The following is a 52,254-nucleotide window of genomic DNA, read 5'->3' as shown; positions in this document are numbered from 1 at the left end:
GCGAGGCGTGCTTCGCTGCCGTCCGAGATCACGGAACTCATTGCATCACATCTCATCTCAACTCATCACGGTGACGTGATGTGATGGGATGAAATGGGATGGGATCGTTGTGGTACAACTCGGGCTCCGAACTTCCACAGCGACCAGGAGAGCGAAGTTCATGAGCGAGCCCACCGCCGATGCCCCGGCCGGGGAAAGCGCCGTACCGGTGACCTGCAAGTTCCTTGAGTGCAATGAGCCGCGGGAGCCGAAGAAGGACCTGTCGAAGCCGGGTCCGGCCCCGGAGTTCTGCTCTCGTGAGGACCACAACCCGGGCACCCTGTGGCGGGCGAAACGCCGGGCAGCGTCCGCGGGGGCTGGCAGGGCCGGCGCTGCCGCGGAGTCGGAAACCGACAAGCCCGTTACCGACTCGGCGGCCGACGCCGTCAACGTCCGTGAACAGGTGGTCGTCAAGATCGCCGAGCTGCGCCAGGACCTCGACCGCTACATCGGCCTTCTTCAGACGGTCACGGACCCGGAGGCGGCCGAGGCTCAGGTCTTGGCGGTGGAGAGCGAGGCCAACACCAGGGTCGCGACCGCCGAGGCCCGCGCGGACCGGGAGCGGAAGAACCGGATCGCTGCCGAGAAGGCGAAGGAGGGGGCGGAGGGGGAGAGGGACGCCGCCAACGAGGCCGCTGTGCAGATGGAGAAGGAGCTCGAGGCCGCCCTCGCGAAGTTCAACGCCGATGTCGAGCGCATCAGCACCGATGCGGCGCGCGACGTCCAGGAGGCGCGCGACTTGCAGGAGCAGGAGCGGCAGGAAGCGGAGCGCTTGGTCGAGGAGGCCAAGGCGACGGCCGGGAAGCAGGTCAACGCAGCCCAAGAGGCCGCGGCCCGCGAGATGGCGGAGATCAAGCGCCTTGCCGCCGAGGATGTCCGGGTGGCGGAGGACCTGGCCGGGAAGGCACGAGTCGAAGCGGACCGCCAGATCACGGAGATGACCACGGCGCTCGGGGAAGCGCAGGCTGCCGCGGACGCTCAGGTCGAGAAGGCCAACGCGCGCGCCGCCGCGGCGGAGGCGCGTGCCACGGAGGCGGAGGAGAACGGGCGGCAGGCCCTGCGGAACGCCGAGAACATGGTGCAGGCGGCGAAAGACGCGGCCGAAACCGTCCAGGCCGGGTTGAAGGCCGAGCTGGAGCGAACGAACGACAAGCTGGAGAAGCGGGACGGCAAGGTCGACGAGTTGCGCAACGAGCTGGACGGGGTGAAGGACAAGCTGCGGGACGCGGAGGACCGTGCCCGTACGGCCGAGAGCGCGCTGCATGCCCGGGAAGTGCAGGACGGCACGGCGTAGTCCGCCGGAACAGCGGCCTCCGTGGCTGCTGCGCCGCTACCGTGAACAGGAGTAGGGCCCGGTACCGCTTCCCCCGTCGGTACCGGGCCCTGCTGCGTGCCCGCACCGTTTCCCTCGGGTTGGTGCCGTCGTTGAGCCGATCGGATGAACGCCCGTGGCGCCGGCGGCAGGAGCGGGACGGACACCCTTCTGCCGGGCGTGCCACGGTGCCCGGCCCCGCACGCCGCGCCCCGATCAACGAGGAGACGCCATGACAGCTACGGAGCCCACGGATCTCTACGCCTTCCTGCTGGAGCGCCTCGATGATGATGAACGCGCCGCCTGTGCTGCCACGCCGGGCCAGCTCTACATCGCGCAGACGGGCCCGGGTGACGACGTGCAAAGCGGCAAGGACGCCGCGCACAGCGCCCGTCATACCGCTGAGCGGGTGCTCGCCGACGTCTGGGGGCGACGCAGCCTGATCGTGGACGTCAACGACTTCATCGACAAGGTCGACGAACTCGTTGACGAAGACGACGAGCACCCGATGGCTCAAGTGGGGGCCGCATGGAGGGAGTCGGTGCTGCGCGGGCTGGCCGCCGCCTACGCCGATCACCCCGACTATCAGCAGGTGTGGAAGCCCGCTTCCCTGGTCGAGTAGGGCGGGCCTCAGCAGGCTATGTGCTCGGGGCGGAGCGGCTGGCGATGGTGCCAGCCGCCTGTTCGAGCGCGGCGAGGAAGGGGTCGTACGCCGCGGTGAGGATCGCTTCCCGGATGAAGTCGTCGACGGTCTTGCCCGCGGCGTCCGCGGCGAGCTGCACCTGTTCGCGTTCGGCGGCCGTGAGGGGCACGGTGAAGGCTTGGGGGTGGTCGGCGTCCATGCGGGGACCGTACCAGCGCCCTAGGGGCCTTCAGGGGCCTGCGTGGGCGTCCTGACGGCCGCCGGGCGTCAGGCAGTGCCCTCGGCGGCCTGGCGCTGCGCGAGGAGTGTGCGGCGCATCGTCTCCCACCGTGTGGGGACCAGGTCTTCCTCCGGCACCTTCTGGGCGTCCTGCTTGATCTGCACGTCGTCGGCGACGGCCTTGTACCAGCGGCTGATGCTGCGTCGGTCGATGGGCATGCCGGTGTTGGGCTTCCAGGCTGCCAGCCACAGGTGCCGGGGCGTGCCGCCTCGCATCCCTCCGCGGATGCCGCCCTGAACGAGGAGCTGGGAGCGGCGGTCGAGCCACTCGTGCAGGCGCTGGCCGGTCTTGGGGTTCAGGCCGACGGTCTCGGGCTCGGGCATCTTGCCGCGGAGTCCGCCCTGGGGCTGACGGACCAGGGTGATCGCGCGGGGCAGGTCGTTCTCGGTGACCAGGTCGTCGACGAGCATGGACTCGAGCTCGCCGAGGCGTGGCAGGACGTCCCGCATGACGCCCCACATGGCCAGGCCGCGGACGATGAGGTCGGGCCGGTTGGCCTCGGGCCACTGGGCGGCCTCTTCCTCCAGGTGGTGGGTGATGAGGTCGGCCATCTGCGGGGAGACGGTGGGCCGCAGTCCCCACGGGGGCAGGTCGGGCGCCTCGAAGGGGATCCGGGCCTGTTCGGCGATCCGCTCGAGGCAGAAGATCCTGATCCGCTCGGAGGTGTCGTAGCTGGTGGGGTCGGTGGCCACTATCGGCGCGGTGCGCAGGTACCCGCCGCGGCCGTAGAGCAGGTAGGCGTGCACGGCTTCCGGGGCGAGGAGTTCGGCAAGGGAGTCCCCGGCCGCCTCGGTCAGGCCCAGCGGAAGCGCCAGGGCGAGTTCGCCGGCGACCCACTCGAGCTGCTGCATGCGGGAGTCCGACACGACGTCCTTGGCCGTACGGTTCACGGTCCGGAACCGGTCCAGGATCCGCTCGAGCTCCCGCAGGGCGGGGGGCGGAGCGGGCACGGCGGTGAGGGCGACCGCGGGCGTCGGGCGGTCGCCGCTGACCTCAAGGTGGCGGGCGGTCGAGCTCATGACGTAGATACTGCCGTGTCCGGGCGCCGCCGGATGCACGATCGGGGGACTAGTTCAGCAGGCCGCGCCTCCGGGGCGGGTTGATCGGCTCGGGCTCGTAGAGGGCCAGCAGTACAGCCTCGGCCCGGTCGGGGGAGTCCATGCCGCGCGCCTTCATCACCTTCTTGGACTCGATCTGCACGTATCCGCCGGTGTTGTGCAGGAGCTTCGGGATGACGAGCTGGCGGCCGGCCTTCGCGTCGACGCGTAGCCGTAGGCGGCCGAGGCCCGTAGAGGGGTCGGGCTGCAGAAGGCTTCTGGTGGCGAGCCACATCTCGTCGCGCTTGCGCCACGGGCGCATGATGGCGCCGGGATCGTCCTGGGAGGGCGACTCGGAGACCATGACGCCGACGATCTGCGCCTGGTGGCGGCCGGTCTCGGCCCAGCGCTGCAGCATGGACACGGCGCCGTGGCCGATGCCGTTCTTGTCGACCTTGACGCGGACGGGGTGCTTGGAGCCGATCGCTGCGGCGAGGCGTTCCGCGGCGTGGATCTCTTCGAGGACCTTCTCGGCGACCACGACCTGCGACTCGTTCGTGGAGCCCGAGGAGGCGTGCCGGCACTCGACGGCGTCACCGATCGAGCGGTAGATGGTGAATTCATCTCCCCCGTCGGCCGCGACGTCCACGCCGAGCCGGATCCAGGCCCCTTCACGGACGGTGTGGGTGGCGGTCTCCCCGTCGAGGCCGAGGTCGCAGGGGCGGACCCAGCCCTGCCCGGTGGGGTCTTCTCTCTGCTGCGCCTCTTCGACCCAGGTGACGGGGATCGCGAGGCCTCCGCCTCCCTTGGGGAACCGTGCGTAGACCTTGGCCTGGACGTAGGGGTGGTCCTCGCCGTACTCGTTGATGGTGCGGGTGACCCAGTCCATCGACGGCAGGTGGTTGGCGAGGGAGTGCCGGCGGCCCTTGGTGGGTGGGCAGTCGTTGCAGTAGGGCACCTGTTCGTGGGTGATGGCGGGTGAGTCCATGGTGGCGATCGGGATGGTGACGGTGCCGGGCAGGGCGGGGTCGTCGCCTTCGCGGCACAGTCCTTCGAACCATGAGTTCTGCTCGTCGGCCGCGGGGTTCCCGATGGCGAGCATCGCGGCCTCACCGGTGAGCAGGTTGTTCGTGCCGTTGCCGATGGTCTTGGCGATACCGCCGGCCTCGTCGACGACCAGGAGGAGCTTGGGGGTGCCGTGGATGCCCTGCATGGCGGCTTCGTCGTTCGCCGGGGCGGTGAAGCCGTAAGCGACCTGGACGTCGTTGCCCCACTGGTCGGGGATCTTCCACTGTGTCGTGTCGCAGTATCCGGGCAATCCCGCTCGGGCGATGGTGCGCCGGATGTGGGGCCACAACTGGTTCCTGACCTGCCGGAACCGCGTCGCGGTGGTGACGATGACCATCGTGCCGACCGGGTTCGTCGCCCCTGCCCAGGCCACCAGCCGAGCCGCAATCCAGGTCTTGCCGACACCGAAGCCTGCCGGTACGGCGGTTCTGGTGTGGTGCGGGACGGCATCGACGATCTCGCGCTGGCGGCTCCAAATGCTCTCGCCGAGAACGTCCTCGATGAAGCCGCTGGGGGTGTCGTGCCAGAGCCCGTACGCAGAGCCGGTGACCCGTTCGACCTCCCGCATGACGTACGGCCGCTCGCGGGCGCTGATGTCGTTCTTGAAGGCGTGGCGGCGGGCGGAGACCGGGGCGCGCAGCAGGAGGTCCGCGATGCTGGACGCGTCGCGGGAGACGACGCCGGGCCTGTGGGCGTTCTGCAGCTCCTGGCGGGACGCGGCCACGCGGAGACTCGAGGGCGGGGGCTGCGTACGGGACATGCGCCCGAAGGTGCCGTCTGCGGGGATCTAGTGTCGCGGCCTGGCCGAACGGTCCATGCCCAGACCGTCGGCCAGGCCGCGAGTTCCGGCACTGCTCACTCACAGGAGGCGCCACCCGGGGAACGGGATTGGCAGGGTGTGCCGGAAGTTGTGTCGGGCGGCGTCCCCGCTCCGGGGAGGTGGAGCGGGGACGAGCCCTTGGGGGGGGTGCGCGGCTGGAGTGCTTTCCCCGGGGGGACTCGGGGTCAGAGGGCCATCCGCACCCTGTAGTACGTCGGGGGGCCCGATTCTGTTACACCCCCGGCGGGATCGGGCCCAGGTTGGTGACGTCCCAGCGCAGGGCGTCTTGCCAGCGCTGCGCCGACTCGTCCATGGCCCGGTAGAGGTTCACGGCGGTGACGGGCGTCGTCTGGAACGTCCACACGGCCTCGTGAGGCTCTGTGGGGGCTGTGAGGGGCCCGGAGGGCCTGCTCCCGGCCATCCATCGCGCGACGGCGTCCTGGGCGAGCTTGCGTGCCCGAGCGGTCTCGTCGGGCTCCTGGGGCGTAGGCCCGCGGCCGGGCCCCGAGGCGGTGGCGTCGGCAAGGGAGTCGGGGTTCGGTTCCCGTCGCGGCTGCAGCCGGTCTTCGAGCCGCCTGGCCTGCTTGAGGAGCTCCAGGACCGCGGCGACGGTGGAGCAGCCGGCGCAGGGGCAGTTCTCGACGGTGCGGGAGTCGGCGGTGGCCGGGGCCGGGTCGACGTCGGCTCCGGCGTTGTAGGCGGCGACGAGGTCCTGTTCTTCCTCGGCGCGCAGGATCGCCCGGCGGAAGACCTCCATGTCCATCTCGGCTGTTGCCCGCTCGGCCGGGGTGAGCCGGTACCAGGCAGGGAGTTCCCGGCCGTCCGCCTCGGCGAGGAGGCGCCGCGTCTCGTGGAGGTGGCGGGTCAGGTTCGGCGGGAGCATCGTGCGCCGGGGCATGGGTCGCGTCGTCATGTCAGGGGGAACGCCGGGCGGCCGGATTCTGTGACACCCCTGCCCCTCTGCTGCTGCGCCTGGTCCGCTCGACCGCTAGCAACTTCCGGTACGCGCCGATGCCTGAGCGTCAGCGAAGGCATCGGAACTACTTAATGGTGGTACTTGATCTTGTTACTAAAGGGGCCCAGCCCGCCGGGAACCGGTTCACCGGCGCCCCAGTTCCCGGGGACCGGTTTACCGGCGACCCAGTTCCCGGGGACCGGAAACCGGTCCCCGGGACGACCTGCGGTTATGCAGCAAAAAGACCGGCCCCGGTGATGCTGGGGCCGGTCTCGGATGCAGGTGCGGTGCTACGCGGAGGCGCTTCGCGGGATGTAGAGGCCGTGGCGCTTACGGGCCGCGGTCCGCTGCTTGTAGATCAGCTCCCGCTCCACGCCGGCGTGCTCGGCGATCCGCTCGGGTGACCATTCGTACGGCGCCTCGGACAGGGCAAGCACTGCCTCCTGCATGTAGCGCACGGCGACGTCGCGGCGGGCCCGCGCCCAGTACACGATGTGGGCCTTCTCGAGAAGCTGCGCTTCGGCGTCGTCGACGCGCCGGATGCCGTTCTCCTCGGCGATCCGAACGAGGTCGGCGTTCGAGTCGGTCTCTGGCAGCGGGTGCATCTTGTCGCCGAACATCGCGCGGGCCAGGGCGTAGCGGTAGCTGGTGTTCGTGAGGCCGACCGTCTTGGCCAGGCCGAGGCGCTGCTCGTAGAACCACAGGTGCGCGAGCGCCTGGTCCCGCTCGTCGATGTACGCGCCGAGCGTGGCGTCGGCCTGCTTGAGGATCTGGGCGGCCTTGACGATCAGGTCGTCGGGCTGCTTCGTGATCAGGTCCTCGGGCCTGTGGATACCGAGCTCCTGAAGGACTTCCCGCTCGGCGTCCTTGGCGATCTTGGGGTAGTCCGGGGCCTTGATGCGCGGGCCGTAGTTGATTCCAGCCTTGGGCATGGTGGCTGTTCTCCTCCAACTGTGGCGCGGGTCTGCGCCGGCTGCGGTGACTGGGGCAACCCCATGCCACCGCAACGACGAGAACAGTACACCAAGGGAAAAGCTGTTTGTCAGGGGGCCCGCAGCAACACGGGCACTGACCTGCAACGAAGCGCGGCGAACGCCACGCCGCCCAGCACCAGAACCCACCCGTTTCCGTCGCGTACGTACTCCTGGCCCGAAGCTGGGTTGCTGGGGGTGTCGGTGGCCGCGATCCGGCCGAAGCCGAGATTCGGGCCCTGCGGGATCCGCACGGCCCACAGCCGGAACGGGCCCAGGCCCAGCCCGCGAGGAGCGCGCACGCGGCGCTTCAGCACAACACGCGGGCTCATCAGCGGCCCGCCGACCCGCCGGGCTCCTTGGCCTTGTCGCACTGGCGCGCGGCCCACTCCTTGCGCGGCATCAGGGCGAACATGCACACGCTCACACGGCCGATGACCAGACCGACGCCCGACTTCCGCCCCGTCCCGTCGTACCGCACCCAGTCGAGTCCGACGACCGGCACTTTCCCTGTCCGCGGTGTGCGCTGCACCCCGACGGTGAACCGGCCGAAGTCGAGGAGGCGGGACCGCTCGACAGACCGGATCAGCAGAGCTCCGAGATAGGACATGAGCAGCACAAGGCAGAGGTACACGACGGTCATGGCCGTCGAAGTGAGCCACCACATGATGGCGGTGGGTACCAGGGCCACGGCCCACTCGGTGATGCGACCCCTTCTTTTCGCCGTCCAGAACGGCAGCCGGAAGCGGACAGTGCCGGGAAGGGTCTCGTAGTCGATGCGGCTGTCCTCGTCCTTCCACGAGAGGTGCGACCGCGACTTCTCGGAGTACGACGCCTCGTGAGGGCCTTCGTGCTGGGCCAGGCGCTGGCACTGCCACCGGCTCATCCTGAAGCCCTCCGGGACGGCGGGGCACTGACGACGCCGCTTCATCACCGTCCCCAAGAAAATCAGCCCTTCAAAGGCCGTACCGAGGAGCAGACCTTCACCGGCCCCCGAGAGGACAGCAGACATCCAGTCTGGGCCCGTTGACGTGCCGTCGCGGCGGGCCCGCTTACGCGACGTGAGGGGCACGTACGTCTCCTCGCCGGCCCGCGCCCACAGGCGGCGCCTCATCGGAGGACCGTCATGGTCGTGGAGCGCATGCCGTCAGGTGCGAGCCGGTACTCGCTGCCATCGGCGTACCGCACTGCAACTTCGCCGGGGAGCTCCGGCCGGCGAACCTTCCACCCGGCCTCGTACGACTCCCGCGGGTTGTCCTCGAACCACGAGTTGCATGCGGTGCACGCCAGCAGCAGGTTGTGAGCCTGGTTGATCCACTCCTCGCGGGCGCCGCCCATGCCGCGGTTCACGCGGTGGTGGATGGTCAGGCCCTCCCGGGTGCCGCAGCGCACGCAGGTGCCACCGTCCCGTTCGTAGACGATGGCCTTCACCACATCGGTCGGCCCGGTTCGCCGTCGCGCCTTCACCACGCTGGTCTCCTCGCTGCCCCGGGCGCCGGACTGCGACGTTCACGGCCCTGATGGGCGCGCCCTGGGGCGAGGCGGGGAGAGTGGACGGCCGCGGCGGCTTACGTCTTGCGCCGGGTGGATTTCCGCAGGTCGTGCATCACCGACCACCGCGGCCTGTCCGCGTCCGTACATGCCTGGCAGGACTCCAGCCACCCGTGCCGAGCGGTCTCGCGCAGGAAGGAACGGGATTTCCAGTAGAGCGACAGGTCCAAACGGGGAAGGCCGAGCGCGAGTCCTCCCCAGACCTGCGGCTGGTCCGGACAGTAGGAGGCCACCACGCGTCCCGTGCCGCGCCACATCGTGCGAAGCGTCCGCTGCCACTGACCGAACCGCCGATGCTCACCCGGCCCGTAGTAGGCATCCCGCGTCCAGGTCGAAGCGGACACACACACCTCGACCGGCATGTTGCCGGTGTAGAACGTGCGCGAGATCAGCCCGTCGCGGCCATGCCTCTGGAAGCCGAGGAACGTGCCCGCGGGCAGACGCCAGAAAGTGAAGTTCTTCATCATGGCGGCGGACCGTAGGCGGGGGACCGCCTACGGTCGCGCGGTACGCCTCAGCATCAGGCGCGGCCGAGGAGCCGGACGCGCGTCAACCCGGTTGCAAGGGCTGCATCCCCGCCGCTGCAGGGCCCAGAGGGGAAGCCCAATGAGGTCTCCGGGCGGCAGCCTCTCGCAGGGCCCACGGGCCTGAACTGGCCCTGCAATACTGCTACTCCGCCCGCCGTGACCGTAGAGAGGACTCGCTGATGTCCGGCAATGAAGCGTACGTGACGATCTTCGGTGTCGTCGGGTTCTGCCACCTGGTGGCCGCGTACATGACCTGGTCCCGGCGCGGCCGGTGGGAGGCTGACGCCAAGCGGTGGAAGGGCTGGCTCGGCTGGTTCAGTGGCCAGCGGCAGCTCAACGCGGAACTGGCTTTGAGCGTCCTCTTCCTGGGCTTGGCCGCCGTTCTCACGTAACGCGGCTCGGGGCGCGTAGGGGCTGCGATCCGAAGAACCCGAGCTCCCGGCCGGCCGCCACGGTCGTGGAGCGCACCCCGTCGGGCGTAAGCCAGTACCGCGACGATCACGGTCCTGATGGGCGCGCCTGGGGCGAGGCGGGGAAGGTGGACAGAGGTCGTGCCTTACGTCGCGTCGCGTCCGGTCGGCGGTCGTCGCCCATCGGCCTCGCACGCCGCGCACGGCGCCCGGTAGTGAGCCTGCCTGGCCTTCACCTGCGGAAGGAAGTCGTGCCAGCACAGTGAGAGCTGGACGCAGGGGAGCCGAAGATTCAAGGCGATCCAGTGAGGCGGCCGGTCCGGGCAGTAGAAGTCTCTGGTCCATCCGGTGCATCGCCACATGAACGGCAGAAGCCGCTTCCACGTTCCTGGGGCGCGCGCTCCACGGCGTCCGAAATCCGCATGAGGGGCGAGGGTGGCGACACACAGGTCGAGCCCGCCGGGCATCAGCCTCCACCCGTACAGCCGCCACATCCGGATGGTGATGCCGTCGTTGTTCTGGGGCGGATGCAGTTCGCGCCGCAGCAGCAGCGAACGGAAGCGGTACACCTTGACTTTTGCCGCGGTCCACGGCGTTTGAATGTGAATGTTCTCGTCTTGCACGGCGTTTCCCGTTCTGTCCCGCGCGCCGGGCGGGCCGGGAGTGGCGCCTCGAGTGAACGGGCGGGAGCAAGGCGGGACCATGAGCCGCCCGACCGTCTTACGTCGCGTTCAGGACCTGGTGGAACTCGGCCCAGGTGGTGGTCCCGAGGATGTCCTCGGCGAACCCGGCGAGGGTGTCGGCCCACAGGGCGTAGGGAGTGCCGCAGCGCAGGTACGTCAGGACCAGGAGGTCGACGACGATGTCGTCGTCGAGGACCTGGAGGGTGGCGCGCCGGGCGTCGGCGGGCGCCGCGGCAAGCCGCTCGTACTCCTCGAGCCGGACGAAGTAGTCGGGGACGGCCGAGGTGCGGGTGCACAGGCCGGAGTCGACGATGTTCCGGGCGCGGGCCGCTAGGCCGGCGATCCGGGTACGGGGCGGTGCGGCAGTCGGGAACATGACCGCGGACCGTAGGGACGGGCGCGGCTACCGTCGCGTGCTGCACCTTCGAGGCCCGCGCGAGTACCGCGTCACCTCAACTGGTCTCCTACTCTTCGGCGCCGTACGAGCTGATCATGAGGTGAGCGAACTGGGCGTCGAGGAGGACCTTTCGGGCCTGGGCCGCCTCGGGCGGAAGGCTCTCCCGCGCGTACGGCTCCAGGAGTTCCACGATGGCCCAGAAGTGCTGCCGTCGTGCCGCTCCCTTGCTGGACCGCCACGCGTCCAGGCCTGCGGACATCCGCGCCTCAGCAGGGGTTGGAGGGTTCGTCGACTCCAGGAGGCGGTCGTGCAGTGCGTACAGGTCGAGAAAGACGCCCGCCATCGTCGGGAGGATCATCAGTTGCGCCATGCGCTCATTCTCCGGAGGCCCGCGACTTGAGCGTCGGCGGCACACGCACCCGATGGAGTGCTCCCGCAGCAGGTGCGGTGACGCGATACGGGCCCGGGGCACCACGTCACCGCACCTCTGCCCGTGGGTCAGGCCTTCCGGTACTCGGCGAGCGCCCGCTCGAGGGCGTCGAGCATGATCACGCCGTCCTCGATCTTCACGTAGGAGATCGCGAACGACGTGAGGCCGTTCTTGAGGACATCAACGTAATACTCGGCGTACGACGGTTCGTCCTCGTAGCTGTACTGACCGGGCTTGGCCTGGGCGAACCCGCCGGGCCCTTCGTCGAACCAGTCGACGCCCCAGACCTCTTCCATGGCCTTGCTCAGGGCCGCTTTCGGGACGTCCTCGAACTCGATCGTGGCGCGCCCGTGATCATCGAGGCAGGCCTTGCCCTGCCCCTCGCCGGGCGTCTCCCAGCGCAGGGTCGGACCGAAGCACCGGCACCGTGGGTCGGAGGTGCTCAGTGCGGGGAACGCCGCGGTGAACGCTTTCTGTGCGGCGAGCTGCTGCTCATCCCAGTTCATCCGCCAGTTGTCGATTGCCTGCATGACGTGCGGTCGCACGCTGCTCCCTTCTGCCCGCAGCGCTGGGCCACCGGGCGGTGGCCGCGGGGTGCGCGGCGGGCAAGGGCGCACCCTGCACGTAGTGGAGGGCTTACGTCCGCTTCCAGGTGGCGGCCGGTCACAGACGGCCGGCTGCGAGTGGTGACCGGTCGCACGACTCCGTACCGCGGGAACCACCCCTCCGAGTCGGCACGACTGCGCCCCTGCTGGGAAGTTGCCCGGCAGGGGCGCAGCGATGGGGCGGGGCGGGTCAGGTCTCGAGTCCGCCGGAGCCTGCCGGGCACTCGGGGTCGAAGATGTTGCACGTGGTTCCGGACGGGTCCGGCGGCATCGGCGCGGTGGGCTTCGCGTCCGGCGCCGGGTCCTCGGTGGGGCCGGTGCTGGGCGTCGGGTCCTCGGGCGCGGTGGGCGTCGGGGTCGGCTTGGGGTCGGCCGCGGTGCGGGTGTCCTGGACGAGCAGGCACAGAAGGAACACGGTGAACAGCACGGTGACGACGGACGTGGCGAGCGTGACGTACACCAGGCGTAGGCACTTCCGGCAGGAGATGGTGCACGCCGGCGACTTCGGGCAGGGGAGCGGGTCAGACACGGGGGTCCTTCCGTACGGGAGGTACTGGGCCCGCGGACGGTGTCGGAACCGGGAGGCTTGCGTCGCGTTCGAGGCGTACGGAGGATCCCCGCGTAGCGTGTTTCTGGCCGCGCCCTGCCCGTACGGGCGGCCGCGGTAGGCCGGGCGGCGACGGGCGCAGAAGGGGCGGCAGGGCGTTCTACTGGGGCGGTTCCTTGCCCGCGATCCGGTTGAGGTCGACGTCCAGGGCGGCAAGGTCCGGCTGTTCGAGGATGTCGCGCATGGCAGCGTCCCGCATCTCCGGCTTGTAGGCCGCCGTCACCTCGTCCTCGGTGACGCCCAGCCCGCGCGCGAGCTGGGCGGTCTGCGCTGCATCGAGGCCGTCCGTCGTGGCGATGGCGGACCAGATACGGAGCTTCTTCTGTGCCTCCTCGTCCAGGTTCCAGCCCATCGCGCGGGCGTGGCGGATCATCCATTTGTAGAACGTCTCGGCGGTCATCAGTCTCCGATCTCGAAGGGGTCAGGCAAGAGGGGCGGGTGCGCCCGGGTCAACGATCTCCCGGTCACGGCCGAGGGGCGGGCCGTTCACGAAAACGGCTGGGACTCGTTCTTCAGCGCGGCGCCGGGGCGCGCCAGGGCGGCGGGCACAGCGCCGCCCGGCGGGGTCGGCTGGTGCACGGTGATGGTCGGGGCGAGGCGGTCCACGACGGCCGCAGCGAGTTGGTGGCGCAGCCCCTTTTCGTAGTCGGCGCGGAGCGGCGGGGTCTCGGAGATCCACCGCCAGGCGGCGCGGTCGATCTGCTGCTGGACCGTGACCGGCTCGCCGTCCACGGTGACCGTCGCGGTCAGGACGACGATCGGGCCGAACGGGTTGACGAAGGGGAAGTCGTACACGGGGCCGGATGGTTCGGGGGTGCTCATGCCTGGGGGAACGTCGGGCCGTGGCGGGCTGTTACAGGGTGCGCGGGAACGGCGGCGGCCCCCGCCGGGTGGGGCGGGGGCCGGGGCGTCGTGGTGGTCAGCTCACCAGGTCGTAGCCGTCGGGTGGGGAGAGCAGGTCGTCCATCTCGTAGAGCTGGGCGAGGTAGTCGCGCACCAGGGCCTCGCCGAGACCGCCCAGCACGCCGGACAGGACGATCGCGGCCATGACGGGGGAGACGACGTCGGCGGCCTGCTGGAACGCCGAGGTGCGGCTTCCCTGCCAGGGGTAGGAGCGGCGGAACCCGACGAGGAGACCGGCCTCCGCCTCGGTGAGGCGCAGGCCGTCGCTCTCGCGCTTCCAGGTGCGGGACTTGCCGGTGAGGCACCAGGACGGGCCGTCGGCGGAGAAGGCGTTCCCGCCCTTGGCGCGCCCCGTGGTCGGGTCGACGGGGCGGTTTCCCCGGGTGTTGACGCGCTCGCCGGGCTGCCAGCCGAGGGCCTGTGCCATGGACGTGGCGGGGAGCGGCCGGATGCGGCGGGTGGTGGTGGGGGTGAAGGTGCGGGCGGCGATCATGTAGACGCGCTTGCGGCGGGAGGGCAGGCCGTAGTCGGCGGCCTCCATGATCTCGCGGTTGGTGTAGTGCCAGTCGGCGCACGAGAACTCGGTGGAGAGGTCGTCGAGGATGTCCTCGGGCAGGTTGCTGGACTGCTCCATCGCCATCCAGCGGATCGGCGCACCGGCGGCCTGCAAGGCGATCGGCCAGATGGCGACCTCCAGCATGAGCGCGATGCGGGGGTCGCTGACGGCGGCGGCCATCGTGCGGACCTCGTCCCAGGTGGCGCCGGAGCGCGGGGCGAAGCCGTCGCCGTGGCAGCCCTTGCCGTCCGGGTCGTCGGGGTCGCACTCGCACTCCTCGCCCTCGTCGCTGTGGTGCCAGTCCATGGGGATGAACCCGGCGGTCTCCCCGACGTAGGCGATGGCGTCGCCCAGGATCTGGATGTTGCTGGCGTCCAGGCCGGAGAGCTTGCCCGCCGGGGAGAAGGTGGGGCACGGGGGGCTGATGATGACGGCCGCCGTGTGGCGCAGCGCGATGTGCTCGGGGTCCAGGGTGGTGATGTCGGCGCAGATGCGGCGGTGACCGGCCTTGCGGGCGGTGGCGCAGGCGTCCGGGGAGATGTCGACGCCGATCGCGTCGACGGCCACGCCGAGGACGGCGGCGATGCCCTCCGACCAGCCGCCGGGGCCCGCGAACAGCTCCACCACGCGGATCGGGTCGCCCGGCAGGGGGGCGAGCAGCCACTCGGCGGGCCACGGGTTCGCTGCGGCCTCCAGGACGGCGTAGACCTTGGGCGGGATGGGGCGACCGGCCGTGCGGGCGAGGGTGGCGACGTGAACGGCGGTGGCGACCGCTGGGGGCAGGATCCGCATCTGGTGTTCCTCTTCTTCGTGGGCCTCGTCGGCGGTGCTCTCCACCAACATCACGAATAGTACACCAAGGGAAATGCAGTGGTGTGTGAACAGGGAAAACGCACCCCAAATTTCCTCCGGCGGTGCGTTCCCAGGCGGTGTCCGCAGCGTTCGGCGGCGGGCCGGACGCAGCGGGCCGGCCGTCAGCCGAACGCAGCGACGCGCGCCCGAGCCTCAAGCACTGCGGCGGCGGCCTCGACGTCGGACCACAGGTCGACCCCGGCACGCCGCAGGTCCTCGCCCAGCTCCACGGCCGTCGGGTCGTCGCCCCCCTCGTACTCGGCGATGTGCTCGGCGACCTTCGCGCGCAGCGTGAGCAACTCGGTCTCCACCACCAGGAGGCGGCGCAGCAGCGCCGGGAGCGCCGTACGGCAGTAGGTACCGAGCCCCTCGGTCGTCTGCCGTCCGGCGACCGTGTCGGCATGCACCTCGGCAGCGTCCAGGGCGACGGCGAGCGACCCGTGGGAGCCCGGGCGCAGCAGGCGGTCCAGCTCGGCGAGATGCTCAGGTGTGGCGGCGTACAGCACAGAAAGGCTCCAGTTCGAAGAACGGCGCGCCCGGGCGGTGTGGGCCCCGAGCGCGCCGGAAGAGGGTCAGCGGGTGAGCTGCGGGGCGAGGGAGACCAGGAAGTCGACGCCGACGCCGTGGATCTCCACGGACGCCGGGCTGGTGTCCCGGACCCGGGCAGCGGGATCCAGCGCGGGCGCGGCGTACCCGTACGGGCCGGGCCGGGTACCGAACGCGATACCGCCCTGCTCGGTCTGCTCAACGTCGACGCGCTGCGCGAGGAACGCGGCCATGCGCCGTTGCAGCCGCCCCCGGACGTGACGCATGGGCCAGGTGGTCGGCTCGGCGGCCCGGGCGGGCAGGAAGTGCGCGGCGGCCCGCTCGACGGCGCGCACCGGCCCCTCGATCTGGACATCGCACATGGGGTTGTGGCCGTGCAGGGTGGCCGAGTAGCGAAGCCCGCTTGAGGACCACGTGACGGTCGACGCGTTCCGCAGCAGACCGCCCCGCTCGTACGTGGCGACGCCCTGGGCGCGCATGGCGTTGCCGATCTCGTAGAGCAGCTCCAGGCGCACGCGGGCGGGGTCGTCCGCGCGGGCGGGGGCGGCTTCGTCATCGAGGACGGGCAGCACCAGGCGCAGCACCTCGCGGGCTATCTCGGCGGGGGCGACGGTGGGAACCGTGAGGTCCGGCCGGTACGGCTCGCGGTCGGGGAGCTGCCACCCGATCTCGGTCTCCGACGGGTGCGCGACCAGGACCAGGGCGCGCTTGCCGTTGACCAGGCGGGCGCCCGGGTACCGGGCGGCCCACCAGGGGAAGTACGGCTCGACGGCCCACGGTGCGCCGGCGCGCGGGGGCAGCAGCGCGGCGACGTGCTCGGCGAGCGCCCGGGCGGGGCAGACGGAACGGGCCGGGGCAATGACGGGCGGGGTCATGACGAGGGCCTTTCGAGGGGGCCGCGCCCCGGCGGGAGGGGCGGGGGCGCGGCCGGGCGGGTGAGGGTCAGATCAGGTGCGCGGCGGCGGACAGCAGGAAGTCGATCCCGACCGAATCGACTTGGGCGCAGACCCGGGTGCCGTCGTCGACGGGGTCGCTGAGCTCGGCGCGGGAGGGCAGCGCGATCCAGCCGTACAGGTCCTGGTAGCCGCCGAACTCGACCTCGTCGGCGCCGATCGGGCGGAGCTGCGGGAACCGGGCCGTCATGTGGCGCGTGAAGGCGCTCCCGGCGTCCGTGAAGGCGTCACCGCCCCCCGGGGGCAGCAGGACCGGCAGCGCACCGTACAGGCCGCTCAGGGGGCCCTCGTAGGTCAGGCAGTAGTTCGCGCCGGTGCGGTCCGGCCACACGGCCCACTCGGCGCCGCTCGCGGCCGTCCACTCGATGCCGGGGCCGTCGGGCCGCTCCGCACTGACGGGAACCGCGCCCCGGTCGATCAGGTCGAACCCGAACTCGGTCAAGGCCGTGCCCTTGCGGTGGAGGGCGTTGCGCCGCCCCTTCTCGGCCACGGCCGCCCAGTACGCCTCTGCGTCCAGGTCGGGGAGGATCCAGCGCACAGCGCGGGAAGCGAGCACGGCGACGGAGGCCGGGTCGTTGGAGTCGACGACGGCGTCCGGGGTGACCGGGAAGGTGTCGGGCCGGTCGGCGTACAGCTCAACCCGGTTGCCCTCTTCGACGACGAGCAGGGCGTGGCGGCCGTTGGTGAGCCGGGAGGCGGCGGCGTGGTTGCGGATGCCGAAGGGGGCGGGGCCGACCGTCCACGCCCTGCCCCGGCGGACGGGCAGGAGGGCGGCGAGCGGGGCGGCGGTGGCCGCGTGGGCGATGGCGTTGGTCACGGGTGTTCCTCGCTTCGTGGTGGGTCCGGCGCGGTGCTCTCCGGCCGGGGTATTGGGCGGTGCGGACGGTGCTTGCGTCGCGGCCGACGGGTTGGGGTGGCGCAGCCGGGGCGCGACCGCGCTACGGGCGCTCGTCGTCGTAGTTGTGCCGGGCGCGGGCAAGGATGGCCTCGGCATCACGGCCCGTTTCGTTGGGCAGGTGGTCGGCGAGGTGCAACAGGTCGCTGATCAGGTCGCTGATGCACACGCCGCTGTGCGCAGCGGCGTACAGGTCCCACGCGGGCCGGGCGTCCTCGGCGAGCCGGGCGGCCGACGCGGCGGTCGGGTCCTCTGTGATGTCGTCCCCGGGCGTTCCTGCGGTGGTCATGGCCACGTCCTTCGAGGTGTTCGGGAGGGGGCGCACCCGGGCCGGCTCAGATGTCCGGCCCCGGGGCGCCCCGGGCTGGCGTCGCCCCGGGCATACGACCCCGGGCGACGGTGGACAGGCAGAAGAAGGGGGTGAGAGTCGCGGCAGCCTGCCGTCAGCCGGTCCTCGGCTCGACGCCGTGGACCGCGTCAACCAGCTCGGCGCCGTCCTCAACGGCCACGTAGGTCTCGTACGCCTCCTGGACGGCCCGCTTGTGGTCGTCCACCAGGAACGAGGCGGCCCATCCGTTGTAGTTCGGCAGGCGCGCTACAAGCCGGGCGACGGACGCGTCGTCGTCGTCAGCCAGGGTGTACGAGGCGGTGACCACCAGGTTGTCGTTCCACGGGTCCCACTGGCCGGTGAGCAGGATCATTGCGGTACCTCTCATGGGGTGTCGTACGGGGGGCGCGCCCCGGGGCCGGTTCAGATGTCCGGCCCCAGGGCGCGGCGGTGTGAGATCGACTCAGGGGCCGACGCACGCGCGGATCGCGGCGGCGCAGCGCTCGGCCAGCGTCTCCAGGCCCTCCGAGGCGGACGAGGCTTCGAGGTAGACGCCGTCGTCGTACTCCCTGATGTGCTTGGGGAGCTCCGGGTGTTCCGGGAATCCGTCACACACGAAGCGGTCGTACGCGATGCACAGGTCGCCTTCGTAGTCGACGAGGAGGGTGAAGGAGCTGGTGAACGGCCCAAACACGGTTCCGGTGACGCCGAAGAAGCCCGACTCCGCGCCCCACTCGGAGCCGAGGAGGTGCGCCGTGGCACGGGCGATGTCGGAGACGCTGAACGGGTACTCCGTGCCGGGTGCCGGGGTGTAGGGGGCGCTGTCGTCGGCCGGGAAGACCACGCAGTCGTAGCCGTCGCACCCGCACGTCATGGCCTCCCCCAGCGCCATGCCGTGCTTGCAGTCCGTGCAGTTCGCCCACGCGCGGACGGTGGGCCGTACGTCGTGGCTGCCGCACGCGGTGCAGGTGAGGGCGTGCACGACGGTGGTGGTGCTCATCAGGGGTTCCTCGCTTCGTGGTGGGGCCCGGCGTGCTCTCGCCGGGTAGTACGCGGGGCGGGGGGATCTTGTGACACCCCCGCCCGGCGGGGCGGGTGGGCGGCGGTTGCCGGGGCGCGGCGGGGGTGCCGCGCCCCGGCGGGGAGGGGGCCGGTCAGGCGGCGTTGGCGGCGGCCGGGCGGCCGACGCGGAGCGCGGCGAGGAAGTCGGCCACCTCGTCGTTCTTCGGGGTGAACCCGGAGAGGGCGACGGCGCGGATGTCCTCGCGGGTCCACAGGGCGGCCGGGACGACGCGGTGGCGCTTCATGCGGGCCAGGTCTCCGGTGCGGGAGATGGTCAGGCCCTTCTTGCCCTTGCGCTTCTTCGTGGCGGTGCCCTGGCCCGACTCGCGGCCCAGGCTCCGGGCCTTCTTGGTGAGGGTGGCCGCGTAGTTGTGGGCGACGAGCGGGGTGACGCCACCGGCCATCAGGTGGGCGGAAGTGGGGGCGGGACCGGCTGCAACGGCCTTGACGGCGGCGCGGATTGTGCGGGTGACGCGGGCGCGGTTGCGGAGTTTCGCGGCGGCGCGGCGGGCGTGGGCAGAAGCCATGGGGTGTTCCTCGCTGTTCGTGGTCTGTGTCGGCGGTGCTCTCCGCCAACAAGAGAAACAGTACACCAAGGGAAACGAGAGGGGAACCCATGACCCGAAAGAATCAGCATTTCCGCAGATGAGAACGCGCCCACACCCTGCATGAGGGGTGGGCGCGTTGGTGTCGGTGTACTGTTCTCGCCGTCTAGAACAGGGCGTCATCCTGGGGTGCGGGCGTGCCAGCCGGCCCACGGGGACGGGCAGGGCGAGGGGCGGGCGGCTCGTCCCCGAACAGCGCATCGGTGCCGTTCGCGTGCGCCACGGCCTTCACCCGCCGGGCGACGGCGCGGGCGTCTACCAGGTCGAGCGGCGCGGCCGGGTCGAAGTCGGCGCGCCGCATACCCGTCCAGTCGACTCCTGCCGCGCTCACGCGTCCGCTCCCCGCTCGTTCAGGTCGATCACGACCGTCGCGCCCCCGGCCTCGTCGGTCACGTCCAGCACGGGCGGCCAGGTGTCACGCTCCGCGTAGCTCTGGAGCTGCTCGTACGCCTGCTGCGCGGCCTCCAGGGGAGACGACGCCTCGAAGTCGCTGTACCAACTCACGCGGTAGGTGGTGGGGTTCGGGGTCTGGGGCACGGGTTCTCTCCATTCGTGGGCGGGCCGGGGCGCGGAGTGCGCCCCGGCGGGGGGCTGTCAGCTACGGGGGCGGGTGTCGGGCAGGTTGCCGACGGCGGACGCCACCCCCAGCCGCCACCCCTGGGCGATCTGGGAGTGCCAGGCGGCGCGGACGAAGTCGGGAACCTTGAACCCCAGGTGCGTACGCGGCGCGCCCGGGTGCGGGTCGACCGGCTCCGGCTTCGCCTCCGGGGCGAGCGTGGCGATGATGCGGACGGCGGCGGCCGTCTCGACCCACACGCCGTGCTCGTGACCGCGCGGCCCCTTGAGACGCCATTCCGGATCTCCTCCGTTCTGCCCGAGGTAGGTCATCTCCCAGATGACCCCGTCGGGGCCGGTCACGGTGTGCGTGACGCGCGTGCCGGGCTTCAGGGGGGGCAAGGGTGAGCCCGGCTTCCGCGAGGGCGTCAGAGAGCCGCTGGACGTGCCGGGCGGGGATGGAGCGGGGAAGGACGGACACGGGGAACCTCTCCTGGGGAAGGGGCCGGGGCGCGCCACGGTGCGCGCCCCGGGGGGGCGTTGGTCAGAGGGCGTACTCAACGAGGGCGCAGTCGTCGCACAGACGCGCCTCGGAGCCCCGGCAGTCACACCGGGAGTCCTGCGGGACCCACCGGCGGGTGTCCTCGTCGAACACCGCGTCTCGGATGTAGCCCTGGGCGTCGCAGCTCTCGCAGCAGCGGGGGCACAGAGTCACGGGCGGGGACACGGGGGCGAGTTGCGCGGCGACGGCGCGCACCTCGTCGGCCTTGAGCGTCGGGGAGTGGAGACCCTGGGGGTAGAGGAGGTCGAACACCGCGCGCTCCAGGGCGACCAGGTCGTCGGCCCAGGCGTTGGCAGTGGTCACGGAGTGGTTGGCGGCGAGCGCGGCCCACGTCTTCGCCCACACCTCGTGCGGGCCGTGCGTGGCCTCACGGATGAGGCCGACGACGAACGAGACGGGGATGCCGAGGGGCGCGCCGTACGCGGCGATGCAGCGGGCATCGTCGGCGTCCATCAGGGCGGCGGTCGCGTGGAGTGCCTGGCGCACGTCGATCACGGGGGGCACGGGGGCAGCCGGCGCCACCGTCACGGGGGCCGCGTCTGCCGGTGCGGCGGGCCGCTCACGGCCGGCGAGCGCCCGGCGGGCGACCTTGCGCCCCTCGTCGGTCAGGGCTCGCCCGTCCACCCACCGGCGGGCGTGCAGCTTGTCCACCGTGAACTCGTCGGTGTGGGCCGGGATGCGGTGCTGGTCGTCGTCCAGTGCCGCGATGAGCATTGCGGCCTGGTACTCGGTGGGCTCGTCGGTCGTGGCCATGGCGTTCTCCTCGGTGCGGTACGGCGGCAAGGGGGGGGAGGGTGCCGGGGCGGGGCGCGTACGGTCGCGCCCCGCCCCGACGGTGCGAGGGATCAGTAGCGGGGCAGGTGCGCGCCGGGGCCGCACTGGCGGTTCCCCATCGCCGCGCAGTCCCACCCGGACTCGTCCTCTTCGATCCGGCCGTCGCGGTTGTCGTCGCCCGTCTTGGTGCGCTCCTCGGGCTGGGTGGTGCGGTCCTTGGGAATGAGGTCGTTGGGGGTGATGTCGGACGCTCCGAGGGCGCCCAGACCGCCGAGGACGAGTACGGCGGTGGCGGCGGCCAGGGTGCGGGCGAGGAAGCGCTTCATGGGGTGTTCCTTCACTTCGTGGTGGGGTCCCGGTGCTCTCCGGGGCCGTGGGCGGTGCGCCCTGCGCCCGTTCCGGCAGACAGCCGGCCCAGGGGCGGGGCGCACCGCCCGCCGAGGGGGTGGCGGCGGGCGGTGCGCGTCTGGGGTTACGCGGTGAGCGTGTCGCGGTACTGGTCGAACCAGCGGTCGATCATCTGGGGGGAGCTTTCGCCCCGGAGGGCCGAGGCGTACGCCTCGGAGCGGTCACCGGCGATGACGATGATCAGTTCCGCTCCCTCGATGGCGCGGGTCTGCAAGTGCAGTTCCTCCAGCAGGTTTTCGTAGGTGGCTTCCCGGGTGAGGGCCAGGCGGTGGACGGCCGCGCCGTCCGTGTCCGGGGTGGTGACGATCGCCAGGAAGAAGTGGAGCTGAGGGGCCTTGTCGAGGGAGATAGCCATGGGGTGTTCCTTCGCTTCGTGGTTGAGCCCCGGTGCTCTCCGGGGCTGCTGAGAAGAACAGTACACCAATGGCAATCTCGTGCAACCCCCCAATCTCAGATTCCTAAGAAACAGCAGGTGGAAACCCATGAACTGAACGCCTTGCCCACTCCCTCGTTTCCCCGGGTTGACTATTTCACCGGGTGGGCTGTACGTTCAGGGCACGCCACTAAGGCAGGGCCGGGGCGAGCATCCCGGCCGGACCACGAAACGAGGAGCACCCCATGGCCACTGAGACCCCGACGACCGGCATCAAGAACGCCGACGAACTCATCACCCTCGCAACCGCGTTCGGCCTCACCGTGACGGTCGAAACGACCGACCGCGAGACGCTCACCTCCTACGTGGTGCGCTTCGCCATCCCGGTCCCCACCGCGTACGCCGGTACCGAACTGGGCCGCACCATCGCGGGCGACACCATGACGCTCCTGTGGACCAAGGCCAAGAAGAAGGGCGCCCGGGGCTGCCTGGTGGACGCCACCGTCTGGAGCGTCTCCGACCACCGCAAGGTGCGCACCCTGCGGGACGTCACCGCCGCCGTCGACACCCTCGGGCACAGCTCCGTCAAGTACGCCCGTGACGCTGCGCCCCTGCCCGAGGACGTCGTCGACGCCCCGCACGCCGTATTCGTCGACGGCCACCAGGTCCACGCGGGCATCCCTGCCGAGCACGTCCGTACCGTCGTGAAGAACCGCCGCTTCCGGGGCTGGCTCGTCCACCAGGACGCCGACAAAGCCATCTGCTCCGACGACCGCCGTTACGTCCCGGTACAGCCGGCCGCCGTCGAGGAGACGCCCACCCCGACCGCCGACGACCGCCAGCACGTCCGGATCGTCAACGACGGCCCCACCGAGATCATCCCGACCCGCCAGGCCCTGGACGAGATCAACGCCGCGATGATGCAGCCGGAGGTGAAGCGCACCGTCAAGCGGATGTCCGCAAGCAAGTCGACCGCCCACATCGTCTACCGCGACGGCCGGACCGTGTACCTGCGCCCCGCCACCCCCGGCGACACCTTCCCCACCCCCTCGGAACGCCCCACCGACGCCGAACTCACGGGCGACATCGACACCGAACTCGCCGCCTACTACGCCGAGACGTTCGCCGCCGTCGCCGACGGTTCGGCGCTCCCCGTCCGCGCCGACATGCTCCGCCCCGGCATGGACGTGATCCACGCGCACATGGGCGAGACCCGCACCGTCGCCACCGTCACGGCCTACGTCGGCCCCGGCGCACCCTGGGTTCGCCCCACCTGGACGTTCCTTGGCCACGACAAGAGCACCACCGGCAGCACCTTCCCCCCGGACATGCACCTGATGGTCACCCGCGCTTCCCTGGACACCGTGTTCGGCACCACGACCGCCCCCATCGGGAGCGGCGAAGAGACAGCGGCCGTCCTTCTCGGCAAGGGTGAGCGTTGGGCGAAGCACTTCCGCGTGTTCGGCCGAGACCCCCGCGTCGAGAGTGTCGACAGGGCCGACGCTCTCGCCCTGATCATGTGGGCGCGCCGTGAAGACTGGCAGTGCTACCGCGCGGACGCGGGCGGCGTGAACCTGGAGTCCACCACGGGCGAGTCGTCGTACTGGCTGGAGCCGCTCGACGAGGAGCAGCGCGCGGCCGAGGCCAACCGCATCCGCACCGAAGCCGCCCGCACGGCGTACGCGCACGGTGTCCGGCTCGAAGCACAACAGCTCGCCACGAACCAGGTGATCGAGGAGCGGGCCCGCGAGGCGCTCGCCGCCGCCCTCCACCCGGAAGCCGCAGAGGGGCGGGCCGGTTTCGTCTTCCGCACCAACCACCTGGCCGTGTGCCTCCGGGGCGTCACCTTCGAGGGCGACGACTGGCCCCTTCTCACCGAAGCGCTCCGGCTCCACCTGGAACAGGAGGGGTGGTTCGTCGAGCCCTCGCGGTCCTTCGGGGTGCGCATCACCCCGCCCGGCGACCTCGTCGAGCTCGTCCGCGAGGCGTGGAGCCGCAACGTGGCCAACGCGCACGGCCAGGCACTCGCCGAACGCGCCCACGCCTGACCCTCCAGGCGTCGCCCGGCCGGACGGGTCGGGCGGCGCCCCTGGGCCCCTTACGCGCACGCGCGCGTGTGGACGGTCCAGAAAGTCCAGAAACCGCGTCAGCTTCCCCCCTGGAGGCGACGTAAGCCGCGTCCGCGCGGCCCCTTGTCCGGCGAGAGCACGCCGGACCGAACCACGAAGTGAGGAACCCCTGATGTCGACTGCCACACAGCGCGCCGTTGAGATGGCCCGCCTGGTCATTGCCGCCGCCCAGCAGGACAACGCCTGTGTTGTGACCAGTGACCTGGTGGACACCGTGATGAAGTCGTTCGCCGACACGGAGCACGGGAAGGCGAACACGGCGACCGTACGGCGGTTGATCCGCGCCTACGCGGCGGGTACGGATGTCCGCGTCATCTTGACCGACGATGAGCGGTACTGGGCGATCCGGGAGCAGCTCCACCACATGGGCGGCGACGAGGTGCAAGCGCTCTGCGACAGCATCGCCGACGGTGGCGACGACGACCCCCGCGCGTATGACCTCGTGCTGATCGGCGCCCTCTCCATGCGCCTGTCGAAGCGGTTTCCCCCGCGTCGTCTGGACGAGGTCGAGCCCGTGTCCATCGGCCTGTGGAGTGAGCCGTGCCCCCCGGCCGTCGAGGAGCAGCCGGCGCCCGCCGAGACGCCCGTACCGGTCGACGACGTCAAGGCCCGCCGTTGGGCTGAGGGGTTCGCGGCGAAGTGGTGGGCGGAGCAGCACACGGAGGAGCCCACCGACTCGGCCATGTCCGCCGCGTTCGCCTACACGGTGAAGCCGCCGAAGCCGGAGGCGTACCCGCTCATCCGGGCGTCCATCGCGGAGATGACGCCACCGGCCGCCGCAGCGCCCTTGTTCGCCGTGCTCGCGGCGCACGAGGCCGTGAGGGATGCGTCCCTCAGCCCTTCCCCGCGCGATCTGCGCACGGTCATCCGCCACCTGGAGACGTTGCCCTTGGCCGCGCCGGTCAGCCTGCACCGGGAGATTCGAGAGGCACAGAACGCCGTCGAGGAGGCATGGGAAGCGATGTTCGCCCCCCGCGCCCGTGCCACCCGCAACGCCGCCCACGACAAAGCCCGTACGGCCATCGAGCGGGCCCGCGCGGTGACCCTGGCCGTTGCCCCGAACGCTTGCCAGATGCGCGGTACGGACATGCCCGCCACGGCCGAGGAGATCCGCACCGCAGCCCTGGCGTACAACACGGTCGAGGGTTCCCCCGAGGAGCTGTCCGCCGCCGAGACCGGTACGCCCACCGTGCGGGTGCACTGCCGCAGCGACACCGGCACCGGCTGGACTGTCACTGCGCGGATCACCGCCGGGGTGGACTCGCCCCTGGGGCACATCCCCGCGCACCCGCCCATCGTCGTGAAGTTCCGCAAGGTGGACGGCCGTCTGGACGCCGCCGCCAACGCCCGGCGGGTGTTCGGTGCCCTGTTCCGCGTCGACGTCCCCGTCGAGTACGTCGCCGACCGCCGCGCCTGACCCGTCCAGCGCCGCCCGGCAGACGTCGGGCGGCGCCCAGCGCCCGTCTACCGCCCTGTCAGCGGTTTCCCGGTCTCCTTGTGCCCCGGGGCGCTGCGGGGCGCTCCCAGAAAGGTTTCAGCCCGTCATGCCCCTGCCTCTGTGGCTTCGTTCCCAGCTCCCCGCCGAGTCGCCCACCCGTACGTTCGTCGCGTTCACCGACGCGGTGGCCCGGCTGCTGGAGCTGCCGCCCGCACCCCCGGCCGAGGTGTACGAGCGCCGGTACGACACAGGCCGCGTCTGGATGGTCTGGCGGTTCAAGAACGGCGGCGCGTCCCTGTTCCTGGAGAGGCCCTACGGGGAGTTCCGGGACGGCGTGACCGTGAACGTCCAGTGGCACCAGTCGCCGGACCCGGAGGTAGTGGCCGCGATGGTCCGGGAGTACGTGCGCCGAGGACGTCGTGAGCAGCGCCGCCGGTGCTGGCTGGCCCGTCTGCTGCGCCGGCGCTGAGCGCGGCCCCGTAGCTCCGGCCCCGATCCCGTGGGCCGGTCACCCCGCGGCGGAGAGCACCGCCGCACCACGAAGGAGAGAAGCGCATGAGCGCGCACGTTGAGATCCCACGACCGTACGAGTCGGCCCCGGGCCGGTTCACCGTCGACCTGGTGTTCCCCGCGCAGTCCAAGCGTCGGGCGACGGAGCACCACGATGTGGCGTGGGCCCTGGCCGACGTCCACGGCCTGGAGGCGTCGACCCCGTACAAGGTGAACCCGCGTTGGTCCGTCTACGAAGAGAACTGGGGCAACAAGGAGCGGCACGGCTGGCAGGACATGCGGCGCCTCACGGTGCAGGGGCCCGCGCGAGAGCTTGCCCGGTACCTGGTGGCCCTGGAGCGGGTGGTGGAAGCCGTGGAGGCCCTGGCGACGCGGGCGGTCCGCGTATTCGGGGCGTGGAAGCGGTCCGTGGCCGCGGAGGCGCATGTGGAGTACGAGGACGCGTCCACCCTGCGGGTCCGGGCCCGGGGGTTCCGTGCGGACGTCCTGCACGCCCTGGTGCGGGGTCTGGGCGCCCGTCGGCGGCCGGCGGGGGAGCGGGACACTTCTCGGCCGTTGTGGGAGCAGTACGGGGCGGTCGCCGGGGAGGTGTGGGAAGCCGCGGGCGGGGTCGACCTTGAGCGGGCCGACGACAGCGCGGTAGCGGCCCTCATGGCGCGGATGGTGCCCGCGGTCGTCGCCGAGGCGGAGCGCCTGGCCGTCTTGGAGGCTGCCCGGGTGGAGCGGGAGCGCCTGGAGGAGGAGCGGGCGGAGCTGTTCCAGCGGGCCGAGGCAGCCGGAGCGCGGGAGGCTGCCGAGGCGGACGCCGAGCGGTACGCGCGGGACGGTCAAGGGGCGCTGTTCGCTGTGGCGGAGGCCCGGCCGCCGCTCGTGGTGCCCCCGCCCATCCCGGTGAAGCCGCGCCGGGCGCCCCGCAAGCGCGTGCCCGTGGCGGCCCGGTTCCCCGAAGGGACCACGCACATTGCGATCAGCCGGGAGCAGGTGGAGCACTTCCACCCGGGCATGGCGGCCGCCGTGTGGCCGCAGGTGAGCGCGGAGCGCCGGCGGTACGCCGCCGCGGCCTGACAGCTCCCTGCGGCCGGTAAGGCTCCGAGGTTCCCCCTGATAGTGAGCCGGGGGGAATCTCGGAGACGTTATCTGCGCGATTTACTGGCAACCACTTCTCTTCATTGCCCTTGGTGTACTATTATCTGTGTTGGCGGGAGAGCACCCGCCAAGACCACGAAGGAGGAACACCCCTATGAGCGTTGCCACCATCGAAATGGTGATGAAGCCCTGGTGGGAGCTGGCCAGGGTGTACGGGGAGCCGCGCACGGTCATGCACCACGCCAGCAGCTCAACCACCGTCCCCCGCGAGCAGTACGAGGCGTACGCCTTCAACATCGCGGGCGGCAAGGTCCTGCGGGAATCCGGGGTGCGCGCCGAGAACGGCACCTGGGCCCTGACCATCCGACTCGTCGAGTACATCGAGCCCGTCACCCTGCGGACCCGGTACGCCCTCGACTTCTGGACGGTCACCCCGGGCGGTAAGTGGTACGTCGCCGACCACGACACCCGCGCGGTGATCGAGGGCATCTACGACCACGCCGTGCGCATCGAGGCCCTGCGGCCTTCCATCCCGAGGGACGCCGAGCGCGTCGGACGCGGCACGGCCGCCTACTACGACGTCACCGACGTCCACGGCCCGGCCGCCGACTTCTACGTCTTCTAACCGCCAGTCCTTCGGTCCCTCGCCGGGGCGTGGCGCGTACGTCGCGCCCCGGCACCACCCCCAGCCCGTCGCACGCTCCCCGAGGAGAACTCTGCCGTGATCACCGCTACCGCCGTTGAACGCCCCATCTACCCGGAGTGCCGCCGCTCCTGGATGCAGGACCACGAGGCGCCCACCTGCCCCGCGTGGATCACCAGGCGTTCCATCTACCGCGCCGAGTGCGCCGAGCTGGAGGCAGACAACGCGCTGCGCGCGATGACCAGCGACCGCGCGGCGCTGCGCTACTGGCACGCCCGCCCCGAGGAGCGCAACGCCCAGCACGCGACCCTCACGAGCCAGCGTGACGCCGCTTGGTCGGAACAGCGCGTGCTGCTCGCTCAGGGCGCCGTCTGCACGTGCATCGGCCCGGACATGCCGCGGTGAGCGGTCACGTGCACCGCACCGCGTAGCGCAACCCCCCGCCGGGGCGCGACCGTACGCGCCGCGCCCCGGCACCCTCCCCCCCTTGCTTTGACCGACTACCGAGGAGAAGCCTCACCATGTCCAAGCACGTTGATATCCGCGCGGTCGCCGAGTCGTCTGGCCTCCAACTGGGTGACCTGGTCGAGTACGACAGCCGCACCGTTCAGTTCTCCGACGGCCCCCAGGCCGTACCGGGCGGACGCGGCCGACTGCGCGACGTATGGGCCGCCGACGGTGAAGCCGTTACCCGCGTCGAGCACGAGGACGGCACCAGCGGCACGCCCCTGTTGGTGGACCTGCGCCCCGCCGCCGAGACACCGGCCCGGACCGTTCCGCCGGTCGCCCCGGCCCCCCGCACCGTCACGGTCACCACCGAATTCATCGGCCGGTCCATCCCTACGCGTCTGCGCGCGGCCGGTGCACCCGGCGCGATGAAGCACAGCAGCACGGCGGGCGCACTGCGCTGGGTCCTCCCCGACGGCGAGGAGCTCACCCCGGGCGAGGCCGCCGCACGGTTCCTGCGCGACTGACCGCCCCGCTCCGGGGCGCGGCCCGTGCCGCGCCCCGGAGCCCCTTCCCGCCTTGCTCGTCCACCCCAACCGAGAGGTCACCGTGTCCGTTTCCGTGCTCCCCGTTCAAGATGCGCTGTTCGCCTCCCTGTCCCTCGACCCTCCGAAGGCGCCGCGCGTTCCGCTCCCGCTGGGGGAGCTGCCCATCTCGAGCATCCCGGCCGCGTACGACCGTGAGCACCTCTACAGCCCGAAGGCGGGTACGGCCGAGCGCGTCGAGCACCGCCCCGGTGACGTTTTCGGCCCGCTGCCGATGTCCCTGGCCGGGAAGGCGTGGCGGGCCTGGTGGGACACGGAGGCCAACACGACGACCCCTGACTTCCTCGGCCTCCAGGAGGGCGACGAGATCACCGTCGTGGGCGTTGGGCCCGCGACCGTCGTGTCGACCTGCCGGTTCGGTGCCGTCGTCCGCTTCGCCTTGCCGCCGTGCGACTGGCACGAGAAGACGCACGCGGAGATGTACGTGACCGCCCGCAATCAGGTTGGTCACTGGTACCGCTGACGCCCGCTCCGGGGCGCCCCCGCGCGCCCCGGGCCCGTCGCCCCCCCTCTCCGCCCGCTCCCCCCTCTCCGCCCGCTCCGCCCGCTCCGCCCGCTCCGCACCCCCAGGACTCCGCCATGCAGACCGCGACCCTGTTCGATCTCTCCGACATCCAGACCTTGCAGAAGACCCCGGTGGCCGCCGCGCCGGCGAAGCGGAAGGCGAAGCGGAAAGCGACCGTGCACGCGTCCGTGCCGTTCGAGCCGCGGACGACCGTGCCCGACGAGCTGATCATCGACGCCGATTGGGTGGTCATATCGAGCTCGGGCGGTAAGGACTCTCAGGCGATGCTGTCGTACGTCGTGCGGCGGGCGAAGGCCCTGGGAATGCTGCACAAGATCGTCGTTGTCCATGCGGACCTGGGCCGCGCCGAGTGGGCCGGCACCCGCGAGCTCGCCGAGCTCCAGGCGCGCCTTTCCGGCGTCCGCCGGTTCGAGGTGGTCACGTCCGGCGTCGACTTCCTCGACCGGGTCGAGATCCGCCACGGCAAGCTCAAGGCCAAGGCGGAGAAGGAAGCCGTCGAGCGCGGCGAGGACCCCGCGCAGGCGAAGGTCGCACCGGCGTGGCCGTCGAGTGCAGCACGCTGGTGCACGAGCGGGGAGAAGCGGGCGCCGATCCGGACCCTCTACACGCGGCTTGCCGCGGAGCTCGCGCACCTGGGGCGCCCCGTGCGGATCCTGGCGTGCATCGGGCAGCGTGCCGCGGAGAGCGACCAGCGGGCGAAGCTCGCGGCGGTGGAGATCGACCGCGGGGCGAGCAACGGCCGCCGGCACGTTACGACCTGGCGACCTATTCACGCGTGGAGCGACTGGATGGTGTGGCAGGAGATCGCCCGTTCCCGCCTGCCGTACCACCCGGCCTACGACTGGGGAAACCGGCGCCTGAGCTGCGTTTTCTGTGTCCTCGGGTGCAACAACGACCTGGTGAACGGGGCGCGGCGCGTTCCGGAGCTCGCGGCGGCGTACGCGGAGACCGAAGCCAAGATCGGGTCCGACTTCAAGAAGGGGCTGTCGATGCGGGAGATCATCCGGCGCGCCCAGGTCCTGGAGCAGACGCAGGGGCCCGCCGCACGCCCTCCGGCGGGTACCGCGATGGCCGCGCACATCGGACGGGCGAAGACCACCAAGTACCGCAGGCGCCAGACCGTGGTGTACGGCCTGGCCGCCTGATCTGCATCATGCCCGCACTCCCCAGCAGTGCCTACGGGGGCCGGAGAGCACCGGCCCCCACCGACCACGAAACGAGGAACATCCCCATGCTCCGATCGACCCGTTCACACACGATCCGCCGATATCTGGTGGAAGGCGCCCTCGTCGACCTCGGGCTCGACGAAGCCACGCAGAAGGCAGGCCCGTACGGGCACGACACCGACGGATTCTCCGTACGGCAGCACATCGACGCGGACGGCACGCTCGTCGTTATCGCCGCGGCGTTCGGCCCGGACTGGTTCGCCACCATGCGCGACATCCGATACCGGCTGGAGCGGCCGTACCTGAAGTGCCACGTCGACGGTGACGCGCCCGAGCTTGACGTCCACGAGCTGAGGGTGCGGTGGGCGACGTCCGAGGAGCTGCGGGCCCGCGCGGCAGCCGAGGAGAAGCGGCAGGCCCCGGTCAAAGCCATGCTGCGCCGCCAGAGCGCCTTGCAGCGCGCCGAGGAGGAGCGCCAGTCGCTCGAGGCTGCCGGGCAGTCCGGCCTGTTCTGACACAACCCCGCGGGCCGTGACGTTCCTCCATGCGCCCGGCATTTCCCTACCCATGTCCCTGGAAGGACACCGATGTACTCCGTCGACTTCACCCCGAAGGACATCCCCGTACTGCGCCGGGTCGCGCGGTTTCTGCGCGGCAAGGAAGTGAGCTTGCCGAACACCGCGCACGCCGCCACCCACAGGGGCGTACTTATCTCCGCCTTCTGGCTCGACGACCAGGCTGACGAGCTGGGCGCGGCCCCGGCTCCGACGGCTCAGGAGACCCGGGCCCCGATCTTCACCCAGCTCGTCTCCGCGGCGGCCGGCGACCCCGTGTCCCACGACAAGGCGACGGCGCTGCTCAACGCCTACGAGGACGCGATCCGCGGCGCCGCCGAGGAGGAGCTGTTGCGCCTCCAGAGCGCGTTGCTCGCCATGCACCCGAAGACCCCGGACCCACGGCACGGGTGCTGCGCGAGGCCGAAGCTCTGCAGCGGCCACCGGCCGGAGTGCCGGAGCAGCGAGCACACGCTCGGCGGCCTGCCGTGGCCCTGCAAGACGCTCCGCGCCGCGGGGATCCGTACGGACGCCGACGCCGACCGCGTGCGCAAGGCTCTGGCCCGCCTGGACCGGGCGGCCGACCCCGGCGGCTACCCGGGCCGGAAGAAGGTTCCCCGCGGCCGTGCCGTGCACGCCACCAAGGGGTGTGAGGACGGGATCGGCGACATCGGCGCGTGCGGCATGTACTTCGACACCCGCACCGAGAGCAGCGTCGAAGACCCGGACACCGCCGTGTCGTGCCAGGCATGCATCAAGGCGCTCGTCCGGAAGGAACGCGGAGCGGCGGCCGTCGACGAGAACGCGCACCGCTGCACGCTGCCGCCCGCCCGCCGGCTGCCGTGCGGTTGCTGCCTGCACCAGGTCTGCGCGGACTGCGAGCAGTGCGCCCACAAGTGCGAGTGCGGCACGGGCGGCACCCCCGCCGAGTAGTCCTCCCCGGCCGGGCGCCCGCGCGCCCGGCCCCCGCTCCACCACCCCCGTACGACCGGCAGGAGATACGACATGACGCCGTACGAGCGCCTCATGGCCGAACAGTGGCCCACCGGCAGGTTCGGCCGTGACGCGCCCGTCCAGCGCCGTCCTCTGCCTCCCCTGCCCGTACGTCCGCCGGAACGCCGCCCGATCCGCCCTTGGACGCCGGAGGAGCAGGCGCAGCACTTCGCCGAGCTCGAGGCCGCCCTGTCGACCTGGCAGGACCCGACCCCGGCCGCGAACCGCAAGCGCGAGTACCACCGCGTCCACGCCTGCCGGGCCGCGGGCCCGCGGCACCTCCGGCTCGTCCCGCCCCACGCCCAGGACTCCCGTCGTCCGGGTGCCGAAGTCGCTTGACCACCACACCTTCAGAGAGGCACTGCCATGCGCTGGAACATCACGCCCCGCCGTCAGAAGCCGAACAGCCGCCGGTGGGTCCCCGACCGCACCGAGTTCGCCCGCCGGCGGCCGTGGCCGCTCGAGCTCCCCAGCCTGTCCGTCCCGCGCCCCGCCTGACCGCCGCCCTTCGAGAACGGAACGCACATGCCCAACTACCTAGCCGTCGTCCGGTCGCTTCGCCAGGACGTGAGGCAGCAGCGTGTATGACGTCGACGAGGAAGGATGGCTGATTGACCGGGGCCGTTACCGCCACCAGGTCGGGTATGCCGACTGCGGCGACGCCTTCTTCGACGAGGGCTTCGCGGGCGACTCGGTGTTCACCGAGGACTGGCGCGTCCGGCCGCAGCGGGTCGAGCACTGGTCGGAGTTGCTGTTCCAGTCGACATGGTGGCAGGACGCAGAGCGGAACATCTGGCACCTGGACGGCCTCGACGCGATGCGGTGCAGCGGGATCTACGAGTTCATCGCCCGGCGCGAGGACGAGACGGGCACGCTCCTGGCGTGGTCGGCGACCCGCGTTCCCGTGCCGACCGGGGACGCGGACGGCCGTGGGCAGGACCAGGTCTTGGCGATGGTCGGCGAGCGCGGGTGGATCCTCCGTACCGACCTGATGGTCGCCCTGCAGCGCCGTATGCGGGGCCTGCCCGCGGTCGAGGGGACATGCTTCTGCGGCTACCCCGTCGCGGAGGGCTGGGACCACTCGGCGTGCCACGACGGGATGGAAATCGCGTAACTGAGAACGGGCGGTGTCAGTGCCGCCCGGCACCATGTTCCACAGACCGGGGAGGGTCATTGTGGTGAACGAACTGATGAGGGTGAATGTCCCGGCCGTGCCGGACGGTGCCGACGTGCACCGGTCATGGAGGCGGGTCCTTACCGGCCTGGACGATCGGGCCGAGGGGGACGCCGCGGTACTCGGGCCCGAGGTCGGGCACGGGGCCGTCGTGGAGACCCTGCCCGGCACGCTGGTCCTGGTTGTGGACCAGCACGTCACCGGGTGGGGCGAGACGTACCGCACGGGCAAGCCGTACCCGTTGATGGACGCCGCGGTGACGCTGCACCTGGCCCAGGGGGACGGAACGCTCAAGACGCTGTGGTCCCGGCACTTCAAGACCGCGAAGGGCGCGTTCGGTTCGGCGGGCCTGGCGCAGCTCCGCAAGCACCTGGCCGCGCACCCTCCGGCCGAGGATCTGTCGCTGAACGTCGTGCATCCGGGCCCCGGCCGCCCGAACTTCCGGGCCGGCCCGTGCCGGTGGTGTGCGGCTGAGCTGCAGAAGGGCCAAGGGGTCATGGTCGGCCGCGGCACGTCGGCCCAGATCGAGCACCACCGTGCGTGCCCGTCTGGGTCCGCCCTGCCCGGTACCCGCTGTGCGCGGTGCGGTGGGTCGGTCGCGCCTGGCACCGCCCGCCTGATCGTCGTACGGGAGGGCTCGGGGCGCCAGGAGGTCCAGCACACGGGCCAGTGCGAGGACCACTTGTCGTACGAGGAGTACGAGCAGCGGGCGAACGAGCGGCGGGCCGAGCAGGACGCGCAGCGGATCGCGGAGAAGGCACGGCAGAAGGAGGCCGCTAAGCGGCGCGAGGCACAGGCGGAGAAGCGGCGGGAGAAGCGGGAGGAGAAGGAGCGGGCGGCCCGCGCGGCGGCGGAGGCGACGCGGGCCCGCGTGGAGTCCCTGGCAGTCGTCGAAACGACTGGCCGCCAGAACCTGTACGACAAGGGCCTGTCGTCCAGGGAGCGAATGCGCCTTGTCGAGGTCTCCGTGGTCCTGGAGGACGGCGAGCCGGCCGTGTGGTGGGAGGTGACGGCGTACGGCGGGCTGTCCGAGGGGGACGACGACCGCGGCGGCCGGTACTTCCTCCTCGCGGACGCGTGCAGCGAGTACCAGCAGTACAAGTACGAGGAAGCTCCGGCCCGGCCGTCGCGGTGGCGGGCGGCGGTCGGCACCGTGCCGTGTCCGGCCGACGGGGCGAAGCACTGCGCCCACTGCGGGGCGACGTCGGCAGCGGGCGGCTGGATGCTCGCGTCCTTCGGGCTGGCGTGCGACGTGGATTGCTACGACGCGATGGCCAACGGTCCTGGTGCGCATGCCCGGCGCTATCACCAGGACCGCTGAGGGCTTGTTCGCCGTCCGGTGAACTGCCGTATGCTGCACACCAGTTTCACGCGTGCGAAGGCCCGGCCACCAACATTGGCCGGGCCTTCGTGCTGTGCGGGCGCTGAACCCTATTGAAGCGCCTTCTTCTCCGCCTTCTCCACCTGCTTCATGCGGTTGAGAACCGCGTCGTAGACGGTGGAGTCCTCCGGGTCGACGAACGCCTCCATAAGGCGAAGCTGGACCTCCGAGCGGGGGATCCGGGGTCGGTTGAGGGCGTCCGCGATGCTGATGGCCAGCTTGTCGACGGCCCGGGTCACCGCGGGCGGGATCGCGCGGGAGACCGGCGGCTGGATCTCCTCGACGAGCACACCCTTGATGGTCTTCGCCAGGGCGTCGACGTCCTCGTCCTCGTCGAGCTTGAGGTCGCCCGGCAGCATCTTGACGGTGTTGCGGAGCCGGTCGGCGGTGACCTGGTTCCCGCCCCAGGAATCGGCGACCAGGACGTACACCGCGACGGCCGTGTTCAGGTTGAAGGCGTTGCGGACCGGCACGATCTCGCGGACCTGGCCCGGGTTGGACTGGTAGCCGCGGGCTGAGAGGACCTCCCCGATCGCCCAGCCGGCGCGCAGCTTGCTGCACTGGCCGACCGAGATGCCTTTCTCGAGGACTACCCACTCTTCGATCGTCGTGTAGCAGCGCTTCGGGTCGAGCTTGTGCGGGGTGTTCCGGAAGAGGCGGCCGACGGCGATGGTGTCGAGGGCCTTGCCCTGGATGAACCAGGCGGTGTTGCCCAGGTCGACACCTTCTTGGCACTGCTCGTACCGCTGCTGCTCCTCGGGGGTGAGCGCGCCCTCCCCGGCGGGCTCGACCGGGTCCGGGATCTTGTGTAGGCCGGGCTTGGCCTCCTCGACGGCGGCCTGGATGGCTTTCTGTCGTTCGTCGTCGACGACGCGGCTGTTCTCGCCCAGCTTGTTCCCACCGCGGCGCCTGCCGGTCTTCTCCCAGCTCGTCGCCTCTTCCCAGTTCTTGCTCACGCGGCTTCCACCAGCCCTGCCTTGACGGCGACGTCGCGGAAGTACCGGGCCGTGTCGGACTTGGGCCGGTACATCTGGACCGGCTTGCCTTCGACTTCTGCTTCGCCCAGGTCGGCGCCGCGGAACGGGATCTCCACGAGGGGCGTCAGGTCGGGGTGCTTGCGGAGCTGGTTGAGGATCAGCTTGTTGAATTCGCCGCGGCCGTAGAGCGCGAGGCTGATTACCATGCCGAGCTCAACGAAGTCGGTGCGCCCGAGTTCTTCCATGATCATCTCGTGCTGGTCGAGCTGGGACCCGATCGCCTTCATCGCCCACTTGTGCGTGTTGGCCATCATGAGGGCGCCGTGCGCGGCCGCGGTCATCGAGTCGGTGTCCGTGTCGATGGCCGGGCGGGTGTCCATCAGCGTGTAGTCGTACTCCCCCTCGAACTTGGCGAGCATCTTCCTGTGGGCGTGCAGTGCGTTGCCGCGCTCGCGAAGGCGGGCGGGCAGGTAGACCATGTCCGGGCTGGCGGGCAGGACGTGGATGTTCTCGAACGGCTTGGCCACCAGGGGGTGCGGGTCTACGCCCTTGAGCAGGCAGTCGACTTGGGTGGGGCCCTCGTCCTCGTCGAGTCCGTCGAGCCGGAATCCGTCGGTGAGGTTTCCGGAGGGGTCACCGTCGACGATCAGGACGCGCTTCCCGTAGTAGGAGAGCGCGCCGGCGAGGTTCATGGTGGTGGTCGTCTTGCCGACGCCGCCCTTCTGGTTGCACATCGTGATGATGCGCATCGCTTGGACGGGGCCGGTGAAGGGCCCGTACCGGAGCCGTTCGATATTGATTGTGGATGTCGTCATGGAAGGGACGATAGTCAGACCGCCGTCCCTTTTGTGGCAGCGCTCCCGTATCGGCGTCGGGGTGGGTACGTGATAGGGCCCCGTACGAGCGACGTACGGGGCCCGGGGGAGTTGCCCAATTGGGCAAGAATGATCTTGGTCAGCGGCCGAAGGTGCGGCGTTGCTCGGCGTGTTCGGCGAGGGCCTGGTCGAGGGCCTCGTTCGTGTACTCGGGCCAGTACCGGTCATCGAAGTGCAGGGTGGCGTCCGCGGCCTGGTAGAGGAGGAAGCCGGAGAGGCGCCGTTCGCCGCTCGTGCGGATGATCAGGTCGGGGTCGGGAAGGTCGCAGGTGGATAGGTAGTCGCCGACGGGCAGTTCAACGCGTTCGTCGTAGTCGGCGGCGGTGAGTGCGCGGGCGACGGCCTGGCGGACGTCGGCGCGGCCGTCGTAGCCGATGCCGAGGCAGACGGTCATCCCCTGCCGGTCGGCCGTGGACGTCTCGGCCCGCTCGATGGCGGCCAGGAGCCGGCCGGGGACGGGGTAGTTGCCCGAGAGCTGGGAGAGGACCCGGATCGGGCCGGTGGCCGCGGCGGTCTGCGTTTCGAGGAGATCGGCCAGGACGTCGGCGAGGATCTCCACCTCGGCCTCGGAGCGGCCGAAGTTGCGGTCGGACATGAGGAACACGGAAACGACCTGGACGCCGATGCTGCGGCACTGCGCGAGGACCTGGTGGATGACGGCCGCGCCCTGCCGGAAGCCCTGTTCGACGGTGGCGCCGGAGGCGGTGGCCCAGCGGCGGTTCCCGTCGGCGATGAACCCGATGTGGCGGGGGGCGTTGACGGCGGGCGCGGTGGTGGGAAGCGTCTGCATGGCGGGGAGAAGTACAGGCCCGGGCGGGCTTAGGTCATGCCGTGACGGCGGCAAAGACCAGCCCGGCCGTGGCGGTGCCCGCGGCTGCGCCCGCGATGGTCTGGGCGAGGGTGTGGTCCCGCAGGGTGATCCGGGACCAGGCGATGACGGCGACGAGCGGGGAGGCGAGCCAGACGAGGGGCCCCCAGGTGAGGGCGAGCATCGCCAGGGCGCCGCCGGCGACCGCGGTGTGCACGCTGATCTTCCACTGCCAGAGAGCGGTGGGGGCCAGGAGGACGGCGAGAGTGGCGAGCATCGCGACGACGAGGGCGACCATGGCGCGCGGCGCGTCGAAGACGAACATGCCCCCGATGCCGGCGGCGACGGATGCCATGATCACGGGGATGAGCAGCTTCCGGCGCTGCACCTGCCCGATGTGCCGGTCGGCCCACAGGCCGGTGCGCATCCCGTACTTGATGTACGCCATGGGGATCGCTGCGGCGAACAGGATGGCCTCGAGCGCCCACAGCACGCCGGTGAGCGGGTTGTCCTGGGCCAGGCCGACGCCCAGGCTCACCAGGATGATGACGTTGCGCGGTTCGGCCCGGTCGGTGATGAGGCGCGCTGCACGGTTCTCTTCGCGGGTCGGGGCGGGCGCGGCGGTGGTGCTGGTCATGCGGTGACTTCCTGACGAACGGGGTGACCGGCGAGCCTGTGGGTGGCGTCGGCGAGGTCAGGGGATGCGTAGTGGTGGGCGACCCTGGACAGCCACTGGGAGTTGGACAGCAGGTCGTCGCGCAGGGACAGCACGGTGAGGGCGGGGCGGGTGGCGTAGGGCTCGCCGTCGACGGCCTTGGCGCGGGCGACGCGCAGGCAGAGCGCTTCTCGTGCCGCGTGTGCTTCGTCCCCGGTGAGGCCCACGGCGTGTGCCTCGTCGAGGGCCTGGCCGTGGAGGTCTTCGCTGACCCAGGGGAGCAGTTCGAAGCACGCGTCGGAGATGTCCACGACCCGCTCGTCCAGGCGGCCGTACAGGTCGCGGAAGCGCAGTCGCTCCTCCCGGGCCGACGGGGTGGTCTGCAGGCGGCGGCGGATGATGTCCGGCGGGAGGACGGAGACGAGCTCCTCCCACAGCGGGCGGAGGGCGATCAGGCCGCGGCGTTGGCGGATCGCGCGGATGAGCAGCTCGGCGGCGCGCACGGAGCTGCCCGCGATGACCAGCAGGATCGTCACCAACTGGATGAGCGAGCCGCCGAGGTGGAACGCGCCTTCGTCGAGCGGGTACGTCCAGCCGGTGAATCCGCAGACCAGGAACGACAGCCGGTAGACGGGGTAGAGGGCGCCCGCGGTGGCGCCTGCGGCCATCAGGCGCATGCAGATGCGCAGGAGCCGGTCGTCGGTGCGGCGGGCGACGGTGAGGCACAGGAGGGCGGACGGGACGAGAGCGACGAACATGCAGAGCAGGTAGACCGCTAGGTGCGTGGTGCCGGCGACGCTGCCGAACTGCCCGGAGGCGAAGTCGAGGGAGCCGTCCGGGGCGGCGATCGAGGGCGCGGAGAACGGGAAGACGATCGAGGCGCCAACGCTGGCCACGGCGAGCACGGCCAGACGGGGCTTGAGGGAGACCCAGCCGCGCCAGGCCGGTTCTTTCTCGCGCGGGGGCACGACGGATTCCACCCAGCCCACCAGGAGGATGCAGGACGTCATCACGGCCAGGTGCTTGGGCAGGACCGCGAAGTCGTCCATGCCGGTGAGGTCGGTCAGGAACTCCTCGAGGTAGGACAGGCGCAGTGTGGCGCCGGTCGCCAGGGCGGCGAAGGTGGCGAGGATGGCTTTCTGCCCCGGGGTCTTCGGCCAGTGGTAGATGCGGACGGCGACCACCAGCCACAGGGGGATGGTGGTGACCATGTCGATGATGTCGTCGGTAGGCACAGGGGCTCTCAGCGGCGGGTGCGGGCGGTCACAGGCTGTGGTGCAGCCGGTCGACCAAGGGGTCGTGGTGCCGGGTGTTGCGGGCCTGTTCGGCAGCCGCGCGGCGAAGCTGGAAGGCGAATCGTTCCGCCTGGTCCTCGATCTGCTGGTACGCGGGATCCTGCAGCCCGTCGTGGGAGCGGGCGCGGCCGAAGAGGCAACCGGCGAGGAAGTCGGGGTGGAGCAGGTCGTACGACTCGGCCGGCTGGGGCTCGGCGGGCAGTTCGAGGGGCTGATGGCCCAGTTCGATGTGGCCGTTCTCGTGAGAGAGGCTGTGCACTGCGGCGGCTCCGGTGAGAGCCGGGTCGAGCCAGACCACATCGCTGGCGGCGGCGGGCCGGGTCAGCCACAGTGCGTTGGCGTGGAGGCCGGGGATCGGCGACGCTCCGCGCCACAGCTCCAGCGGTCGCCAGTAGCGTTCCTGCATCACGGCGAACAGGGACTCGACGGTCAGCGGATTCGGGACGGGGAAAGCGGCGAGAGCTGTACGGATTTTGCGGTCATGGGCGGGCTGGATCACCGGAGTTGAACACCTTGTGGGGGGCTAGTCGTGGGCCGGGGTAGCTCGTGCGCCGTTTTCCATGTCCTCGATCTGCGCGAGGTTCTGGACGAACTTGGCGGCGCGGATCTGCCCGTCGGGCGACAAGCGGCGAGCGGTTCGTGCCAGGACGCGAACCGTCTGGGGCTCTGGTTCCTCACTCGGTGTTTGACGTCTGGAGTCCACGAAGCGTTGCACTTCGTCCACCAGCTTCTTCAAGGTGGCCTCGTCCTCGGCGTTGAAGACGTCGAGCGGCAGCTTGAAGACCTTGGCGATCCGGGAGGCCTGCTTCACGCTCGGGCTCTGGATGTCCCCTTTGCGTAGCTTCCGGATGTATTCGTCCGTGATCGTGCCTTCGCCGAACATTTCGTTGATCTTGTCGGCGATCTCCTTGTTGCTGGGCTCGATGAACTCGCCCGGCTTCGCCGGGTTCTCCTGGGCCTGCGACTGGATGATCAGGTTCAGTGCGTGTCGGAACGTGGGGGTCTGCTGGGCATGGGCATCTGCGGTCACTGTGAGGGGGTCTTCCTTGGCGGGTGGTAAGAGCCTCACCCTAGCCCCCGGCAACGGATAGTTGGTCAGCGCAGTGGTTTCGGCAACAGATCGTTTGACGATTGGCCTGTTCACCATCTTTGATGGGCAGCGGAACGACACGCTCCGGCAACGGGCGGTTACCAGACGTGCGCCTATTCGGCGCGCGTTCCTGCACGTCACCCCACGAAAGTCATCTCGTGCCACTTCGCCACCGCCTCCCCTGCGGGCGCCCAACTGCTCCCACGGCCCCGCCAACTTGACCCCCATAACGCTACCCGTCTTCGAACGAGCATTCGATAACGTGTTACCCCGACGGAACGGATCCCGGTGACGATCTTCGACGCCATACCTCACAACTGGCCGCTGCGCACAGCCTTCCCGGGGGAGGAGGATGCCTCCTCCCCCCTCCTGGATGTCGAGAACTCCGTCGACTTCGTGATCGCCTCCGAGGTCTCGCCCGTCGAGGCCATGGAGCGCGCCGTCGCGCTGTCTGCCGTGGCTCTGCCGAGGATGCTGCAGGGCGCCCCGGACCTCGTCAGGACCTGCGACAACGTGAAGGCCGTACTGGCGGAACTGGTGGACGTCACCGCCCGGAACCAGGCGAGCGACGCCCTGATCGCGCGCATCGCGTACGACGGGGCGCACGTCACGGTGTCGGTGGGCGAGATGGGCCGGCCGCTGCCCGCACCCGAGGAGGAGCCGGGGCTGTACCTGGTGCACCGCATCGCTTCCGAGGTGGGGCAGTACGCGGGCGACCACGGCGGCCGGGTCACCTGGGCCGCGGTCGCCGCCGGGACATGACGACGCCCCCGGCCGGGACCCGGCGGGGGCGACGAACGACGACGAAGGCCTACAGGTCGAGAGCCGCGCGTACCGCCTGCGCCACACGCTCCATGTCCTCGGCGCCGACGAAGCCGATGAACTTGCCCTGCTCGAACCGCACGGGCCTGAACTGGTGGATGTCGGACGCCATGATGACGCCGTGCACCGGCTGCGTGATGGGGATCGTGAGCAGGGTGTCGACTGCGTTCTCGACTTCCTGGACGAGCACGCAGGTGATGCCGCCGGGGTGGTGCGCGATCACGGCGTTGTTCTGGATCACCAGGACGGTACGGTCCCGGCCCACGGTGGGCACGCGCCACACCGCCCCCCGCAGAATGTCGGTCACGCGGCAGCCTCTGCGTCAGCCTCGGCGGCCTCGAACACGTCGTCCATCGGGTCCTGGGCCTTGATCCGGGCGACCTCGACCATGGCGTCGTTGAGCAAGCTCTGCTGCACGGCCTTCTCGACGTAGGCGGAGAGGTTGCCCCCGCTGGCCAGCCTGGCGCGGCGCATGAGGTCCTTCTCCATCGTGATGCTGGTGCGCTCCCGGGTAGCCCCACCCGACGTGTTCGATGTCGTCATACGCACCATCCTACAGTTCAGTGCACGCAGGTGTAAGGTGTGATCGCCGCCACGAAAGTAGCGGCAGACATGCAGAAGGGGCGCCAACCTGGCCCGGTCGACGCCCCAACTTCCTACCCAGTCCTCGCCAAAGGGGGTAGGGACTGCTTGGCACCGAGCATACAGGCAGATCGGCGCGACCACTCGATTCCGCGCCCGCCTGTGCCGTTCCGATGCCCCAGTTCCTGCCTCTCTGCCCACCAGAGAGAGTTCCCATGAGCACTACCCACGTCGGCGCCGCATTCAACGCGCCGACCGGTATCACCCCTCTTGAGCGTTTGCTCCTGGTGAGACGTGCCGAACACGCGGATATCCACGACTGGCCCCTCACGGCCCTCGGTCGTCTTGCCGTAAGCGCGAACGTCAGCTCGTCCACCGCCACCCGTTCCCCCCTCCGCCTCGGACCCGACCCGGTCGAGCGTCTCCACCGCGGCGACAAGCGCGCCGCCGACGGCTCCCGGGAGGCCCAGGCGTGACGGCTCAGCACTTCGGCATGGTCATGGACGCCGGAGGTCTCGACGGCCCGGAAAAACTGCTCCTGGGAGCCTACTGCAACCGGACCGACGACCACGGCTACTGCTACCCGGGACAGGCTCGCCTCGCCGACGACTGCGGCACCTCGATCGCCACGGTCAAGCGCGTGAAGGCCCGCCTCGTCGCGAAGAAGCTGATCAAGTCCGTCCGGCGGGTCAACCCGCGTACCGGCGACCCGATCTCCAACCTCACCCGCGTGAACCTCCCTCTGCTCGCGTCGATGCGCCGGCCCCCCCGCGAGTACGACGACAACCTGATGGAGGCGCTCACCTTCGACGACGGCGACGAAGAAGACACGCCGCTGCCGCAGAAGCCGAAGAAGAAGCCCCGCAAGCCCCAGGAGCCCACAGCCCAGGAGGCCCCCGAGGAGGCTCCCGAAAAGGCCCCTGACCTGCTGATGGCTCAAGATGAGCCCGACCCCGAAACCCATGCTGACCTGCTGATGGCTCAAGATGAGCCCGACCCCGGCTCAACTTGGGCCCAGGGTGGGTTCAACATGAGCCCGACCCCGGTTCAGGATGAGCCCCTAACCCGCAGTGAACCCTCAGAGAAACCCCATGGAACCCTCCCTCCCTCCGTAGGTTCCCCGTCGCCCACGGAAGGAGGGACGGAAAAGCGGGCAGCGGCGGAGGAGGACAAGGCACCTGCAGCCCCGGTCGTCGTCGAGGCATCCGAGGGCGTGGAGTTCCTCCAGGAACTGGCCGCCTTCAACCGCGAAATGCTGCTGACCGGGCAAGTGCTCGCAGACCAGGGGCGTTTCGTCCAGAGCTTTTTGGATCTCGGCGTGAAGCGGTCCGTGCTCCGTCAGGTGCTGTCGCGTCCGCTGCCGCCGGAGACCCGATCGGTCGGCGGGGTCATCCGCGGTCGCCTGCGAGCCCTGGCGCGCACGCCGTTGCACCCGTCAATGCTCACCACCCAGCATGGCGGCGTGCCTGAGCAGCGCATGGACGGGCCGTCGGCGTCGTACGGGCGCGGCGTCGAGGACCTCTACACCGCCGATGGGGGGCCGGAGCTCCTGGAGCGCCGTTCGCGCGTCTTTCGCGAGTGCAGCGGCTGCGGGGACCCGGTGTTCATCGACGGGGACCAGTGCGCGAAGTGCGCGGGCTACGACCGGTGCGAGCCGTGCGCCCGGTACGTGAAGCCGGGGTGCTGGTGCCCGGGGTGCGGCAAGGACCCCAGCGTCGTGGAGATGAACGTGTGCGACATCCACGAGCAGGCCTTCGTGGCGGGCCTGGGCTGCTTCATGTGCCGCGACGCGTACGCCCGTGAGCGGGCGGCGGAAGTCCGCCGAGCCCTGGCGCGGAAGAACGGTGACGTCCCTTCCGGCGAGCACACCGAGCCGCAGCAGGCGCGGTGACCGTGGCCAGGAACGGCCCGCCCGCCCCGGGGAGTTCCCCCGGGGCGGGCGGGCCGCCGGGCGGTCAGGCCGGGCGGCGCATGCGGTTGGCCACTCCGGCGATCGTCTCGGCCGCGTCGCGGCTGTCGTACCAGGACACCGGCAGGTGGTGTTCCTCGGTGTCGACAACGGCGAAGGGCTGGAGGCGTCCGCAGATGACCACGTTGTCCTGCGGCCGGTACGCCACGTCAAAGCGCTCCTGCGGCTCCTGGCTGTCGGGGCCGCCGAGGTGGGCGAAGTGCTCAGCGATACGTGCCGCGTCCGCGGCCGTGGGTCCGGCCGCCGGGGGCGGGGGAGCGGGGCGCCGGCGGCCGGGCGGTTCCGGCAGGTCGTCCGGCGTGACGCCCAGCTCCTGCAGCACCTGGGGGAGGTAGCCCAGGTGCCGGGGGACGATGTAGCCGTTCTGCTCCTCGATCGTGCCCAGCTCGCGCCTGCCGAGTTGTACGTACCGGGCAAGCAGCTCTCCGAGCGCCGAGCGCGCGGTGTCCTCGTCGCCTCGGGCGCGGGCGGTACGAATCTGTTCGATCAGCAGGCCGGACGTCTTGGCGAACGAGTCGGACACGGGTGGCTCCTACCCACGTGGGGCGGTCGGGATATGCCACGCTACTACCCACCCGGACAGTTCTGGATAACGGACGTGGGCACCCCCCTCTCCCAGGTGCTTTTCGCGCGCCGGGCCGTGCGCCTCGTGGCGCGGCTGGCAAGGAGGGAGGGGTGCCCACGTCCGTTATCCAGAAGATCAGTCAGGTGCTGGCGTCCTCCCGGCGGGGGGTCTCGGCGATGCGCATCACGGAGAATCCGAGCCGGTCGGGCTCACGTCTCGTACGCAGCAGGCCACGGCGCCGGCCCGTACGGATCACCAGCCGCAACGTGTCACGGGACAGGCCCACGTGCTCCACATGCGCGGCCGCGTCCGGCGCCGCGATCCACCGCTCATAGGGGAAGCGCATCAGGGCCGCGTAGACGTCGGCCGGTGCGGCGGCCGGGGGCGCGGGTGCGGGCAAGGTCATCACGGGTGCTCCTTCACTTCGGGTCCGGCGCCCGCCGAGTTGCTCTCCCAGCGCCCGCCTGCGGTCGGCAGATTACAGTAAGCCAAGGGAAATGATCCATCGGTCAAACGTGCGAGGGTCGTTCGAACGCGGCCGGTTATGCTTCCTTCGCGCCGTAGCGGAAGACGATCCTCCTGTACCCGGTTGGGTGTTCTGAGCTTTCCGAACCGCACGTTGGGCGCCCAGCCGGCACATGGGGGGACATCACGCCGTGAGGGACACCGCAGCATCCATCGACCAGCTCATCGCACGTGCAGCCGCCGGGGGCACCGACGCCCCCGCGGCAATGAGCGAGCTCTACACCCGTCTGCACTCAACCGTGCACAACTGGGTCCGGCAGTACGTCCGCGACCCGCACATCTCCGAGGACCTCGCGCAAGAGGTCTGGATCAAAGTGGCACAGAACGTGGGGCGTTACCGGCCCGGGACGAACCTCATGGGCTGGCTGATGACCATCACCCGGAACACGGCCGTCGACCACCTGCGCAAAGAGCAGCGCCGGCCCACCGAGGTCCTGGAGGCCGATCACCTGCAGCTCGACCGGCCGCGCCCGGGCCTGTCCGTGGCCCAGCAGGTCGAACGACGGCAGCTCGCCGAAGCCATCGCTGCGCAGATGAACGCCCTGAAACCCGATCAACGCACCTGCCTGCGGCTGCGCTTCTTCGACGGGTGCAGTCCCACGCATACTGCACAGATCATGGGCAAGACTGAAGCAGCGGTACGCGCTCTGCAGTCACGGTCTTTGCGCCGTCTCGCCAAGATACTTCCGCAGGGAAACTGCTCCGCCGACCTGGTGGAGGAGCTCCTCACCATCGCAGTCGGCAGAGGAAACGTTGTCGGTGTTCGGGTCCAGGCCACACAGGAGAGGGCGCCCCATGTTGCGACGCGCTGACAAGGCAGCCGAGCGCCTCGAGCGTGCACTCAAGGGCGGCCCCATTCCCCACGACAACGACACGCGGCTCTCGCTGGCGGCCGCGGGCGCTCTGGCGCCCGGCCACACCCGCAACCCGGCCCGCATCCAGCAGACGCACGACGCGATGATGGCGGTGTTCCAGCGGACCTTGAACCCGCTGGAGAGCCGGGAGGACGCCGGCACCGACGACGGCCTGCAGGAGATGGAGCTCCACCGCACCGAAGTCGCACTTCCCGGCGGAGGCCAGCTCGTCGTCTCCGACCTCGAAGAGATCACCCCCGAGCGCCTGGAGGAGACCGCCCAGGCGATGGCCGAGATACTGGCGCGCAGGGCGAAGGACCACCAGAGTTGAGCAGCCCCACCGAAAAGCTCGACATCGTCGTAGGGAACTTCCCGGCGGACGCCGCGCTCTACAACATCAACGGCGTCCGCACGCTGTTCATGGGCTCGGGCCAGACGTTCAGCCGGGCGGTGGCCAACGTGCGCAACGTGCTGCCGGGCATCACCCTCGAAGCCGCAGAGCGGATGATCCGTGAGCAGTGCCCGGAGTTCCGCGACTTCGACGACCTGCTCGGCCTGAACAACCCCACGCCGCCGAGCGTGGAGCGCACACCGGCCGGGCCCGCAGACGACAACGTCTTCCTGAGTTCGCGCAGGCGCCGCCGGAACCGGAAGGCGGCCCTCGTCGCCGCACTTCTTCCCGCGCTCGCCGCGAGCTGGGCTCTCGGCCGGTACAGCGACATCGCCGACCCCGCGCCCACCCAGGCCAAAGCCAGCGCGCCGGACGTGAAGCCCGGCCCGGACAACGGCGGCGCCGGGCCGGCGAAGATCCCGTTCACCGACCCGAAGTTCGAGTTCTTCTCCGGGTCCAGCAGCATCGAGTGCGCCCCGATCAGCGCCCTCGAAGCGGAGTGCACCGACTCCGACGGCATGGTGATGGCCACCAAAGCCGCCACCGGCCCGGACAGCACCATCTTCACGTTCTCGTACGGCAGCGAACGCATCGGCCTGCGCATCTTCTACGACGCCAGATACGCCGAGACCTGGGCACGCCAGGACGGCTCCCGCGAGCTGTACCCGAACATGAAGGTCAACGATCGGTACGTCCTGTGGGGCACCGACCCCGACCGGATCGGCGAGTACGCACGCCTTCTGGAGGAAGCAGCCCGCCACAAGTCGGCTGCCCCGGTTGCGATGGGCGGCTTGATCCCTCTGCCGCCCCGGCTGGCCGCGCTCACCCTGGGAACGCTCGGGTTCGACAACCGAGAGGTGACCCAGATCATCGCCCGCCCCGCGGAGGCGGCGACCGACGCTCCTGTGATGATCGCGGCCCGGCTCGTACTGGGCCTGGAGACCCTGCCCGAGTACGTCCAGCACGACAGTGACGACATCGTCGCGCTCGCCGCGGGTATCGGCCCGCCCCCGGTGCCCGCGGGCGCAATCGGGACCGGGCCAGGGACCAACCCTGGGCCGCCGCCGACGTCGCCGCCTGCGGATACCAAGCCGCCTGTCACCGTCGACTTGCCGCCCACCACGCCGCCGACGAAGCAGCCTGCCACCGTCGACCCGCCGCCGGTCGGGGAGAAGCCCAGGCCCCCCGTGGAACCGCCACCGCCGCCTCCCGTCGATCCGCCCCAGCCGCCGCCGGTGGAACCGCCACCGCCGCCGGTCGAGAAGCCCGAGCCCCCCGTGGAACCGCCGCCGCCGGTCGATCCGCCACCGCCACCGGTCGAGGAGACGCCGCCCCCGCCGGTGGAGGAGACGCCGCCCCCGCCGGTGGAGGAACCCTCCGGGGAGGTACCGGACCCGGTGGAGAAGCCCGCGGAAGGGGCCCAGCCGCCGGGACAGGACCCGGCCGAGGAACCCGACGACCTGCTAATTGTGAACTCGGCCTGGACAGTGGGCACGGCCTGAACAACCCGAAGGGGCCCCGGACGTCGGTCCGGGGCCCCTTGGGCACGCAGGAGGTCAGAACGGCGGCTCGCCCCCGCCCGGCGCCGCCCACGGGTCATCGGCCACGGGACGGCTCTGCGCCCCGGCGACCGGCCGTTGCGCGCCGCCGCCGGTCTTGGTGACCTTGGCCGTGGCGTTCTTGAGGCTGGCCCCCACCTCCTCGACCTCCAGCTCGTAGACCGTGCGCTTCACGCCCTCACGGTCTTCGTAGGACCGCTGCTTGAGGCGCCCTTGGACGATGACGCGCATGCCCCGCTGGAGGGACTCAGCGGCGTTCTCCGCCGCCTGCCGCCACACGGCGCAGGTCAGGAACAGGCTCTCGCCGTCCTTCCACTCGTTGGTCTGCCGGTCGAAGGTGCGGGGAGTCGAAGCGATACGGAACTTGGTCACCGCGGCGCCAGAGGGGGTGAAGCGGAGTTCGGGGTCGTCGACCAGATTGCCGACGACGGTGATGACGGTCTCGCCTGCCACGGACAGGGCCTTTCAGGTTGGGGCCGGCCCGCGGGGTGCTGGCCGGCGGGGCGGGTCAGGAGAAGAGGATCTTCCAGGTCTGCGGGCCGGGGATGCCGTCCGGGTCGCCTGCGAGCTCCTTGTGCGCGAGCTGGAAATCGCGAACGTTCTGGCGGTCCGCGTCCGACCACCTCTTGCCCGGGCCCTGCGTGTAGTGCTTGCCGTAGCCCTTCCGCACGAGCTGCTGGCCGAGGAGGGCGATGGAGGCGTTGCTCTTGCCCGGGCCGAACATGTCGGCCCCCGGGAACGGCGGGGCAGGCTTGGCCGTCACCTTGCCCGGCAGGCTGCCGAGCAGCTTCTTGAGCGAGGCCTCGCCGGGAACGCCGTCGGCCGCGGCGCCGCTGTGGCCGAGGGACTTCTGGAAGTCCCGGTAGTTCAGGGTGTCAGCGTCCGTCCAGGTCGGGCCGGGGCCGCTGGTGTAGTGCTTGCCGAACCCCGCCTTCACCAGGGCCTGGCCGACCCTGCTGACGTGGTCACCGCGGGCGCCGTAGCCGTACTCCAGACCGTTGATGGTGACCTTGTAGCGGGCCACCTCGGAGCCGGAGCCGGGGAGAGACCCGCCCGGGTTCGGGGGCTCCTGGTAGTCGCCCGCAGGCATGCCCGCCTTCACCCAGGCGTACAGCTTGGTGCCGGGACAGGCGGTCGCGAAGCCGTCACGGTGGCCGCGCTTGGCCAGAGTGCGACCGGTCTTCCTGCACGCCTCCTCGTACAGGGCGCGGCACGCCGCCAGGGCCTTGTCGCTCGGCTCCTGGTCGCCGCCGACGGCGATCTGGACGCCGATGCCGCTCACGTTGTGGTCGGGGCAGTGGGCGCCCTGCAGGCCCCATCCTCGGCCCTCGTAGATGTTGCCGGCCTGGTCGATGACGAAGTTGTAGCCGACGCCGGACCAGCCCTGGCCCAGGTGTCCGGCCTCGATGGCGCGCATGATGGCGTAGCCGGTGCGGGTGATGCGCGTGGCGCCGTCGTAGTGCACGAAGAACTCAGTGCGCCGGTCCAGCGGCACGGAGGCGGGAGTGCCGCTCCATGCCTTCGCGCCCCACGCGGCACGGGAGATGATCTTGGTCATGGGGGTGGTGCCCTCCGCTGTTGATGATCAGGGGAGGGCACCGTGCAGGGCGCGACCGGTTAACGTCGCGTGCTGGCTCGCGGCCTACTCGACGACCTCGGCGTCGACGACGCTGCCGTCCTCGAGCTCCGGCGGGTACTCGACCGCGAACAGGGTGCGGTCCAGGCGTTCGGCGAGCGCCGACAGGTCAACAGCGTCGTCTTGGCCGGTGGGGATGTCGCCCAGGCCGTTGATCTCGACCGCGACGATCGCGTCCTTGCCGTAGTGCTCGCGGTGCTGTCTCTCCAGGTACCACGCATCGGCCCGCCAGTCGGGCGAGGTGCGGTCCTCCACCGTCTCCTCGACGATCTCGCCGGTCACGGAATCGCGGTACTTCCGGGTGGTGACCTTGGTGACGATGCCTCCATCGGCAACCCTGCGGATGTTCATCATGGCGCGCGCGGCCGCGGTGGCGCGGGCGGTGCGGACCTTCTCGTACAGGGCCGCGTACTCCTCCTCGGCCGGGTCCGGGTCGGCGCCTGCATCGCGGGATTCGACCTCGGCGCGGCCGCGGGCCATCCACGCCAGGAAGCTGGAGCGGGAGACTCCGGCCATGTCGGCGGCCAGCTCGACGGCAACGCCCGTGCGCGAGGCGCCCACGAGGCGCGCCTCGACCTCTTCGGAGAGCAGGCGTGGGCGACCGCCCTGGCTCTGGGGCCGGCGTGCCTTGCGTCGGGTGGACATGAGTGTTCCTCAGAAGGCGGTCAGCGGCTGGGGGTGAACAGGTGCCCGCAGGCGGGGCACGTCGTGTGCGGGGCGCGGCCCTCGTCGTCGGGGCTGAGTTCGTTGCCGCGTTCTGCGTCGTCGGGCAGGTGGGGCAGAGGGGTCTCGTCCTCCCGGCCGCCGCCGGGCAGGATCTCGGGGTCGACCTGGCTGAACAGCTTGTCCATCTCGTCGGCGCGAATGGCCAGGGAGTCGAACAGCTCCTGCTCGTTCGTGGCCAGGTCCTCAAGGACCTCGGCGAACGCGCGCGGGTCCCATCCGCCCTCGCCGGGAAGACGGTTCAGCTTGATCGCCAGGGCCTCGGCCTCGGCGTTGCTCCTCGATGACCAGCCGCGCAGCACGGGGACGAGCCAGCCTCCGTCCTCGTCGATGACGATGCCGCCCGGCGCGCGCATTCCGCGGGCCTGCATCTCGATCAGGGACTCGCGGCGGCCGTGACCGTGGAGGGTCTTCTGGGTGCGTTCGTCGACGACGGGGATCTCCACCAGGCCGTGCATGTCGATGGACGCGATCATGAGCTCGAGCTCATGGCGTTTCGGATTGCGGTCTGCCGGCGCCAGGTTGGTGAGCGGCACGTAGGCGGTGAAACGCGGTGGCTTGACGATCGTCTCGGTCACGGCTGGTGCGGTCCTCTCCCATGCGTCGGTGTCCGGCGGCGGGCGAGGGCTGCGAGCCTGCGGACTTCTACCGCAGCACCCCGCCTCGCAAGCAGGGCATGCCGTCATGGCCGTCCCTCGCCCGCCGCCGGTCCGGCCCCGCCCTCTTTCCGGATGAGGCGGAGCCGGGGCCCTGCCGATGTCGGTGACGTCACCGAACCCGCAGAGCCGCAAAGAACGTAGGGGGACGCGCCGTTAGCGTCGCGTCCAGACAGGGCGTTTCCCTGGGTGTACTATTCGGATCGGTTGGGGAGAGCAACCCAGCTACCTGGGCCTAGGTGTAACAAAAATCGGCCGGCGACGTACCTCATGGTGACGCCCCCGAGACACCCCGCCCGGGAGGACCCAAACCCTGGGCCGCAGCGTCCGGGGAAGAGAGGAACACCGATGTCGAACGACGTCACCGACAACGCCCAGGACGGCGAGGAAACCCCCACGCTGCCCCTGACCGCGCTCGGGCTCATCGGGGCAGTCGCCCGCGCCATGACCGAACACCAGAAGGCCGTTATCGAGCCGAAGGTGAACACCCCGAGGGAACCCCTCATCGCGGAGTTCCTGAAGCGCAGGCAGTCGAACCTCGCCGTCGAGATCGGCGGTGAGGAGATTGGCCACTACAAGGTCAACACCACGCGGGACCGGTTCGAGATCGACGACGAGAAGCAGTTCGACGCCTACGCGGAGGAGAAGGGCGAGTACGACGTCCACATCGTCCGGAAGCCGTCGTTCGAGAAGGCTGTCCTCGCACACGCCCAGCGCGACCCGGAGACGGGCACCATCTTCGACTCGCGGTCCGGCGAGGTCATCCCGGGGCTCAAGTTCGTGCCGGGGGGCAAGCCGACCGGCACCGTCACCTGGACCTGGAAAACGTTCAAGAAGCAGCCGATAGGCAAGGCCGTACTGATGGCCGCCCTCCGGCGCGGTGAACTCGACGACCTGCTGCGGGAGACGCCCGAGCTGCTGCCCAAGGCACAGCCCAACGCGAACGCGTGACGTCGACCGCATGGGCCCGGCCCTCCTCGGCCGGGCCCCTCTCCCCAGGGGCCACCAGCATGAGCACCACCACGACCGAGCGCCCGAGCCTCTCCGACCGGGCGCACCGCGCCCTCTTCCAGCTCGCCCTCCACGTCGACGGCGAGTGGGTCGAGGTCGCAGATATCTGCACCGGCCTCGGGCTGAACTCCCACCAGATACGCCACGCCCTCAAGGAACTGCGGGACGCGGGCATGGCCGAGCGGCGCCGGCGCTACGTCCGCGCCGTGACCGGCCGCACGCACCGCACCTACTTCCGCCTGACCGGCAACCCCACGAGTGAGGCCTCCGCATGAGCCGCCTGTCCAGCCCCACGGCGGTCCGCGTCAACCGACGCCACTACGTGAACGTCGAGTCGAAGACCGTCCGTAACGACCGTCTCAGCTACCGCGCACTGGGCCTGCTGGTCTTTCTCCTCGACCAGAAAGAAGGGTGGCAGGTCCGGTCCGACCAGCTCTCCAAGGGCGAGGGCCGGGAGGGGCGCACCGCCGTCCGTAACGCACTTCGTGAACTCGCGGACGAGGGGTACTACCGCCTGGAGCGGCGCCGCCTCCTGGATAACCAGTACGCCATGGGGACGGCCATCTCGGAGTACCCCGTGGAGTCGTGGAAGAGGGACAACAAAATCTTCAGCAGCAAACGGGACCCGGCCGTCCCCGTCGTCGAGCAGAAGGACGGAACATTCCTGGTGCAGTACCCCGACGGGTCCTTGGGCAGCGACGGCTTCGAGGCTGACCCGTACTACAACGAGGAGCCCCCCGCCGATCCGGAAGACGAGCCGAAGGGGCCTGCAGCCGAGGAGGAGCACCCGCCCGAGGCGGAGCCGCCGGCCGCCCCGCCGAAGCCACCTGCCCGAGCCCGGCGTCCCCGCCGAACCTCAGCGCAGAAGGCCGCCGACGACGCAGCGAAGGCAGCCGCCGCCG

72 protein-coding genes (1 of these 72 cut by a window edge) are annotated in these 52,254 nt (G+C 70.7%); 27 read left to right on the top strand and 45 right to left on the bottom strand.

The annotated features are described in order from the left end of the window. Positions 1-160 precede the first annotated feature (160 nt). Both ACIP93_RS33780 and ACIP93_RS33775 read left to right on the top strand, forming a co-directional pair. Positions 161-1,333, top strand: a complete 1,173-nt coding sequence (locus ACIP93_RS33780; RefSeq protein ID WP_401765414.1) for a hypothetical protein — start codon at positions 161-163, stop codon at positions 1,331-1,333. Positions 1,334-1,583: 250 nt separating this feature from the next. Then, positions 1,584-1,973, top strand: a complete 390-nt coding sequence (locus ACIP93_RS33775) for a DUF6221 family protein (protein ID WP_401765411.1) — start codon at positions 1,584-1,586, stop codon at positions 1,971-1,973. A gap of 16 nt (positions 1,974-1,989) precedes the next feature. Here ACIP93_RS33775 and ACIP93_RS33770 read toward each other — a convergent pair whose 3' ends face one another. The 9 genes from ACIP93_RS33770 to ACIP93_RS33730 all read right to left on the bottom strand — a co-directional run bounded on the left by ACIP93_RS33770 (position 1,990) and on the right by ACIP93_RS33730 (position 9,143). Further along, positions 1,990-2,193 (bottom strand): hypothetical protein, encoded by a 204-nt coding sequence (locus ACIP93_RS33770; RefSeq protein ID WP_401765408.1) that lies wholly within the window; start codon positions 2,191-2,193, stop codon positions 1,990-1,992. Positions 2,194-2,261: 68 nt separating this feature from the next. Continuing rightward, complete coding sequence (locus tag ACIP93_RS33765) at positions 2,262-3,293, bottom strand: hypothetical protein (protein WP_401765406.1); 1,032 nt, start codon at positions 3,291-3,293, stop codon at positions 2,262-2,264. A gap of 49 nt (positions 3,294-3,342) precedes the next feature. Then, positions 3,343-5,139 carry a hypothetical protein gene (locus ACIP93_RS33760; protein WP_401765404.1) on the bottom strand — a complete coding sequence of 599 codons (1,797 nt, stop codon included), beginning with the start codon at positions 5,137-5,139 and terminating at the stop codon, positions 3,343-3,345. Between the two features lie 292 nt (positions 5,140-5,431). Next, a complete protein-coding gene (locus ACIP93_RS33755; protein ID WP_401765401.1) occupies positions 5,432-6,097 on the bottom strand; it encodes a hypothetical protein in 666 nt (221 codons plus the stop codon). 347 nt (positions 6,098-6,444) lie between these two features. Beyond that, positions 6,445-7,086 carry a hypothetical protein gene (locus ACIP93_RS33750; protein WP_401765398.1) on the bottom strand — a complete coding sequence of 214 codons (642 nt, stop codon included), beginning with the start codon at positions 7,084-7,086 and terminating at the stop codon, positions 6,445-6,447. 110 nt (positions 7,087-7,196) lie between these two features. After that, positions 7,197-7,427 carry a hypothetical protein gene (locus tag ACIP93_RS33745; RefSeq protein WP_401765395.1) on the bottom strand — a complete coding sequence of 77 codons (231 nt, stop codon included), beginning with the start codon at positions 7,425-7,427 and terminating at the stop codon, positions 7,197-7,199. Between the two features lie 29 nt (positions 7,428-7,456). Next, positions 7,457-8,011, bottom strand: coding sequence for a hypothetical protein (locus tag ACIP93_RS33740; protein WP_401765392.1), 555 nt, complete (start codon positions 8,009-8,011; stop codon positions 7,457-7,459). Positions 8,012-8,235: 224 nt separating this feature from the next. Continuing rightward, positions 8,236-8,595, bottom strand: coding sequence for an HNH endonuclease (locus tag ACIP93_RS33735; protein ID WP_401765390.1), 360 nt, complete (start codon positions 8,593-8,595; stop codon positions 8,236-8,238). A gap of 98 nt (positions 8,596-8,693) precedes the next feature. Then, positions 8,694-9,143 (bottom strand): hypothetical protein, encoded by a 450-nt coding sequence (locus ACIP93_RS33730; protein WP_401765387.1) that lies wholly within the window; start codon positions 9,141-9,143, stop codon positions 8,694-8,696. A gap of 239 nt (positions 9,144-9,382) precedes the next feature. Between ACIP93_RS33730 and ACIP93_RS33725 the strand changes: the two genes are divergently transcribed. Then, a complete protein-coding gene (locus ACIP93_RS33725) occupies positions 9,383-9,595 on the top strand; it encodes a hypothetical protein (protein ID WP_401765384.1) in 213 nt (70 codons plus the stop codon). Positions 9,596-9,759: 164 nt separating this feature from the next. Here the strand turns inward: ACIP93_RS33725 and ACIP93_RS33720 are convergent, their stop codons facing one another. From ACIP93_RS33720 to ACIP93_RS33620, 21 genes are all read right to left on the bottom strand, one after another. Beyond that, positions 9,760-10,236: a hypothetical protein gene (locus ACIP93_RS33720; protein ID WP_401765381.1), complete on the bottom strand. Its 477-nt coding sequence runs from the start codon at positions 10,234-10,236 to the stop codon at positions 9,760-9,762. A gap of 97 nt (positions 10,237-10,333) precedes the next feature. Continuing rightward, positions 10,334-10,672, bottom strand: a complete 339-nt coding sequence (locus tag ACIP93_RS33715) for a hypothetical protein (RefSeq protein WP_401765378.1) — start codon at positions 10,670-10,672, stop codon at positions 10,334-10,336. 88 nt (positions 10,673-10,760) lie between these two features. Next, on the bottom strand, positions 10,761-11,063 hold the full coding sequence (locus tag ACIP93_RS33710; RefSeq protein ID WP_401765376.1) for a hypothetical protein: 303 nt from the start codon (positions 11,061-11,063) through the stop codon (positions 10,761-10,763). Between the two features lie 128 nt (positions 11,064-11,191). Then, complete coding sequence (locus ACIP93_RS33705) at positions 11,192-11,668, bottom strand: hypothetical protein (RefSeq protein WP_401765374.1); 477 nt, start codon at positions 11,666-11,668, stop codon at positions 11,192-11,194. Between the two features lie 250 nt (positions 11,669-11,918). Beyond that, on the bottom strand, positions 11,919-12,257 hold the full coding sequence (locus tag ACIP93_RS33700) for a hypothetical protein (protein ID WP_401765371.1): 339 nt from the start codon (positions 12,255-12,257) through the stop codon (positions 11,919-11,921). A gap of 178 nt (positions 12,258-12,435) precedes the next feature. Next, entirely contained in the window at positions 12,436-12,735 is a 300-nt protein-coding gene (locus tag ACIP93_RS33695; RefSeq protein ID WP_401765368.1) for a hypothetical protein, read from the bottom strand. An 86-nt stretch (positions 12,736-12,821) separates the two neighbouring features. After that, positions 12,822-13,157 (bottom strand): hypothetical protein, encoded by a 336-nt coding sequence (locus ACIP93_RS33690; protein WP_401765366.1) that lies wholly within the window; start codon positions 13,155-13,157, stop codon positions 12,822-12,824. A gap of 97 nt (positions 13,158-13,254) precedes the next feature. After that, positions 13,255-14,637: a DNA cytosine methyltransferase gene (locus ACIP93_RS33685; protein WP_401765363.1), complete on the bottom strand. Its 1,383-nt coding sequence runs from the start codon at positions 14,635-14,637 to the stop codon at positions 13,255-13,257. A gap of 131 nt (positions 14,638-14,768) precedes the next feature. Beyond that, positions 14,769-15,152 (bottom strand): hypothetical protein, encoded by a 384-nt coding sequence (locus ACIP93_RS33680; RefSeq protein WP_401765361.1) that lies wholly within the window; start codon positions 15,150-15,152, stop codon positions 14,769-14,771. A 66-nt stretch (positions 15,153-15,218) separates the two neighbouring features. After that, the gene (locus tag ACIP93_RS33675) at positions 15,219-16,067 is read right to left on the bottom strand and encodes a hypothetical protein (RefSeq protein ID WP_401765358.1); all 849 of its coding nucleotides are present in this window, start codon (positions 16,065-16,067) and stop codon (positions 15,219-15,221) included. Between the two features lie 67 nt (positions 16,068-16,134). Beyond that, positions 16,135-16,962 (bottom strand): hypothetical protein, encoded by an 828-nt coding sequence (locus ACIP93_RS33670; RefSeq protein WP_401765355.1) that lies wholly within the window; start codon positions 16,960-16,962, stop codon positions 16,135-16,137. Positions 16,963-17,083: 121 nt separating this feature from the next. Further along, complete coding sequence (locus ACIP93_RS33665) at positions 17,084-17,329, bottom strand: hypothetical protein (RefSeq protein ID WP_401765352.1); 246 nt, start codon at positions 17,327-17,329, stop codon at positions 17,084-17,086. Between the two features lie 154 nt (positions 17,330-17,483). Beyond that, positions 17,484-17,741, bottom strand: coding sequence for a hypothetical protein (locus tag ACIP93_RS33660; RefSeq protein WP_401765349.1), 258 nt, complete (start codon positions 17,739-17,741; stop codon positions 17,484-17,486). Between the two features lie 90 nt (positions 17,742-17,831). Continuing rightward, the gene (locus ACIP93_RS33655) at positions 17,832-18,368 is read right to left on the bottom strand and encodes a hypothetical protein (protein WP_401765346.1); all 537 of its coding nucleotides are present in this window, start codon (positions 18,366-18,368) and stop codon (positions 17,832-17,834) included. A gap of 154 nt (positions 18,369-18,522) precedes the next feature. Continuing rightward, entirely contained in the window at positions 18,523-18,957 is a 435-nt protein-coding gene (locus ACIP93_RS33650; protein ID WP_401765343.1) for a hypothetical protein, read from the bottom strand. A 184-nt stretch (positions 18,958-19,141) separates the two neighbouring features. Beyond that, a complete protein-coding gene (locus tag ACIP93_RS33645) occupies positions 19,142-19,366 on the bottom strand; it encodes a hypothetical protein (protein WP_401765340.1) in 225 nt (74 codons plus the stop codon). Beyond that, positions 19,363-19,572: a hypothetical protein gene (locus ACIP93_RS33640; RefSeq protein ID WP_401765337.1), complete on the bottom strand. Its 210-nt coding sequence runs from the start codon at positions 19,570-19,572 to the stop codon at positions 19,363-19,365. The genes ACIP93_RS33645 and ACIP93_RS33640 overlap by 4 nt, the downstream gene beginning before the upstream one ends. A gap of 57 nt (positions 19,573-19,629) precedes the next feature. Then, positions 19,630-19,992, bottom strand: a complete 363-nt coding sequence (locus tag ACIP93_RS33635; RefSeq protein WP_401765334.1) for a hypothetical protein — start codon at positions 19,990-19,992, stop codon at positions 19,630-19,632. Positions 19,993-20,134: 142 nt separating this feature from the next. Then, positions 20,135-20,905 carry a hypothetical protein gene (locus tag ACIP93_RS33630; RefSeq protein ID WP_401765331.1) on the bottom strand — a complete coding sequence of 257 codons (771 nt, stop codon included), beginning with the start codon at positions 20,903-20,905 and terminating at the stop codon, positions 20,135-20,137. 92 nt (positions 20,906-20,997) lie between these two features. Further along, entirely contained in the window at positions 20,998-21,252 is a 255-nt protein-coding gene (locus ACIP93_RS33625; protein WP_401765328.1) for a hypothetical protein, read from the bottom strand. A 146-nt stretch (positions 21,253-21,398) separates the two neighbouring features. Continuing rightward, entirely contained in the window at positions 21,399-21,689 is a 291-nt protein-coding gene (locus ACIP93_RS33620; protein ID WP_401765326.1) for a hypothetical protein, read from the bottom strand. A 263-nt stretch (positions 21,690-21,952) separates the two neighbouring features. Here ACIP93_RS33620 and ACIP93_RS33615 point away from each other — a divergent pair, with 263 nt between their 5' ends. From ACIP93_RS33615 to ACIP93_RS33545, 15 genes are all read left to right on the top strand, one after another. After that, positions 21,953-23,755 carry a hypothetical protein gene (locus ACIP93_RS33615; RefSeq protein ID WP_401765323.1) on the top strand — a complete coding sequence of 601 codons (1,803 nt, stop codon included), beginning with the start codon at positions 21,953-21,955 and terminating at the stop codon, positions 23,753-23,755. 193 nt (positions 23,756-23,948) lie between these two features. Further along, complete coding sequence (locus ACIP93_RS33610; protein ID WP_401765320.1) at positions 23,949-25,253, top strand: hypothetical protein; 1,305 nt, start codon at positions 23,949-23,951, stop codon at positions 25,251-25,253. A gap of 127 nt (positions 25,254-25,380) precedes the next feature. Next, entirely contained in the window at positions 25,381-25,743 is a 363-nt protein-coding gene (locus ACIP93_RS33605) for a hypothetical protein (protein ID WP_401765318.1), read from the top strand. A gap of 86 nt (positions 25,744-25,829) precedes the next feature. Further along, positions 25,830-26,849, top strand: a complete 1,020-nt coding sequence (locus ACIP93_RS33600; RefSeq protein WP_401765315.1) for a hypothetical protein — start codon at positions 25,830-25,832, stop codon at positions 26,847-26,849. 175 nt (positions 26,850-27,024) lie between these two features. Next, positions 27,025-27,495 carry a hypothetical protein gene (locus ACIP93_RS33595; protein WP_401765312.1) on the top strand — a complete coding sequence of 157 codons (471 nt, stop codon included), beginning with the start codon at positions 27,025-27,027 and terminating at the stop codon, positions 27,493-27,495. A gap of 96 nt (positions 27,496-27,591) precedes the next feature. Continuing rightward, a complete protein-coding gene (locus ACIP93_RS33590; RefSeq protein ID WP_401765310.1) occupies positions 27,592-27,918 on the top strand; it encodes a hypothetical protein in 327 nt (108 codons plus the stop codon). Between the two features lie 116 nt (positions 27,919-28,034). Then, complete coding sequence (locus tag ACIP93_RS33585) at positions 28,035-28,487, top strand: hypothetical protein (protein WP_401765308.1); 453 nt, start codon at positions 28,035-28,037, stop codon at positions 28,485-28,487. A 94-nt stretch (positions 28,488-28,581) separates the two neighbouring features. Further along, complete coding sequence (locus tag ACIP93_RS33580) at positions 28,582-29,028, top strand: hypothetical protein (protein ID WP_401765305.1); 447 nt, start codon at positions 28,582-28,584, stop codon at positions 29,026-29,028. A gap of 116 nt (positions 29,029-29,144) precedes the next feature. After that, positions 29,145-30,236: a phosphoadenosine phosphosulfate reductase family protein gene (locus ACIP93_RS33575; RefSeq protein WP_401765303.1), complete on the top strand. Its 1,092-nt coding sequence runs from the start codon at positions 29,145-29,147 to the stop codon at positions 30,234-30,236. Between the two features lie 86 nt (positions 30,237-30,322). After that, entirely contained in the window at positions 30,323-30,772 is a 450-nt protein-coding gene (locus tag ACIP93_RS33570) for a hypothetical protein (RefSeq protein ID WP_401765301.1), read from the top strand. Between the two features lie 72 nt (positions 30,773-30,844). Then, positions 30,845-31,744 (top strand): hypothetical protein, encoded by a 900-nt coding sequence (locus tag ACIP93_RS33565; RefSeq protein ID WP_401765299.1) that lies wholly within the window; start codon positions 30,845-30,847, stop codon positions 31,742-31,744. A 72-nt stretch (positions 31,745-31,816) separates the two neighbouring features. Beyond that, positions 31,817-32,143: a hypothetical protein gene (locus tag ACIP93_RS33560; protein WP_401765298.1), complete on the top strand. Its 327-nt coding sequence runs from the start codon at positions 31,817-31,819 to the stop codon at positions 32,141-32,143. A gap of 27 nt (positions 32,144-32,170) precedes the next feature. Further along, positions 32,171-32,302 (top strand): hypothetical protein, encoded by a 132-nt coding sequence (locus ACIP93_RS33555; RefSeq protein ID WP_401765296.1) that lies wholly within the window; start codon positions 32,171-32,173, stop codon positions 32,300-32,302. Positions 32,303-32,384: 82 nt separating this feature from the next. Next, positions 32,385-32,918: a hypothetical protein gene (locus tag ACIP93_RS33550; protein ID WP_401765292.1), complete on the top strand. Its 534-nt coding sequence runs from the start codon at positions 32,385-32,387 to the stop codon at positions 32,916-32,918. Positions 32,919-32,994: 76 nt separating this feature from the next. Further along, positions 32,995-34,299 (top strand): hypothetical protein, encoded by a 1,305-nt coding sequence (locus ACIP93_RS33545; RefSeq protein ID WP_401765290.1) that lies wholly within the window; start codon positions 32,995-32,997, stop codon positions 34,297-34,299. A gap of 110 nt (positions 34,300-34,409) precedes the next feature. Here ACIP93_RS33545 and ACIP93_RS33540 read toward each other — a convergent pair whose 3' ends face one another. The 7 genes from ACIP93_RS33540 to ACIP93_RS33510 form a co-directional block, all read right to left on the bottom strand. After that, positions 34,410-35,315 carry a hypothetical protein gene (locus ACIP93_RS33540; RefSeq protein ID WP_401765288.1) on the bottom strand — a complete coding sequence of 302 codons (906 nt, stop codon included), beginning with the start codon at positions 35,313-35,315 and terminating at the stop codon, positions 34,410-34,412. Further along, positions 35,312-36,151, bottom strand: a complete 840-nt coding sequence (locus ACIP93_RS33535; RefSeq protein WP_401765286.1) for a ParA family protein — start codon at positions 36,149-36,151, stop codon at positions 35,312-35,314. The genes ACIP93_RS33540 and ACIP93_RS33535 overlap by 4 nt, the downstream gene beginning before the upstream one ends. A gap of 139 nt (positions 36,152-36,290) precedes the next feature. Continuing rightward, complete coding sequence (gene uppS / locus ACIP93_RS33530) at positions 36,291-37,001, bottom strand: polyprenyl diphosphate synthase (protein WP_401765283.1); 711 nt, start codon at positions 36,999-37,001, stop codon at positions 36,291-36,293. 34 nt (positions 37,002-37,035) lie between these two features. Continuing rightward, positions 37,036-37,656, bottom strand: coding sequence for a hypothetical protein (locus ACIP93_RS33525; protein WP_401765281.1), 621 nt, complete (start codon positions 37,654-37,656; stop codon positions 37,036-37,038). Then, positions 37,653-38,909, bottom strand: a complete 1,257-nt coding sequence (locus ACIP93_RS33520; RefSeq protein ID WP_401765279.1) for an MAB_1171c family putative transporter — start codon at positions 38,907-38,909, stop codon at positions 37,653-37,655. Before ACIP93_RS33520 ends, ACIP93_RS33525 begins: the two co-directional genes overlap by 4 nt. 28 nt (positions 38,910-38,937) lie before the next feature. Further along, a complete protein-coding gene (locus tag ACIP93_RS33515) occupies positions 38,938-39,468 on the bottom strand; it encodes a hypothetical protein (protein ID WP_401765276.1) in 531 nt (176 codons plus the stop codon). Between the two features lie 24 nt (positions 39,469-39,492). Then, positions 39,493-39,999: a hypothetical protein gene (locus tag ACIP93_RS33510; protein ID WP_401765273.1), complete on the bottom strand. Its 507-nt coding sequence runs from the start codon at positions 39,997-39,999 to the stop codon at positions 39,493-39,495. A 348-nt stretch (positions 40,000-40,347) separates the two neighbouring features. Between ACIP93_RS33510 and ACIP93_RS33505 the strand changes: the two genes are divergently transcribed. Continuing rightward, positions 40,348-40,821, top strand: coding sequence for a hypothetical protein (locus ACIP93_RS33505; protein ID WP_401765270.1), 474 nt, complete (start codon positions 40,348-40,350; stop codon positions 40,819-40,821). 49 nt (positions 40,822-40,870) lie between these two features. Here the strand turns inward: ACIP93_RS33505 and ACIP93_RS33500 are convergent, their stop codons facing one another. Then, positions 40,871-41,188: a type II toxin-antitoxin system PemK/MazF family toxin gene (locus tag ACIP93_RS33500; protein WP_401765268.1), complete on the bottom strand. Its 318-nt coding sequence runs from the start codon at positions 41,186-41,188 to the stop codon at positions 40,871-40,873. Continuing rightward, entirely contained in the window at positions 41,185-41,424 is a 240-nt protein-coding gene (locus ACIP93_RS33495; RefSeq protein ID WP_401765265.1) for a hypothetical protein, read from the bottom strand. The genes ACIP93_RS33500 and ACIP93_RS33495 overlap by 4 nt, the downstream gene beginning before the upstream one ends. 254 nt (positions 41,425-41,678) lie before the next feature. Between ACIP93_RS33495 and ACIP93_RS33490 the strand changes: the two genes are divergently transcribed. Then, positions 41,679-41,939, top strand: a complete 261-nt coding sequence (locus tag ACIP93_RS33490) for a hypothetical protein (RefSeq protein WP_401765263.1) — start codon at positions 41,679-41,681, stop codon at positions 41,937-41,939. Next, positions 41,936-43,354 (top strand): helix-turn-helix domain-containing protein, encoded by a 1,419-nt coding sequence (locus tag ACIP93_RS33485; protein WP_401765260.1) that lies wholly within the window; start codon positions 41,936-41,938, stop codon positions 43,352-43,354. The genes ACIP93_RS33490 and ACIP93_RS33485 overlap by 4 nt, the downstream gene beginning before the upstream one ends. Before the next feature lie 64 nt (positions 43,355-43,418). Here the strand turns inward: ACIP93_RS33485 and ACIP93_RS33480 are convergent, their stop codons facing one another. Together ACIP93_RS33480 and ACIP93_RS33475 are read right to left on the bottom strand one after the other, a co-directional pair. Next, on the bottom strand, positions 43,419-43,955 hold the full coding sequence (locus tag ACIP93_RS33480; RefSeq protein ID WP_401765257.1) for a hypothetical protein: 537 nt from the start codon (positions 43,953-43,955) through the stop codon (positions 43,419-43,421). Positions 43,956-44,136: 181 nt separating this feature from the next. Then, a complete protein-coding gene (locus tag ACIP93_RS33475) occupies positions 44,137-44,403 on the bottom strand; it encodes a hypothetical protein (protein WP_401765255.1) in 267 nt (88 codons plus the stop codon). Between the two features lie 250 nt (positions 44,404-44,653). Here ACIP93_RS33475 and ACIP93_RS33470 point away from each other — a divergent pair, with 250 nt between their 5' ends. From ACIP93_RS33470 to ACIP93_RS33460, 3 genes are read left to right on the top strand one after another with little or no spacing between them, the layout of a single operon-like run. Then, positions 44,654-45,334 (top strand): RNA polymerase sigma factor, encoded by a 681-nt coding sequence (locus ACIP93_RS33470; protein ID WP_401765253.1) that lies wholly within the window; start codon positions 44,654-44,656, stop codon positions 45,332-45,334. Further along, a complete protein-coding gene (locus ACIP93_RS33465; RefSeq protein WP_401765250.1) occupies positions 45,318-45,707 on the top strand; it encodes a hypothetical protein in 390 nt (129 codons plus the stop codon). The genes ACIP93_RS33470 and ACIP93_RS33465 overlap by 17 nt, the downstream gene beginning before the upstream one ends. Continuing rightward, positions 45,704-47,269: a hypothetical protein gene (locus ACIP93_RS33460; RefSeq protein ID WP_401765248.1), complete on the top strand. Its 1,566-nt coding sequence runs from the start codon at positions 45,704-45,706 to the stop codon at positions 47,267-47,269. Before ACIP93_RS33465 ends, ACIP93_RS33460 begins: the two co-directional genes overlap by 4 nt. Before the next feature lie 54 nt (positions 47,270-47,323). Here ACIP93_RS33460 and ACIP93_RS33455 read toward each other — a convergent pair whose 3' ends face one another. The 4 genes from ACIP93_RS33455 to ACIP93_RS33440 form a co-directional block, all read right to left on the bottom strand. Continuing rightward, positions 47,324-47,779 (bottom strand): single-stranded DNA-binding protein, encoded by a 456-nt coding sequence (locus tag ACIP93_RS33455; protein WP_401765245.1) that lies wholly within the window; start codon positions 47,777-47,779, stop codon positions 47,324-47,326. A gap of 55 nt (positions 47,780-47,834) precedes the next feature. After that, entirely contained in the window at positions 47,835-48,884 is a 1,050-nt protein-coding gene (locus ACIP93_RS33450) for a peptidoglycan-binding protein (protein ID WP_401765243.1), read from the bottom strand. Positions 48,885-48,968: 84 nt separating this feature from the next. Then, a complete protein-coding gene (locus ACIP93_RS33445) occupies positions 48,969-49,607 on the bottom strand; it encodes a hypothetical protein (RefSeq protein ID WP_401765241.1) in 639 nt (212 codons plus the stop codon). A 20-nt stretch (positions 49,608-49,627) separates the two neighbouring features. Continuing rightward, positions 49,628-50,263: a hypothetical protein gene (locus ACIP93_RS33440; protein ID WP_401765238.1), complete on the bottom strand. Its 636-nt coding sequence runs from the start codon at positions 50,261-50,263 to the stop codon at positions 49,628-49,630. A 426-nt stretch (positions 50,264-50,689) separates the two neighbouring features. Between ACIP93_RS33440 and ACIP93_RS33435 the strand changes: the two genes are divergently transcribed. The 3 genes in view from ACIP93_RS33435 to ACIP93_RS33425 are tightly spaced (at most 59 nt apart) and all read left to right on the top strand, a layout consistent with a single transcriptional unit that may run on beyond the window. Then, positions 50,690-51,292 (top strand): hypothetical protein, encoded by a 603-nt coding sequence (locus tag ACIP93_RS33435; RefSeq protein WP_401765235.1) that lies wholly within the window; start codon positions 50,690-50,692, stop codon positions 51,290-51,292. Between the two features lie 59 nt (positions 51,293-51,351). Further along, positions 51,352-51,627 carry a hypothetical protein gene (locus ACIP93_RS33430; RefSeq protein WP_401765234.1) on the top strand — a complete coding sequence of 92 codons (276 nt, stop codon included), beginning with the start codon at positions 51,352-51,354 and terminating at the stop codon, positions 51,625-51,627. Continuing rightward, a protein-coding gene (locus ACIP93_RS33425; protein ID WP_401765232.1) for a hypothetical protein crosses the window boundary here: on the top strand, positions 51,624-52,254 show its 5' portion. The gene runs 410 nt beyond the window's last position; 631 of the gene's 1,041 nt are visible here — the first part of the coding sequence; its start codon is at positions 51,624-51,626; its stop codon lies off the right edge, out of view. The genes ACIP93_RS33430 and ACIP93_RS33425 overlap by 4 nt, the downstream gene beginning before the upstream one ends.

The organism is Streptomyces sp. NPDC088745 (genome assembly GCF_044751045.1).
In the GTDB taxonomy this organism is placed as follows: Bacteria; Actinomycetota; Actinomycetes; order Streptomycetales; family Streptomycetaceae; genus Streptomyces; species Streptomyces cremeus.
The sequence above is the reverse complement of the archived record's forward strand: the minus strand, read 5'-3'. Positions and strand labels throughout refer to the sequence as shown.

Bases quoted from the DNA above. Each gene is read 5' to 3' on its own strand.
- ACIP93_RS33780 (WP_401765414.1), top strand. From the start codon at position 161: ATGAGCGAGCCCACCGCCGATGCCCCGGCCGGGGAAAGCGCCGTACCG.
- ACIP93_RS33775 (WP_401765411.1), top strand. From the start codon at position 1,584: ATGACAGCTACGGAGCCCACGGATCTCTACGCCTTCCTGCTGGAGCGC.
- ACIP93_RS33770 (WP_401765408.1), bottom strand. From the start codon at position 2,193: ATGGACGCCGACCACCCCCAAGCCTTCACCGTGCCCCTCACGGCCGCC.
- ACIP93_RS33765 (WP_401765406.1), bottom strand. From the start codon at position 3,293: ATGAGCTCGACCGCCCGCCACCTTGAGGTCAGCGGCGACCGCCCGACG.
- ACIP93_RS33760 (WP_401765404.1), bottom strand. From the start codon at position 5,139: ATGTCCCGTACGCAGCCCCCGCCCTCGAGTCTCCGCGTGGCCGCGTCC.
- ACIP93_RS33755 (WP_401765401.1), bottom strand. From the start codon at position 6,097: ATGCCCCGGCGCACGATGCTCCCGCCGAACCTGACCCGCCACCTCCAC.
- ACIP93_RS33750 (WP_401765398.1), bottom strand. From the start codon at position 7,086: ATGCCCAAGGCTGGAATCAACTACGGCCCGCGCATCAAGGCCCCGGAC.
- ACIP93_RS33740 (WP_401765392.1), bottom strand. From the start codon at position 8,011: ATGAGCCGGTGGCAGTGCCAGCGCCTGGCCCAGCACGAAGGCCCTCAC.
- ACIP93_RS33730 (WP_401765387.1), bottom strand. From the start codon at position 9,143: ATGATGAAGAACTTCACTTTCTGGCGTCTGCCCGCGGGCACGTTCCTC.
- ACIP93_RS33725 (WP_401765384.1), top strand. From the start codon at position 9,383: ATGTCCGGCAATGAAGCGTACGTGACGATCTTCGGTGTCGTCGGGTTC.
- ACIP93_RS33715 (WP_401765378.1), bottom strand. From the start codon at position 10,672: ATGTTCCCGACTGCCGCACCGCCCCGTACCCGGATCGCCGGCCTAGCG.
- ACIP93_RS33710 (WP_401765376.1), bottom strand. From the start codon at position 11,063: ATGGCGCAACTGATGATCCTCCCGACGATGGCGGGCGTCTTTCTCGAC.
- ACIP93_RS33695 (WP_401765368.1), bottom strand. From the start codon at position 12,735: ATGACCGCCGAGACGTTCTACAAATGGATGATCCGCCACGCCCGCGCG.
- ACIP93_RS33690 (WP_401765366.1), bottom strand. From the start codon at position 13,157: ATGAGCACCCCCGAACCATCCGGCCCCGTGTACGACTTCCCCTTCGTC.
- ACIP93_RS33685 (WP_401765363.1), bottom strand. From the start codon at position 14,637: ATGTTGGTGGAGAGCACCGCCGACGAGGCCCACGAAGAAGAGGAACAC.
- ACIP93_RS33675 (WP_401765358.1), bottom strand. From the start codon at position 16,067: ATGACCCCGCCCGTCATTGCCCCGGCCCGTTCCGTCTGCCCCGCCCGG.
- ACIP93_RS33665 (WP_401765352.1), bottom strand. From the start codon at position 17,329: ATGACCACCGCAGGAACGCCCGGGGACGACATCACAGAGGACCCGACC.
- ACIP93_RS33660 (WP_401765349.1), bottom strand. From the start codon at position 17,741: ATGATCCTGCTCACCGGCCAGTGGGACCCGTGGAACGACAACCTGGTG.
- ACIP93_RS33655 (WP_401765346.1), bottom strand. From the start codon at position 18,368: ATGAGCACCACCACCGTCGTGCACGCCCTCACCTGCACCGCGTGCGGC.
- ACIP93_RS33650 (WP_401765343.1), bottom strand. From the start codon at position 18,957: ATGGCTTCTGCCCACGCCCGCCGCGCCGCCGCGAAACTCCGCAACCGC.
- ACIP93_RS33630 (WP_401765331.1), bottom strand. From the start codon at position 20,905: ATGGCCACGACCGACGAGCCCACCGAGTACCAGGCCGCAATGCTCATC.
- ACIP93_RS33625 (WP_401765328.1), bottom strand. From the start codon at position 21,252: ATGAAGCGCTTCCTCGCCCGCACCCTGGCCGCCGCCACCGCCGTACTC.
- ACIP93_RS33620 (WP_401765326.1), bottom strand. From the start codon at position 21,689: ATGGCTATCTCCCTCGACAAGGCCCCTCAGCTCCACTTCTTCCTGGCG.
- ACIP93_RS33615 (WP_401765323.1), top strand. From the start codon at position 21,953: ATGGCCACTGAGACCCCGACGACCGGCATCAAGAACGCCGACGAACTC.
- ACIP93_RS33610 (WP_401765320.1), top strand. From the start codon at position 23,949: ATGTCGACTGCCACACAGCGCGCCGTTGAGATGGCCCGCCTGGTCATT.
- ACIP93_RS33605 (WP_401765318.1), top strand. From the start codon at position 25,381: ATGCCCCTGCCTCTGTGGCTTCGTTCCCAGCTCCCCGCCGAGTCGCCC.
- ACIP93_RS33600 (WP_401765315.1), top strand. From the start codon at position 25,830: ATGAGCGCGCACGTTGAGATCCCACGACCGTACGAGTCGGCCCCGGGC.
- ACIP93_RS33595 (WP_401765312.1), top strand. From the start codon at position 27,025: ATGAGCGTTGCCACCATCGAAATGGTGATGAAGCCCTGGTGGGAGCTG.
- ACIP93_RS33585 (WP_401765308.1), top strand. From the start codon at position 28,035: ATGTCCAAGCACGTTGATATCCGCGCGGTCGCCGAGTCGTCTGGCCTC.
- ACIP93_RS33575 (WP_401765303.1), top strand. From the start codon at position 29,145: ATGCAGACCGCGACCCTGTTCGATCTCTCCGACATCCAGACCTTGCAG.
- ACIP93_RS33570 (WP_401765301.1), top strand. From the start codon at position 30,323: ATGCTCCGATCGACCCGTTCACACACGATCCGCCGATATCTGGTGGAA.
- ACIP93_RS33565 (WP_401765299.1), top strand. From the start codon at position 30,845: ATGTACTCCGTCGACTTCACCCCGAAGGACATCCCCGTACTGCGCCGG.
- ACIP93_RS33560 (WP_401765298.1), top strand. From the start codon at position 31,817: ATGACGCCGTACGAGCGCCTCATGGCCGAACAGTGGCCCACCGGCAGG.
- ACIP93_RS33555 (WP_401765296.1), top strand. From the start codon at position 32,171: ATGCGCTGGAACATCACGCCCCGCCGTCAGAAGCCGAACAGCCGCCGG.
- ACIP93_RS33545 (WP_401765290.1), top strand. From the start codon at position 32,995: ATGAGGGTGAATGTCCCGGCCGTGCCGGACGGTGCCGACGTGCACCGG.
- ACIP93_RS33535 (WP_401765286.1), bottom strand. From the start codon at position 36,151: ATGACGACATCCACAATCAATATCGAACGGCTCCGGTACGGGCCCTTC.
- uppS (WP_401765283.1), bottom strand. From the start codon at position 37,001: ATGCAGACGCTTCCCACCACCGCGCCCGCCGTCAACGCCCCCCGCCAC.
- ACIP93_RS33525 (WP_401765281.1), bottom strand. From the start codon at position 37,656: ATGACCAGCACCACCGCCGCGCCCGCCCCGACCCGCGAAGAGAACCGT.
- ACIP93_RS33495 (WP_401765265.1), bottom strand. From the start codon at position 41,424: ATGACGACATCGAACACGTCGGGTGGGGCTACCCGGGAGCGCACCAGC.
- ACIP93_RS33490 (WP_401765263.1), top strand. From the start codon at position 41,679: ATGAGCACTACCCACGTCGGCGCCGCATTCAACGCGCCGACCGGTATC.
- ACIP93_RS33475 (WP_401765255.1), bottom strand. From the start codon at position 44,403: ATGACCTTGCCCGCACCCGCGCCCCCGGCCGCCGCACCGGCCGACGTC.
- ACIP93_RS33465 (WP_401765250.1), top strand. From the start codon at position 45,318: ATGTTGCGACGCGCTGACAAGGCAGCCGAGCGCCTCGAGCGTGCACTC.
- ACIP93_RS33450 (WP_401765243.1), bottom strand. From the start codon at position 48,884: ATGACCAAGATCATCTCCCGTGCCGCGTGGGGCGCGAAGGCATGGAGC.
- ACIP93_RS33445 (WP_401765241.1), bottom strand. From the start codon at position 49,607: ATGTCCACCCGACGCAAGGCACGCCGGCCCCAGAGCCAGGGCGGTCGC.
- ACIP93_RS33435 (WP_401765235.1), top strand. From the start codon at position 50,690: ATGTCGAACGACGTCACCGACAACGCCCAGGACGGCGAGGAAACCCCC.
- ACIP93_RS33430 (WP_401765234.1), top strand. From the start codon at position 51,352: ATGAGCACCACCACGACCGAGCGCCCGAGCCTCTCCGACCGGGCGCAC.